At 62.5% G+C, this 53,401-nt stretch carries 51 protein-coding genes; 25 read left to right on the forward strand and 26 right to left on the reverse strand.

What is annotated here, in order from left to right; genetic code table 11:
• The 3 genes from dprA to CQ12_RS40975 all read left to right on the forward strand — a co-directional run.
• Window positions 1–856 (forward strand): DNA-processing protein DprA (dprA, locus tag CQ12_RS40970; RefSeq protein ID WP_057840906.1); only part of this gene is annotated, 856 nt, incomplete at its 5' end.
• A gap of 171 nt (window positions 857–1,027) precedes the next feature.
• Window positions 1,028–1,174: a hypothetical protein gene (locus CQ12_RS44790; RefSeq protein ID WP_157088805.1), complete on the forward strand. Its 147-nt coding sequence runs from the start codon at window positions 1,028–1,030 to the stop codon at window positions 1,172–1,174.
• A complete protein-coding gene (locus CQ12_RS40975) occupies window positions 1,171–4,392 on the forward strand; it encodes an ATP-binding protein (protein WP_057840907.1) in 3,222 nt (1,073 codons plus the stop codon). Before CQ12_RS44790 ends, CQ12_RS40975 begins: the two co-directional genes overlap by 4 nt.
• A 52-nt stretch (window positions 4,393–4,444) precedes the next feature.
• On the opposite strand, the gene CQ12_RS40980 is transcribed toward CQ12_RS40975, so the two are convergent.
• From CQ12_RS40980 to CQ12_RS40995, 4 genes are all read right to left on the reverse strand, one after another.
• Window positions 4,445–5,869: a Dyp-type peroxidase gene (locus CQ12_RS40980; RefSeq protein ID WP_057840908.1), complete on the reverse strand. Its 1,425-nt coding sequence runs from the start codon at window positions 5,867–5,869 to the stop codon at window positions 4,445–4,447.
• Between the two features lie 5 nt (window positions 5,870–5,874).
• Entirely contained in the window at window positions 5,875–6,594 is a 720-nt protein-coding gene (locus CQ12_RS40985) for a hypothetical protein (RefSeq protein WP_198164406.1), read from the reverse strand.
• A 4-nt stretch (window positions 6,595–6,598) separates the two neighbouring features.
• Window positions 6,599–7,612: a catalase gene (locus CQ12_RS40990; RefSeq protein WP_057840910.1), complete on the reverse strand. Its 1,014-nt coding sequence runs from the start codon at window positions 7,610–7,612 to the stop codon at window positions 6,599–6,601.
• A 360-nt stretch (window positions 7,613–7,972) separates the two neighbouring features.
• Window positions 7,973–8,374 carry a winged helix-turn-helix transcriptional regulator gene (locus CQ12_RS40995; protein WP_057840911.1) on the reverse strand — a complete coding sequence of 134 codons (402 nt, stop codon included), beginning with the start codon at window positions 8,372–8,374 and terminating at the stop codon, window positions 7,973–7,975.
• A gap of 100 nt (window positions 8,375–8,474) precedes the next feature.
• Between CQ12_RS40995 and CQ12_RS41000 the strand changes: the two genes are divergently transcribed.
• Complete coding sequence (locus tag CQ12_RS41000; RefSeq protein ID WP_057840912.1) at window positions 8,475–9,083, forward strand: FMN-dependent NADH-azoreductase; 609 nt, start codon at window positions 8,475–8,477, stop codon at window positions 9,081–9,083.
• 64 nt (window positions 9,084–9,147) lie between these two features.
• On the opposite strand, the gene CQ12_RS45590 is transcribed toward CQ12_RS41000, so the two are convergent.
• Window positions 9,148–9,288, reverse strand: a complete 141-nt coding sequence (locus CQ12_RS45590) for a hypothetical protein (RefSeq protein ID WP_198164407.1) — start codon at window positions 9,286–9,288, stop codon at window positions 9,148–9,150.
• 135 nt (window positions 9,289–9,423) lie between these two features.
• Window positions 9,424–10,197: an SDR family oxidoreductase gene (locus CQ12_RS41005; protein WP_057840952.1), complete on the reverse strand. Its 774-nt coding sequence runs from the start codon at window positions 10,195–10,197 to the stop codon at window positions 9,424–9,426.
• 111 nt (window positions 10,198–10,308) lie between these two features.
• Here CQ12_RS41005 and CQ12_RS41010 point away from each other — a divergent pair, with 111 nt between their 5' ends.
• Complete coding sequence (locus CQ12_RS41010; protein WP_057840913.1) at window positions 10,309–10,788, forward strand: winged helix-turn-helix transcriptional regulator; 480 nt, start codon at window positions 10,309–10,311, stop codon at window positions 10,786–10,788.
• 175 nt (window positions 10,789–10,963) lie between these two features.
• On the opposite strand, the gene CQ12_RS43230 is transcribed toward CQ12_RS41010, so the two are convergent.
• Window positions 10,964–11,212: a hypothetical protein gene (locus CQ12_RS43230; protein ID WP_057856780.1), complete on the reverse strand. Its 249-nt coding sequence runs from the start codon at window positions 11,210–11,212 to the stop codon at window positions 10,964–10,966.
• A gap of 231 nt (window positions 11,213–11,443) precedes the next feature.
• Between CQ12_RS43230 and topA the strand changes: the two genes are divergently transcribed.
• From topA to rpmG, 6 genes are all read left to right on the forward strand, one after another.
• A complete protein-coding gene (topA, locus tag CQ12_RS41020; RefSeq protein WP_057840915.1) occupies window positions 11,444–14,212 on the forward strand; it encodes a type I DNA topoisomerase in 2,769 nt (922 codons plus the stop codon).
• Window positions 14,213–16,555 carry a ribonuclease R gene (gene rnr, locus CQ12_RS41025; RefSeq protein ID WP_057840916.1) on the forward strand — a complete coding sequence of 781 codons (2,343 nt, stop codon included), beginning with the start codon at window positions 14,213–14,215 and terminating at the stop codon, window positions 16,553–16,555.
• A complete protein-coding gene (locus tag CQ12_RS41030) occupies window positions 16,543–16,977 on the forward strand; it encodes a DUF983 domain-containing protein (protein ID WP_057840917.1) in 435 nt (144 codons plus the stop codon). The genes rnr and CQ12_RS41030 overlap by 13 nt, the downstream gene beginning before the upstream one ends.
• Before the next feature lie 43 nt (window positions 16,978–17,020).
• Window positions 17,021–17,758, forward strand: coding sequence for an NUDIX hydrolase (locus CQ12_RS41035; protein ID WP_057840918.1), 738 nt, complete (start codon window positions 17,021–17,023; stop codon window positions 17,756–17,758).
• A 210-nt stretch (window positions 17,759–17,968) separates the two neighbouring features.
• A complete protein-coding gene (locus tag CQ12_RS41040; protein WP_057840919.1) occupies window positions 17,969–19,294 on the forward strand; it encodes an LLM class flavin-dependent oxidoreductase in 1,326 nt (441 codons plus the stop codon).
• 186 nt (window positions 19,295–19,480) lie between these two features.
• Window positions 19,481–19,648: a 50S ribosomal protein L33 gene (rpmG, locus tag CQ12_RS41045; protein ID WP_027537094.1), complete on the forward strand. Its 168-nt coding sequence runs from the start codon at window positions 19,481–19,483 to the stop codon at window positions 19,646–19,648.
• A 315-nt stretch (window positions 19,649–19,963) separates the two neighbouring features.
• On the opposite strand, the gene CQ12_RS41055 is transcribed toward rpmG, so the two are convergent.
• On the reverse strand, window positions 19,964–21,199 hold the full coding sequence (locus CQ12_RS41055) for an MFS transporter (protein WP_057840921.1): 1,236 nt from the start codon (window positions 21,197–21,199) through the stop codon (window positions 19,964–19,966).
• Between the two features lie 160 nt (window positions 21,200–21,359).
• Here CQ12_RS41055 and CQ12_RS41060 point away from each other — a divergent pair, with 160 nt between their 5' ends.
• The 3 genes from CQ12_RS41060 (at window position 21,360) to CQ12_RS41070 (ending at window position 23,811) form a co-directional block, all read left to right on the forward strand.
• Window positions 21,360–21,950: a TetR/AcrR family transcriptional regulator gene (locus CQ12_RS41060; RefSeq protein ID WP_157088807.1), complete on the forward strand. Its 591-nt coding sequence runs from the start codon at window positions 21,360–21,362 to the stop codon at window positions 21,948–21,950.
• A 186-nt stretch (window positions 21,951–22,136) separates the two neighbouring features.
• Window positions 22,137–23,354, forward strand: a complete 1,218-nt coding sequence (locus CQ12_RS41065; protein ID WP_245310364.1) for a serine hydrolase domain-containing protein — start codon at window positions 22,137–22,139, stop codon at window positions 23,352–23,354.
• Between the two features lie 175 nt (window positions 23,355–23,529).
• A complete protein-coding gene (locus CQ12_RS41070; RefSeq protein WP_057840923.1) occupies window positions 23,530–23,811 on the forward strand; it encodes a GIY-YIG nuclease family protein in 282 nt (93 codons plus the stop codon).
• Window positions 23,812–23,969: 158 nt separating this feature from the next.
• Here CQ12_RS41070 and CQ12_RS41075 read toward each other — a convergent pair whose 3' ends face one another.
• Window positions 23,970–25,343, reverse strand: a complete 1,374-nt coding sequence (locus CQ12_RS41075) for a PleD family two-component system response regulator (RefSeq protein WP_057840924.1) — start codon at window positions 25,341–25,343, stop codon at window positions 23,970–23,972.
• 13 nt (window positions 25,344–25,356) lie between these two features.
• Window positions 25,357–25,722, reverse strand: coding sequence for a response regulator (locus CQ12_RS41080; RefSeq protein WP_027538546.1), 366 nt, complete (start codon window positions 25,720–25,722; stop codon window positions 25,357–25,359).
• 230 nt (window positions 25,723–25,952) lie between these two features.
• Between CQ12_RS41080 and CQ12_RS41085 the strand changes: the two genes are divergently transcribed.
• Both CQ12_RS41085 and CQ12_RS41090 read left to right on the forward strand, forming a co-directional pair.
• Entirely contained in the window at window positions 25,953–26,252 is a 300-nt protein-coding gene (locus CQ12_RS41085; RefSeq protein ID WP_057840925.1) for a DUF3572 domain-containing protein, read from the forward strand.
• The gene (locus CQ12_RS41090) at window positions 26,231–27,553 is read left to right on the forward strand and encodes a DNA polymerase IV (RefSeq protein WP_198164408.1); all 1,323 of its coding nucleotides are present in this window, start codon (window positions 26,231–26,233) and stop codon (window positions 27,551–27,553) included. Before CQ12_RS41085 ends, CQ12_RS41090 begins: the two co-directional genes overlap by 22 nt.
• A gap of 118 nt (window positions 27,554–27,671) precedes the next feature.
• Here the strand turns inward: CQ12_RS41090 and CQ12_RS41095 are convergent, their stop codons facing one another.
• Window positions 27,672–28,073 (reverse strand): RidA family protein, encoded by a 402-nt coding sequence (locus tag CQ12_RS41095; protein ID WP_057840927.1) that lies wholly within the window; start codon window positions 28,071–28,073, stop codon window positions 27,672–27,674.
• A gap of 197 nt (window positions 28,074–28,270) precedes the next feature.
• On the opposite strand from CQ12_RS41095, the gene CQ12_RS41100 reads away from it, so the two are divergent.
• Window positions 28,271–28,621, forward strand: a complete 351-nt coding sequence (locus CQ12_RS41100; protein WP_057840928.1) for a hypothetical protein — start codon at window positions 28,271–28,273, stop codon at window positions 28,619–28,621.
• Window positions 28,622–28,632: 11 nt separating this feature from the next.
• Here CQ12_RS41100 and CQ12_RS41105 read toward each other — a convergent pair whose 3' ends face one another.
• The 4 genes from CQ12_RS41105 to CQ12_RS41120 all read right to left on the reverse strand — a co-directional run bounded on the left by CQ12_RS41105 (window position 28,633) and on the right by CQ12_RS41120 (window position 32,278).
• Window positions 28,633–28,926 carry a GYD domain-containing protein gene (locus tag CQ12_RS41105; RefSeq protein ID WP_057840929.1) on the reverse strand — a complete coding sequence of 98 codons (294 nt, stop codon included), beginning with the start codon at window positions 28,924–28,926 and terminating at the stop codon, window positions 28,633–28,635.
• A gap of 123 nt (window positions 28,927–29,049) precedes the next feature.
• Entirely contained in the window at window positions 29,050–29,814 is a 765-nt protein-coding gene (locus CQ12_RS41110; protein ID WP_057840930.1) for a slipin family protein, read from the reverse strand.
• Window positions 29,814–31,217, reverse strand: a complete 1,404-nt coding sequence (locus CQ12_RS41115; RefSeq protein ID WP_057840931.1) for an NfeD family protein — start codon at window positions 31,215–31,217, stop codon at window positions 29,814–29,816. The genes CQ12_RS41110 and CQ12_RS41115 overlap by 1 nt, the downstream gene beginning before the upstream one ends.
• A 194-nt stretch (window positions 31,218–31,411) precedes the next feature.
• Window positions 31,412–32,278, reverse strand: coding sequence for a cell envelope integrity EipB family protein (locus CQ12_RS41120; protein WP_057840932.1), 867 nt, complete (start codon window positions 32,276–32,278; stop codon window positions 31,412–31,414).
• Window positions 32,279–32,532: 254 nt separating this feature from the next.
• Here CQ12_RS41120 and CQ12_RS41125 point away from each other — a divergent pair, with 254 nt between their 5' ends.
• The 5 genes from CQ12_RS41125 (at window position 32,533) to CQ12_RS41145 (ending at window position 39,155) form a co-directional block, all read left to right on the forward strand.
• Window positions 32,533–33,000 carry a RidA family protein gene (locus tag CQ12_RS41125; RefSeq protein ID WP_057840954.1) on the forward strand — a complete coding sequence of 156 codons (468 nt, stop codon included), beginning with the start codon at window positions 32,533–32,535 and terminating at the stop codon, window positions 32,998–33,000.
• Between the two features lie 14 nt (window positions 33,001–33,014).
• Entirely contained in the window at window positions 33,015–33,767 is a 753-nt protein-coding gene (locus CQ12_RS41130; RefSeq protein ID WP_057840933.1) for a glycerophosphodiester phosphodiesterase family protein, read from the forward strand.
• Between the two features lie 103 nt (window positions 33,768–33,870).
• The gene (locus tag CQ12_RS41135) at window positions 33,871–35,109 is read left to right on the forward strand and encodes a GNAT family N-acetyltransferase (protein ID WP_057840934.1); all 1,239 of its coding nucleotides are present in this window, start codon (window positions 33,871–33,873) and stop codon (window positions 35,107–35,109) included.
• A gap of 147 nt (window positions 35,110–35,256) precedes the next feature.
• Entirely contained in the window at window positions 35,257–35,679 is a 423-nt protein-coding gene (locus tag CQ12_RS41140; protein WP_057840935.1) for an HIT domain-containing protein, read from the forward strand.
• A gap of 152 nt (window positions 35,680–35,831) precedes the next feature.
• Window positions 35,832–39,155, forward strand: coding sequence for an AAA family ATPase (locus CQ12_RS41145; protein ID WP_057840936.1), 3,324 nt, complete (start codon window positions 35,832–35,834; stop codon window positions 39,153–39,155).
• 57 nt (window positions 39,156–39,212) lie between these two features.
• Here CQ12_RS41145 and tsaA read toward each other — a convergent pair whose 3' ends face one another.
• From tsaA to CQ12_RS41175, 6 genes are all read right to left on the reverse strand, one after another.
• On the reverse strand, window positions 39,213–39,704 hold the full coding sequence (gene tsaA / locus CQ12_RS41150; RefSeq protein WP_057840937.1) for a tRNA (N6-threonylcarbamoyladenosine(37)-N6)-methyltransferase TrmO: 492 nt from the start codon (window positions 39,702–39,704) through the stop codon (window positions 39,213–39,215).
• Window positions 39,705–39,707: 3 nt separating this feature from the next.
• The gene (locus tag CQ12_RS41155) at window positions 39,708–40,679 is read right to left on the reverse strand and encodes a Bug family tripartite tricarboxylate transporter substrate binding protein (RefSeq protein WP_063799906.1); all 972 of its coding nucleotides are present in this window, start codon (window positions 40,677–40,679) and stop codon (window positions 39,708–39,710) included.
• A gap of 64 nt (window positions 40,680–40,743) precedes the next feature.
• A complete protein-coding gene (locus CQ12_RS41160; protein ID WP_057840938.1) occupies window positions 40,744–41,088 on the reverse strand; it encodes an AzlD domain-containing protein in 345 nt (114 codons plus the stop codon).
• A complete protein-coding gene (locus CQ12_RS41165) occupies window positions 41,085–41,828 on the reverse strand; it encodes an AzlC family ABC transporter permease (RefSeq protein WP_057840939.1) in 744 nt (247 codons plus the stop codon). Before CQ12_RS41165 ends, CQ12_RS41160 begins: the two co-directional genes overlap by 4 nt.
• Before the next feature lie 226 nt (window positions 41,829–42,054).
• The gene (locus CQ12_RS41170; protein ID WP_063799907.1) at window positions 42,055–42,543 is read right to left on the reverse strand and encodes a protein-tyrosine phosphatase family protein; all 489 of its coding nucleotides are present in this window, start codon (window positions 42,541–42,543) and stop codon (window positions 42,055–42,057) included.
• Window positions 42,544–42,689: 146 nt separating this feature from the next.
• Window positions 42,690–43,481 (reverse strand): lytic transglycosylase domain-containing protein, encoded by a 792-nt coding sequence (locus CQ12_RS41175; protein ID WP_245310367.1) that lies wholly within the window; start codon window positions 43,479–43,481, stop codon window positions 42,690–42,692.
• Window positions 43,482–43,888: 407 nt separating this feature from the next.
• Between CQ12_RS41175 and CQ12_RS41180 the strand changes: the two genes are divergently transcribed.
• Window positions 43,889–44,245: a PilZ domain-containing protein gene (locus tag CQ12_RS41180; protein WP_057840941.1), complete on the forward strand. Its 357-nt coding sequence runs from the start codon at window positions 43,889–43,891 to the stop codon at window positions 44,243–44,245.
• A gap of 134 nt (window positions 44,246–44,379) precedes the next feature.
• Here the strand turns inward: CQ12_RS41180 and clpA are convergent, their stop codons facing one another.
• Window positions 44,380–46,788 (reverse strand): ATP-dependent Clp protease ATP-binding subunit ClpA, encoded by a 2,409-nt coding sequence (gene clpA, locus CQ12_RS41185; RefSeq protein ID WP_057840942.1) that lies wholly within the window; start codon window positions 46,786–46,788, stop codon window positions 44,380–44,382.
• 257 nt (window positions 46,789–47,045) lie between these two features.
• On the reverse strand, window positions 47,046–47,378 hold the full coding sequence (gene clpS / locus CQ12_RS41190) for an ATP-dependent Clp protease adapter ClpS (RefSeq protein WP_057840943.1): 333 nt from the start codon (window positions 47,376–47,378) through the stop codon (window positions 47,046–47,048).
• 508 nt (window positions 47,379–47,886) lie between these two features.
• Here clpS and CQ12_RS41195 point away from each other — a divergent pair.
• On the forward strand, window positions 47,887–49,251 hold the full coding sequence (locus CQ12_RS41195) for a TadE/TadG family type IV pilus assembly protein (protein WP_057840944.1): 1,365 nt from the start codon (window positions 47,887–47,889) through the stop codon (window positions 49,249–49,251).
• A 217-nt stretch (window positions 49,252–49,468) separates the two neighbouring features.
• Here the strand turns inward: CQ12_RS41195 and CQ12_RS41200 are convergent, their stop codons facing one another.
• From CQ12_RS41200 to CQ12_RS41210, 3 genes are all read right to left on the reverse strand, one after another.
• Window positions 49,469–49,840 carry a GYD domain-containing protein gene (locus CQ12_RS41200; RefSeq protein WP_057840945.1) on the reverse strand — a complete coding sequence of 124 codons (372 nt, stop codon included), beginning with the start codon at window positions 49,838–49,840 and terminating at the stop codon, window positions 49,469–49,471.
• A gap of 21 nt (window positions 49,841–49,861) precedes the next feature.
• On the reverse strand, window positions 49,862–51,184 hold the full coding sequence (locus CQ12_RS41205) for an adenylate/guanylate cyclase domain-containing protein (RefSeq protein WP_057840946.1): 1,323 nt from the start codon (window positions 51,182–51,184) through the stop codon (window positions 49,862–49,864).
• A 260-nt stretch (window positions 51,185–51,444) separates the two neighbouring features.
• Complete coding sequence (locus CQ12_RS41210; protein WP_057840957.1) at window positions 51,445–51,783, reverse strand: phasin family protein; 339 nt, start codon at window positions 51,781–51,783, stop codon at window positions 51,445–51,447.
• 398 nt (window positions 51,784–52,181) lie between these two features.
• On the opposite strand from CQ12_RS41210, the gene CQ12_RS47165 reads away from it, so the two are divergent.
• Window positions 52,182–53,401, forward strand: a 1,220-nt coding sequence (locus CQ12_RS47165; protein ID WP_245310365.1) for a D-alanyl-D-alanine carboxypeptidase family protein, incomplete at its 3' end; no start/stop codon positions are given.

Raw genomic sequence — 53,401 nt, forward strand, 5'->3', positions numbered from 1 at the left:
GGGTGAAGCCGCCTACCCGCCGCGGCTGGCGGCGCTCGACGATCCGCCGCCGCTGCTCGGCGTGCGCGGCGCACCCGAGGCGCTGATGCGGCCGATGATCTCGATCGTCGGCTCGCGCAACGCTTCCGGCGCCGGACTGAAATTCGCCGGCCAATTGGCGCGCGATCTCGGTGACGCCGGCTTTGTCGTCATCTCCGGACTGGCGCGCGGCATCGATCAGGCCGCGCATCGCGCGACGATCCAGAGCGGCACGGTCGCGGTGCTGGCCGGCGGCCACGACCGGATCTATCCGCCAGAGCATGAAGATTTGCTGGCGGCGCTGCTCGAACACGGCGGCGCGATTTCCGAAATGCCGCTCGGCCACGTGCCGCGCGCCCGCGACTTTCCCCGCCGCAACCGCCTGATCTCGGGCGCGTCGCTCGGTGTCGTCGTGATCGAGGCCGCGCACCGTTCGGGATCGCTGATCACGGCGCGGATGGCCGCCGAACAGGGCCGCGAAGTGTTCGCGGTGCCGGGCTCGCCACTCGATCCGCGGGCCGCCGGCACCAACGATCTGATCAAGCAGGGCGCGGCGCTGGTCACCGAAGCCAGCGACGTCATCAACGCGGTTCAGCCGATCCTGGAACGGCCGATCGTGCTCGATGCGCGCGAGGGCGATGACGAGCCGCTCGATTTCGAGGTCGATCCGGCCGTACGCCAGCGTATTGTTGCATTGCTGGGGCCGAGCCCCATTAGCCTCGACGACGTGATCCGGATGTCAGGCCTTTCGCCCACCATCGTTCGCACGGTGCTGCTCGAACTCGAACTGGCGGGCCGCCTGGAGCGCCACGGCGGCGGACTGGTGTCGCTGATCTAGGCGCGTACTCATAACAGCGACGTCGGGTTCTGAGGACCGAGCCGAAGTCTTCGTTAAAGCACTAGTGCTGGTGACCCAAAGCCGATGACGTCGAGGACGCTTCGCGCTGGTGGACCCGTCCTCAAAAAAGAATAGTACGGCTGGGAAGCAATTGCCATTCCAAGGCAGAGTTTGACGCAGAATGCGCTGTACGACAGTGAGCACATGGTGTTCAATCCCTGGAACTGTCTGCCCGAGCACGGGCCGCTCGGCAGCGTCAACCGGATGCGGCTCGCCGTCTACCTCGCGGCAGGTATGGCCGAACATGGTGGGTCATGAGTAGCGAGCCGAAGCCCGATCATTCGGGCGGACTTCAGCGGACGCAGGCGCCGCCGAATGTCGAGAATGAAGCTCTGCATGCCGAACGCCGGCAGCTCACCGTGGTATTTGTCGACATCGTCGGCTCGACACCCCTGAGTGAGCGGATCGATCCCGAGGAGTTCTTCGCGGTTATCAGAACTTACCGTGACATCTGCGACGAGCAGATTCGCCGCTACGACGGTCACATCGCCAGAATGATTGGCGACGGATTGCTGGCATATTTTGGCGTGCCGCAAGCCCACGAAAATGATCCTGAGCGTGCGGTCCGCGCTTCGCTGGCGATCGCCGCGGCGATCAAGGAACACAAGTTTCTGCTGTCGGACCGCAGCTTCGTCCGCCTCGGCGTGCGCATCGGGGTTAATACCGGGGTGGTCGTCGTCGGTAGCGTGCCCGGCGAGCCCCCCGATCGGCGGGAAGTGTTCGGCAGCTCGGCGCATGTCGCTGCCCGCCTCCAAGGGCTCGCCGGTGAGCACGGCGTGGTCGTCGGCTTGAGCACCTATGAGCTGACCCGTGGAACGTTCAGCTACGCGCCGCTTGGCAGACAATCGCTCAAGGGCGTGGAGGAGCCTGTCGAAGCCTGGCGTGCAGAGGCGCTTGCGTCCAGCGAAAGCAGGTTCGACAGGGCGCGCAGGTCGCCTCTTGCTCCGATGATCAATCGAACTAGTGAAAGCGCATTGCTTGCCGAGATGTGGCAGCAGAGCGTAGCAGGCTCGGGGCAGGTCGGCGTCATCTCCGGTGAACCCGGCATTGGCAAGTCACGTCTGATCCGCCAGTTCCGCAGCTCCCTTGGTGCGTCTCCGCGTGATGTCTTGTCTCTGCAATGCTCGCCCTTCCACGTCAATACGCCGCTTGCCCCGGAAATCGAGCGGCTCACGCGCGCGACCGGTATCCATGAGACCGACGACGCGGAACTCGCATTGGCAAAATTGCGTTCGCTTCTGGCAAGAGCCGTCACCGATGTCGGGCAGGCGCTTCGTTACTACGGGGCGGTGCTGTCGATACCCGCATGCTCGGGATACGAACCCGCGGATCTCGGATCTCCCTCGGAGCGCGAGCGTGCTTTTCAGGTGTTCATCGATGTTCTTCTCGCCGCCTCGCGCAAGCTGCCGATCCTCGGAATCGTCGAGGACGTCCAGTGGATGGACCCGACCACTATCGAACTGCTGGTGCGCGTGATCGCTCACTGTCCTGGCGAGCGGATTATGGTGCTGATCACGCATCGCGATGATTACACGGCCGACTGGTTGTCGAGCCCGGCAATTCGACGGATAACTCTGCAAAAGCTGGCAGTGCACGAATGCGAGCAGATGGTAGCAGCCGTCGCGGGCAGCGATATTGTACCGCGCCGGATTACCAGCCAGATCGTGGAAAGAACCGACGGCGTGCCACTCTTTGTCGAGGAGTTTACGCGCGCCGTCGTCGATTCCGGCGCGGCCCCGCGCGCTGCTGAGAGCCCCGTCCCGAGCGGGAAATTGCCGGACACTCTGGTGCCGGCAAGTATTCACGATTCACTGATGGAGCGCCTTGATCGTCTCGGTCCTGCCAAGCGCGTCGCCCAGATCGCCTCTGTTTTCGGAAGGCGCTTCAACTATGAAGGCATTTTCAGCGTACTTCCAGGTAAAGGCTCAACACTGAAAAGCGCCTTGCGGGCATTGGAGAGCGCCGGGATTGTGTATCGTATCGATGAATCTCAAGGCACAGTCTTCACGTTCAAGCACGCGATGATACAGGAAGTCGCCTACTCCTCGTTGCTCAACGAGGAAAGGCGTGAGCTCCATGCGCGCGTCGCATCATGGCTGCTTCAGGAAGCCGCCATCGGAGAGAGCAGCCAGCCCGCGGTGCTCGGCTATCATTATGCTCGCGCAGGTAACATTCCGGAAGCGATCGAGGCCTGGCTTCAGGCGGGCAAATCCGCGCTCCGCCGCTCAGCCACCAAGGAGGCCGTGGCTCACCTTCGCGAAGGCCTTTCGCTGATACCCAAGATGCCCGCCTCACCGCGGCGCTTCGAGGCTGAAATCGGGCTGCAGTCCAATTTGGCAATGGCGTACACCGCCAACGCAGGGTGGTCCGATCCGAACGTCTATGGCCCCTACAGTCGGGCACTCAAGCTTTGCGCGAGCCATGGCACCATTCGCGAGAAGGCGACGGTGCTGTGGGGAAGCACCATAGCCAAGCTGGTCAACTGCGAGCTCGCTAAGGGCCTCGAACACGCGCAGGATTTCGTCCGGCGGGCAGAAGAGTGGCGCGACGACGAGGCTGCCCTCATGGCCTACACCGCTGCCGTAATCGCCAATTTCTTTCTCGGTCGTTTGGAGCAGGCGAGTGAGCTCGCGTCTCTGGTCAGCGCTCGCTACAATCCGCGTGAGCACGGCAAGCTGGTTCAGATTTACCAGCATGATCCAATGATCGTATCGCTCGTCTATTCCGGACACATCGAATGGCTGTTGGGCCGGCCAGGCCGTGCCAGAGAGTGCTGCGTGGCGGCGCGGCAGCTCGCGAAAGAGATCGGGCATCCGTTCATGCTGGCTTTTGCCTCCATTCTTGGCGTCTCCGATCACTGGTATGAGGGCGATCTTGCGGCCAACCTTGCCAGCGTAAAGCGCGGTCTGAAGGTCGCCGACGAGTATGGCTATCCAATGTACCGGGTGATCGGCCCATTGTGGGCAACCGCTGCGTTGGCGACACGAGGCCCCGCGCCGGAAGTGCTCGAACAATTATGCGGCTTGCTCGATAAGTTACCCGCCGAGAATCGGTGCATTCAGATGCCGCTCTATCGAATTCTGCTCGCCACGGAATTCGGACGGATCGGTCAGGTAGAAAGGGCTCGAAGCTTCGCTGCTTCGGCCGAGGCCCTAGTGAAGCGAACCGGCGAGCGTTGGGCTGCTCCCGAGATTTATCGGATCCACGGCTCGCTGCTGTGTCGCGAACCATTGCGAGACGACCGGGCTGCCATGCGCTTGTTCAAACGCTCGCTTACCTCTGCCAGGAAGCTCGGGGCGGTCGGTTGGGAATTGCGCACAGCGATCAGCATCGCGCGCTTGCTCAGCGCCGGCGAGAACGTATCCGGACGCGCCGAAGCACGAGACCTGCTGATATCGACCCGGGCGAAATTTGCATCCACGGAAACTTCCCGCGATCTGCGCGAGGCTGATGACCTCGTGAGAGCATTGAACTAATGAATCCCGCCTTGCGCCGGCCGGCGAACGACCCTCGACCTGTTTGGTCGACTCACATCGGCGATCCCAAATATTCGATGGCCTTGAGGCTCGGCAGGAACGTGTAGGCGCCGCCCCGCGTCGAGACAAATTCCGGTAATCCGTGCAACCGGATCGTGTCGCCGGATTTGAGCGGCAAGTCGAACCAGCTCGTGCCGGGATCGTTGGTGCCTGAGATCGGATCGTTGGAGCCGGTGATGCGCGGATCCTGCAGGCCAAGATTCAGCCAATCGCAGGACATGGCCTCGAACTGGGCGCCGAGGCTCGCCCCTATGAAGTTACCGAGCAGGCCGCGTTCCGGTTCGTCCCCGTCATAAGGCTTCGCCGGATCATAGAGTGGTCCATCCGGATTATAGGGTGGCCCATAGGGCACGCCACGCCGAACAAGGCGCCGGCTGTTATTCGCTATCCGTTGCACGATCTGCCCGCCTCGCGGGTTGCACCGGCGGATATGGGCTCCATGGGGACAGCGGGCATCGCCAACGCCAACGTAGTCAAAATCCGTCAGATCGACGTTGGGATCAGGTGCATCCGCAGACAGTGCCAGTGGCGTGCCATCGCGCCACCGGCCGCACAGGTTGGCGGCTACGATCTCGCGCAAGGCCGCACGACGTGACGGGCCTTTGCCGATTTTCTCTTCTTCGCCGCGCGGCAGCAACTCGTAGCCTTGCGGGTGCTCGAGCAAGTAGGATGCGGCGCGATCGAGATACCTCTCGAAGTCTGCCACATGCTGTTTCAGCACGCGAAAGGCGTTGAAGGTGCCGTTGTGTCCCAACGCTACGGGGTGAGGAACCCGCCACATCAAGCCTTCCAGATTGGTCGGATGTCCCAGCAACACGGTGCCGAGCGGCGCCCTCGGTTGTCTGTCGGGATATCGCTCAGGGTCGTGAACCCCCTCGAACCTCGGTTGCGTGATGTTGTCGCGATACCCGAAGTGAACAAAGTCGCCCGGGAAATTATATCCCTCGCGTGTGCCGAGCAGTCTGAAGGCCTTTTCGTCGGGGAGCGCGCGTTTCTGGACTTCGTTTAGCTGCTCGAACTTCTCGGCATAGATGGTCGCGATGAGATGGATCCGCTTGGGCTCGTTGAACGGAGCTGGCCACTTTTCCGGCGCGCTCGCCCCGACATCCCCGAGCTTCAAGGCGCGGGCGGTCATGCCTTCAACGAATTCGTTCGGGAACATTTTAAGCGAAGCGCTGGGCGTGCCGAGGGCGCACAATCCCTCATAGGTCAGGCCAATGTTGAAACAAGTATCCGGCTTGTTTTCCCCCCAGTCCCCGCTCGTGATCTGCGGGACACCGTTGCGGCCGGAGACGGAGGCGGCGAGCCAAAGCCGAGCTGCGCTGCGATCGACGACTTCCAGGATGAGGTAGCGCACGTGCGGCTTCTTGGTGTAGCCGCGCAGGATGTTGCCTTGCAGATCAGCGAGGTTGATCATGGCACTCACCAGCCTAACTTGAGATGTTTGCGGACTTGAGCCACCGAAAATCCGGGATAGGCCCGGTAGCCGCTGCCGAGCGAAATGTTCGCGTTGGCGCGGAGCTGCAGCACCAGCTTGCGCGGAAGCAGGGTCAGATCGTCATCGACGGGCGATACGGCCCTGTCTCCCTTCAAGTCTTCCTGGTCTCTCAGAAAGTCGGTGGCGGTATCCGGCACCTGGTACAGGTCGTGCTCGTGCACCCACTGGATGAACGCCTCGACATTCTTCTCGCAGGGAATCACTTTTTTTCCGCCTTCGACGAGCTTGACCACTTCGTTGAACACCTCGCCGATCGTGGCGATGAAATCGCGAATGTAATTGGTGAAATCCCCGTCATAGACGGAGAACATACAGATATTGTCGCCGACGATGACGAAGCGCGCGAAATGCACAGTCCCGACATTGTTCAATCCGGCATAGATCGCATCCTTGTTTTTCGCGATCGCCAGGGCGGCTTCCGCTCGTCCGATGGGTGATTTGACCTTGAGCGGCATGATCAGATTCATCATGCACTGGACATTGTCGCCGTGCTGGAACGACGGGTGGGGACCACCGGGCAGAGGCTTCACCGGCGTCCGTCGCGCCCAGTAAGGCACCAGGGTCCATGATGCCACGCACTTGAACACGTCGGTCGTGTGCACCCAGTCCACCAAACGATCTAGCACACCTTCGTCACTTGGCATCGAATTACCTCCACTTGAAAGGGCATCCGCCGCGCATCTCACGCGAGACTTCATAGGCGCCCAGGCGGGCCTCGAGGATGGGATCGTTGGAGACTTCGATGCCGGGCGCGAGACGGTTGGGATTGAAACTGATGCGTTCGCCATCCGCTTCCTGATCCTCGGACACCTTGAGGAGCGTAAGGGTACCCATGACGACCCGGATTCGCGTCCCGGGCCAGGGTTTTGTGGGATCGTCGAGCGCATCGCCCTCTTCGCCGATTGTCATCATCAACATGAATCGGGCCGGCCACCGCTGCAGGCGGTCTCTAAGCTCGTCGAACAGATATCTGTCGCGCGGCACGGCCTTGGGATCGGTGTTGCGAACGCCTGCGACCGGCTGCCAGGAAAAGCGCACCGGGCGACGAACTCCATCGGGGGCCGTCACCCAGAAGGTATGGACGGCGTGATAGCTCGCGCGAGCATAGCTCTCCGGTGCGCCGATCAGACCGACCTGGAATATTCCCAGCTGGGCGAACCGGTGCCGGTTGGCATAACGGAGTGCCCCCTCATCGACATTCTTGGTTTCGTCCGGGTACGGGTTGCGAGGAGGTATCTTGAGTTGCAGAAGATCCCAAACCTTCCGCCACCAGGGTCGCCTTTCATACTTCTCACGCTTCGCGATCTTGCTGAACTCGAAGAAGTCGTCGACATTGCGGACGAAGAATTCGCCGAGCGTCGTGGCGATCAGGTCGCTTCCCCTCTCCCCCGAAATGTGGAAGCGCGTCGCCATTCCCCGAACATCGGACCATCCATCATGCTGGTTCACCCCTCCCAATCCGTTGGAGAACCTCACCGACACCCTGACGGGCTTTCCGTTGAAGTGCTCTGCAATGCAATAGGTGCACGCCACGTCCGACGCCACGAACTCGCCCTTCACGCCCACGCCGATGGTGTGAACCGGCCTCCTGCCGGGGACGGGCTGCTCCAGATTATCGATGATGGCCTGAACTAGCTGCTTTGCTGTTGATGTATCGACCATGCCCCCCTCCATTATGGACGGACCGCCGAGGGTGCCGTTGGTGCGCCCGGTGCGTTAGCGTTGTCGATTGAATTCAGCCTGTGCCCTTCGCTCAAACGCTACATTCGATCACCGCTCGGATGTGTGATGTCGTTCACAAAGTTAGCCGAATGAAGCGCCGCGCAGTTCGAATCGAATAACAAGATTCGACACTCCCGATTGCTCGCACGCACCGATAAAGTGATCGGCTGAGTGCGTGTCTTGTTGCGGTGCAAGGGTCCGGATGTAGCCCTTAGGCGATGTCCGCTTTTTGCTGCTGTTGAGCGACGAGCCGACATCAGGCGCGACGAAGACCACGCGCCTGATTTATAAGTACACGCCCTAGTCTTTCCCGCTGCGTGCGTCGAAACTCGTCCGCGCCCGTTCGATCTGCGGCTGATGCTCAATCGCCCACGTGCCGAGTGCCTTCACCGGCACGGATAAGCCACGTCCCAGGTCAGTCAATTCATAGTCGACCCGCGGCGGAATGGTCGGAAACACCGTTCGCGTCACGAGACCATCGCGTTCGAGGCCGCGCAGCGTCAGCGTCAGCATTCGCTGCGAGATGCCGCCGACCATGCGCTTGAGTTCGTTGAAACGCTTGGGGCCATCGCCAAGCATCATGATCACGAACACGCTCCATTTATCGCCGACCCGCGCCAGCACGGCGGCGGCGCCGCGGCAGTCGCTGTCGTTGTGGGGGCCGGCTGGGAGGGCGGGCACATTCTTGTGCTCGGGTCTCATGGATGTGCTCGGGTGAGAAAAATGTGCGTTCTTGCGGGGTTATGCCACGGTCACTCATATAGCGCCAGTTACAAACTTATACCGAAGGGTGACCCCTACCATGAAACTCCTGCATCTCGATTCCAGCGTTCTCGGCCCCCACTCCGTCAGCCGCCAGGTTTCCGCCGCCGCAGTCGACCGCCTGCGCCAGTCCACCCCCGGCCTCGAAGTCAGCTACCGCGATCTGACGCTGACGCCGCTGGCGCATCTGTCCGGTTTGCACCTCGCCGCCGGTCAGGGAGCGGCTCCTGACGCATCATTGCGAGACGATCTCGCCGCCGGCCAGGCCGTGCTGGACGAGTTTCTCGCCGCCGACATCGTGGTGATCGGCGCGCCCATGTACAATTTCACCGTCCCGAGCCAGCTCAAGGCCTGGATCGACCGCATCCTGGTCGCAGGCAAGACGTTCAAATACGGCGCGCAAGGCGTCGAGGGTCTGGCCGGCAACAAGCGCGTCATCATCGCGATTTCGCGCGGCGGCTATTACGGCCCGGACACGCCGATCGCACCCGGCGAACATGTCGAAACCTATCTGCGCTGGGTGTTCGGCTTCATCGGCATCCACAATCCGGAATTCATTTCCGCCGATGGCATTCAGGTCGGCCCGGACCATCGCGAAAAGGCCGTGGCCGGTGCGCTGAAAGCCGCAGGCGATCTGCAGGCCGCTTGAGGTGTGAAGGAGACTGGCTGCTGTCGCGCCCGACGGCAGCCGCCCACATGCCTGGATGAGCCGGTCAGAAAATGCCGTTCATGCGGCAGAGAACGATCACGAGGGAGATCAAAAGACCGATGCCGGAAAACAGCGCAATTGAAACCAATTGCGCGGAGTCCGAATCCTGCGCGGCGGACGAGGAGACGTCGACCCTCTTCGGCATGATTGCTTCTCTCCCGATCAAGAGACTCCTTTCCCTGGAATGTCCGGCAATGATGATTGACGTTCAAGGCGCCCTTCCGGCCCAGCGCCAATCCGTCGCAGGGCGGCGGACTGGTCGAGGTCCACGACGGAGGCTTTATCCGCGATAAATCGGCGCCCCGCTCGGCGAGGCCGTGGCACCGCCATCGACGAACAATTCCTGCCCCTGCACATGCGCGGAATCGTCTGACGCCAGGAACAGCACCGTCTTCGCGATATGGTCGGTTTCTCCGATGCGACCGAGCGGCGTCGACAGCGCGATCCGCTTTTCGAAGGCCTTTTCGGCCTCCGGCGTCGCGATCGCCGCGCCCCAGATCGGGGTACGGATCGCACCGGGCGCCACCACGTTGACGCGGATGCCGCGCGGCGACAATTCCGACGCCATGATCCGCGCCATGGCCCGCACGCCGGCCTTGGCCGCGCCATAAGCCGAATAGCCGGGAATGCCGAGTACCGAGATCACCGAGCCGTTGAGAATGATCGAGGCGTTGTCGTTGAGGTGCGGCAATGCCGACTGCACGGTGAAGAACACGCTGGTGAGGTTGGTGCTGATGACCTTCTCGAAGGTCTCGACGGTCGCGCCGCCCAGCGGCGTGCCGCCGGCGATGCCGGCATTGGCGAACAGGATGTCGTACTTGCCGAACGTTTCGACCCCCTTCCCGATCGCAGCTTCCGTGGCGGCGATATCGGTGGCGTCGGCCGCGAGCGCGAGCGCGTTCGGACCCAATTCCTTCGCGGCGACATCGAGCGTCGCCTGATTTCGTCCCGTGATGACGACCCTGGCGCCCTCGGCCACGAACAGCTTTGCGGTCGCAAGCCCAATGCCGCTGTTACCCCCTGTGATCAACGCCGTCTTGTTCGCAAGTCTCATGGCCATCTCCAGTGGTTGCATTATTAAACTAGATTGCCCATCTAGAGCATCTGGTTTAATATTGCAACTACACAAGGCCGTGATCGGTCTTTACGCGATGGGAGCCCCGCGATGGTGAAACGGACCAGCTTTGAGCGCGACGATTGCCCGATCGCACGCTCGCTGGATGCGATCGGCGACTGGTGGTCGATCCTGATCATTCGCGAAGCGCTGTTCGGTATCAGCCGCTTCGGCGAATTCCAGAAGAGGCTCGGCCTCGCCAAGAACATCCTCACCGTGCGGCTGCGCGCGCTGGTCGATCAGGGTGTTCTCAAGATCGCGCCTGCCTCCGACGGCAGCGTCTATCAGGAATACCTGCTGACGCCGAAGGGACGCGGCGTGTTTCCGATCCTGGTCGCGCTACGACAATGGAGCGAGGAATTCGACGAACACCCGGACGAGATCACCACCATTCTCGTCGACAAGGAAAAGGGCAAGCCGGTCCGCAAACTCGAACTGTATTCGCAGGATGGTCGGCTCTTGGGTGTGGGCGATACGGCGCTGAAGCCACGGGCGGCGGGGAAGACGGGGAAGCGTGTTGTGGCATCCTGAGACATTGTGAAACTATGTCCACCGTCATTGCGAGCGCAGCGAAGCAATCCACGTCTCGACGCGGGGAAAAGGGGAAGGATGGATTGCTTCGCGGCGCCTGTCATCGGGCGCGCATTCGCGCGCCCCGTTGGCTCGCAATGACGGGAGAGAGCCGTCTTTCGCTCTGCCTTCACCCTCACGACAGCTTGTGTTTGCTCCGGGTGCGCAATCGCTCTTCCGCCTCGAGCTGCGCCATGCCGAGCAGGTGACTGAGCACCTCGAGACGATGACGCTCGGCGAGCTTGACCAGTTCGGCAACGGTTTCCGCAATGAAGGCTACGGCCTCGTCGGGGCCGCCTTCTTCACCTCGTTCGGGTACTTCGGTTGGCGAGTCCGGTTTCTTGCCTGAAGCTTTCCGCTTCCGGCCGCCAGCAGCTTTGCTCAAAAAACTTGCATCCTAAACGACACAAAGTATTGCCCAGAAATAACCCCTTTGATGGCGCAACTCTAGGGCGCATTTCGCAACTCTTCAGATATGAGTGGATATCAAAAGGTCCCCTGACGGCATTTGCCGATTTGACAGGGGCCGCCTCACCACCCATGTTCGGGTCCAATCGGTGGGCCGCGAGTCTCGCGGAACCCGCCTTTACCTTTTCCCGTAAGCCATTGGAATGACATGAATATCGTCATCGTGGAGTCGCCGGCGAAAGCCAAGACGATCAATAAGTATTTGGGCGCCTCCTACGAGGTTCTGGCCTCGTTCGGCCACGTCCGCGACCTCCCCGCCAAGAACGGTTCCGTCGATCCGGAAGCCAACTTTCAGATGATCTGGGAGGTGGACCCGAAGGCGGCCAGCCGACTCAACGACATCGCGAAAGCGCTGAAGGGCGCCGACCGCCTGATTCTCGCAACCGACCCTGATCGCGAGGGCGAAGCGATCTCCTGGCACGTGCTGGAGGTGATGAAAGAGAAGCGCGCGCTGAAGGATCAGAAGATCGAGCGCGTGGTGTTCAACGCCATCACCAAGCAGGCCGTCACGGACGCCATGAAGGCGCCGCGCCAGATCGACGGCGCGCTGGTCGACGCCTATATGGCGCGCCGGGCACTGGATTATCTGGTCGGCTTCACGCTCTCGCCGGTGCTGTGGCGCAAGCTGCCGGGCGCGCGCTCGGCCGGCCGCGTGCAATCCGTGGCGCTGCGGCTGGTCTGCGACCGCGAACTTGAAATCGAAAAATTCGTTCCGCGCGAATACTGGTCGCTGGTGGCAACATTGACCACGCCGCGCGGCGACAGTTTTGAAGCGCGCCTCGTCGGCGCCGACGGCAAGAAGATCCAGCGGCTCGACATCGGCTCCGGCGCTGAAGCGGAAGACCTCAAGAAGGCCATTGAAGCGGCGAATTTCACGGTTTCGACCGTCGAGGCAAAACCCGCGCGCCGCAATCCGCAGGCGCCCTTCACCACCTCGACGCTGCAGCAGGAAGCCAGCCGCAAGCTCGGCTTTGCGCCGGCGCACACCATGCGGATCGCGCAGCGGCTCTATGAAGGCATCGACATCGGCGGCGAGACCACCGGCCTCATCACCTATATGCGAACCGACGGCGTGCAGATCGATCCCTCCGCGATCACGCAGGCCCGCAAGGTGATCGGCGACGATTACGGCAAAGCCTATGTGCCGGATACCCCGCGCCAGTACCAGACCAAGGCCAAGAACGCGCAGGAAGCGCACGAAGCGATCCGCCCGACCGACCTGTCCCGCCGTCCCGCCGAGATGCGCCGCCGCCTCGATCCCGATCAGGCCAAGCTGTATGAGCTGATCTGGATCCGCACCATTGCGAGCCAGATGGAATCGGCTGAACTCGAACGCACCACCGTTGATATCGCGGCGAAGGCCGGCGCCCGCGTGCTCGATCTGCGCGCTTCCGGCCAGGTCATCAAGTTCGACGGCTTCCTAGCGCTCTACCAGGAAGGCCGCGACGACGAGGAGGACGAGGATTCGCGCCGCCTGCCCGCGATGAGCGAAGGCGAGCCGTTGAAGCGGCAGGACCTTGCAGTCACGCAACACTTCACCGAACCGCCGCCGCGCTTCTCCGAGGCGTCGCTGGTCAAGCGGATGGAAGAGCTCGGCATCGGCCGCCCCTCGACCTACGCCTCGATCCTGCAGGTGTTGAAAGACCGCGGCTACGTCAAGCTGGAGAAGAAGCGGCTGCATGGCGAGGATAAGGGCCGCGTCGTGGTCGCGTTCCTCGAAAACTTCTTTGCGCGCTATGTCGAGTACGATTTCACCGCGGCGCTGGAAGAACAGCTCGATCGCATCTCCAACAACGAGATTTCCTGGCAGCAGGTGTTGCAGGATTTCTGGGCCGGCTTCATCGGCGCGGTCAACGACATCAAGGATCTGCGCGTCGCCGAGGTGCTTGATGTGCTCGACGACATGCTGGGGCCGCACATTTATCCGCCGCGCGCGGATGGCGGCGATGTCCGGCAGTGCCCGACCTGCGGTACCGGCAAGCTCAATTTGAAGGCCGGCAAGTTCGGCGCCTTTGTCGGCTGCTCCAATTATCCCGAATGCCGCTACACCCGCCCGCTGGCCGCCGATAGCGAAGCCAGCGCCGATCGCGTGCTCGGCAAGGATCCCGAAACCGACCTCGACGTGACGGTGAAGGCTGGGCGCTTCGGCCCCTATATCCAGCTCGGCGAGCAGAAGGATTACGAAGAGGGCGAAAAGCCCAAGCGTGCCGGCATCCCCAAGAACATGTCGCCCGGCGACATGGAGCTCGAACTGGCCTTAAAACTGCTCTCGCTCCCGCGCGAAGTTGGCAAACATCCGGAAACCGGTGAGCCCATCACCGCCGGCATCGGCCGTTTCGGCCCGTTCGTGCGGCACGAAAAGACTTACGCAAGTCTGGAAGCCGGCGATGAGGTGTTCGACATCGGCCTCAATCGCGCGGTGACGCTGATCGCGGAGAAGATCGCCAAAGGCCCGAGCGGCCGCCGCTTCGGTGCCGATCCCGGCAAGCCGCTCGGCGATCACCCGAGCCTGGGTGGCGTTGCAGTGAAGAACGGTCGCTACGGCGCCTACGTCACCGCCGGCGGCGTCAACGCCACGATACCGAGCGACAAGACGCCCGACATGATCACGCTGGCCGAAGCCATCGCGCTGATCGACGAGCGCGCGGCCAAGGGCGGCGGCAAGCCGAAGCGCGGCGCCAAGAAGGCCGCGCCGAAGAAGGCGGCAGCCAAGAAGGCCGCTGACAAAACGGCCGATCCCGACGCCCCAAAGCCTGCCAAGAAGGCAGCGGCGAAGAAAGCCGCGGCAAAGCCGAAATCGGAAGCCGTCAGCAAGGCGCGCGCGCCGGTCGCGTCCGCCGCCAAGACATCGGCGGCCAAGCCCGCCACTCCATCCAAAACGCCCGCAAAGAAAAGCGCGGGCAAGGCCCGGGGATAAGTGAATAGAAAACACGACCATGGCTTTCCGAGCCGGGACGCCATCGTTGCCTTTATCCGTGCCCATCCGGGCAAGATCGGCACGCGGGAAATAGCCCGCGAGTTCGGCCTGAAGAATGCCGAACGCGCCGAGTTGAAGCGCATCCTGCGCGACCTCGCCGACGACGGCACGATTGCGAAACGCGGCCGGAAGATCCACGAGCCCGCCGCCCTGCCCCCGACCGTGATCGCCGATATCACGGGACGCGACACCGACGGTGAACTGCTCGCCGTCCCTACCGAATGGGACACCGAGGAAGGCGGCGAACCACCAAAGATCCGTATCGACGTGCCGCGGCGGGCGAAACCCGGCACCGCCGCTGGAATCGGCGACCGCGCGTTGTTGCGGATCGAAAAGGCCGAGGACGGCGATGGCGCGCCCTATCGCGGCCGCGTCATCAAGGTGATCGACCACGCCCGGACGCGCGTGCTCGGCATCTTCCGGACAGCGCCCGGCGGCGGCGGCCGGCTGGTGCCCGTCGACAAGAAACAGGCCGGACGTGAACTGAACATCGCGCCATCGGATACCGGCGGCGCTGATGACGGCGACCTCGTCAGCGTCGATCTGGTGCGCTCGCGCGGTTATGGCCTCGCGGCCGGCAAGGTGAAGGAGCGGCTCGGCTCGCTGTCGAGCGAAAAGGCGATCAGCCTGATCGCGATTCACGCCCACGACATTCCGCAGGCGTTTTCACCGTCCGCCGTGCGCGAGGCCGAGGCCGCCGAACCTGCAACGCTGAAGGGCCGCGAGGACTGGCGCGAACTGCCGCTGGTCACCATCGATCCGCCCGATGCGAAAGATCATGACGACGCGGTGCATGCCGCGCCCGACCCCGATCCGAACAACAAGGGCGGTTATATCGTTCATGTCGCGATTGCCGACGTCGCCTTCTATGTGCGGCCGGGCTCGGCGCTCGATCGCGATGCGCTGACGCGCGGCAACTCGGTCTATTTCCCTGACCGCGTTGTGCCGATGCTGCCTGAGCGCATCTCCAACAATCTCTGCTCGCTGGTGCCGGGCGAGCCGCGTGGCGCGCTGGCGGTGCGGCTGGTGATCGGCGCCGACGGCCGCAAGCGCTCGCACAGCTTTCATCGCGTGCTGATGCGCTCAGCCGCCAAGCTGCATTATGCGCAGGCGCAGGCCGCGATCGACGGCCGCCCCGACGATACCACCGGCCCGCTGCTGGAGCCGATCCTGAAGCCGCTCTACGCGGCCTATGGTCTGGTGAAACTCGCGCGCGACGAGCGCGATCCGCTCGATCTCGATCTGCCCGAGCGAAAAATCCTGCTCAAACCCAACGGCACCGTCGACCGCGTCATCGTGCCCGAACGGCTCGACGCGCATCGTTTGATCGAGGAATTCATGATCCTCGCCAATGTCGCCGCGGCCGAAATGCTTGAAAAAAAGGGGTTGCCGCTTATCTATCGGGTGCACGACGAGCCGACCCAAGAGAAGGTTTATAACCTCCAGGAATTCCTGAAAACGCTCGATCTTCCCTTTGCCAAGAGCGGCGCCTTGCGCCCCGCTTTGTTCAATCGCGTGCTGGGACAGGTCCGCGGCGAGGACTACGAACCGCTCGTCAACGAGGTGGTGTTGCGCTCGCAGGCGCAGGCGGAATATTCGGCGGAGAATTACGGCCATTTCGGCCTCAATCTTCGACGCTACGCGCATTTCACGTCGCCGATCAGGCGATATGCGGATCTGATCGTGCATCGCGCGCTGATCCGCGCGCTCGGTCTCGGCGAAGGCGCGTTGCCGGAGAGCGAGACGCTGGAGACACTGAGCGAGGTCGCGGCGCAGATTTCGCTGACCGAACGCCGCGCGATGAAGGCGGAGCGCGAGACCGCCGACCGGCTGATCGCGCATTTCCTCGCCGACCGCATCGGCGCGACGTTTCAGGGCCGAATTTCCGGCGTTACCCGCGCCGGGCTGTTCGTGAAGTTATCGGATACCGGCGCCGACGGGCTGATCCCGATCCGCACGCTCGGCACGGAGTACTTCAATTACGACGAGACGCGTCACGCGCTCGTCGGCTCACGCAGCGGTGCCATGCACCGGCTGGGTGACGTCGTCGACGTACGTCTGGTAGAAGCTGCACCAGTAGCCGGCGCGTTGCGGTTCGAGCTGTTGTCGGAAGGTCAGGTCATTCCGCGCGGCAGAAAACGCGACGGCTCGAAGGCATCGACAAATCAGTCGAAATCGCGTCCGGGCCGCAGCCCGCGCGACAAGGTTCGAAAGCCCCACAAGGGCAAGTCCGGAAAATCCAAGTCCGGCAAATCGAAGAAAGGCAAGTCATGGAAACGGTGAGTCCCACGACATGGACCCGGGAATCCGCACACGCCGAGAAGCGCGACCTGTGGAGCGCGATGAAGCGCGGCTTTCGCTGCCGCTGCCCGCGCTGCGGCGGAGGCAAGATGTTCCGCGCCTTCCTGAAGACCGCCAATAATTGCTCGGTATGCGGGCTCGATTTCTCGCCGCACCGCGCCGACGACCTGCCGGCCTATCTCGTGATCGTCATCGTCGGCCACATCGTGGTGCCGGCGGCGCTGTGGATCGAAACCAATTATTCGCCGGCGGTGTGGCTGCAGCTGGCGATCTATTTGCCGATCACCTTCATCACCTCGCTGCTGCTGTTGCAGCCGGTCAAGGGCGCGGTGGTTGGCTTGCAGTGGGCGCTGCGCATGCACGGCTTTGACGAGAATGCGCCCAGCGACATTCCTCCGGTCTAGCCAAACCGGAAGCAACAACAAGAAGCATCATAATGGGGATGGGATGAGCGACGCTGCGACTGCCGTACAAGAAGGAAAAGAAGCCGATCACCATCCTTACTTCCGGCCCAAGGATGCAGCGACGCTGATCCTGATCGACCGCTCCGGCGACAAGCCGAAGGTGCTGGTCGGCAAGCGCCACGACAACGTGGTGTTCATGCCCGGCAAATACGTCTTCCCCGGCGGCCGCGTCGACAAAGCCGACAACCGCATTCCCGTTGCGGCTCCCATTTCCGCAGAGCTCGAGGCCAATCTGCTGAAGGGCAGCCCGAAGATCGCACCGTCGCGGGCGCGTGCGCTGGCGGTTGCCGCGATCCGCGAAGCCTGCGAGGAAACCGGCCTGTGCCTGGGGTGCAAGGTCGACAAGCCGGTGAAGCTCGACGGCGCCTGGAAGCCGTTCGCGGAAGCGGGCCTGCTGCCCGATCCGTCCGGCCTGTTCCTGATCGCGCGCGCGATCACCCCGCCCGGCCGCGTCCGCCGTTTCGATACGCGCTTCTTCACCGCCGATGCCTCAGCCATCGCGCATCGGGTCGAAGGCGTGATCCACGCCGATGCCGAGCTGGTCGAACTGGTGTGGGTCGAGATCGGCTCCCAGCCGCTCGCCGACGCGCATGCCATGACCAAGAACGTGCTCGCCGAACTCGACCGCCGCCTCGCCACGGGTCCGTTGCGCCACGATGCGCCGGTGCCGTTCTTCCATTTCTACGGCGGCAAGATGCAGAAGGACGTGCTGGGGGCGTAGGCCCGTTCTCTCCCCGTCATTGCGAGCGAAGCGAAGCAATCCATCTTTCCCCGTGCTGAGGCGTGGATTGCTTCGCTTCGCTCGCAATGAGCCGTCGAATTGTTCTCTACCAATCCCTGAAATTGCAAAATTCTTCTCGGCGCCGCCCGCTGGCGCCGCTCTCGCCCATGCCTATCTCTTCCCCAACAATAATAGCGACGGAACGGGGCAATGGCACAGCGGCAACTCAAGCTCGGCGCGTTCATGCGGCCGGTCTCCATCCACACCGGCGCGTGGCGCTATCCCGGCGCCTGGCCTGATGCCAATTTCAACTTCCCGCACATCAAGCGCCTGATCCAGAAACTGGAAGCCGGCAAGTTCGACGCCTTCTTCATGGCCGACCATCTTGCCGTGCTGAACATGCCCATCAACGCGCTCAAGCGCAGCCATACGGTGACCTCGTTCGAGCCGTTCACGCTGCTGTCGGCGCTGGCCGGCGCCACCGAGCATATCGGCCTGATCGCGACGGGCTCGACGACGTTCGACGAGCCCTATCATGTCGCCAGGCGTTTTGCGTCGCTCGACCACATCAGCGGCGGCCGCGCCGGCTGGAACATCGTCACCACCTCCAACCCGGACGCCGCGCTGAACTTCGGGCTCGATGACCATATGGAGCATGCCGAACGCTACAAGCGGGCGCGCGAATTCTATGACGTGGTCACCGGTCTCTGGGATTCGTTCGCCGACGACGCCTTCGTGCGCGACGTCGAGAACGGTCTCTATTTCGATCCGGACAAAATGCACGTACTCGATCACAAGGGAAAATATCTCTCGGTGCGCGGGCCGCTCAACATTGCCCGGCCCGTGCAGGGCTGGCCGCTGATCGTGCAGGCCGGCGCGTCCGAAGACGGCAAGCAGCTCGCAGCCGAAACCGCCGAGGCCGTGTTCACCGGCGGCGGCAGCCTCGCCGACGGGCAGAAGCTGTATGCCGACATCAAGGGGCGCATGGAGAAGATCGGCCGCGACCCCGAGCATCTGAAAATCCTGCCCGGCGCCTTCGTCGTGGTCGGCGACAGCGTCGAGGAAGCCAAGGAAAAGCGGGCCAAGCTCGACAGCATGGTGCATTACGACAGCGCCATCGCCTCGCTCTCGGTGCAACTTGGCACCGACGCCTCCGGCTTCGATCCGGATGGGCAGTTGCCGCCGATTCCCGAAACCAATGCCAGCAAGAGCGGCCGCCAGCGCCTCGTCGATGCCGCTGCGCGCGACAAGCTCACCGTGCGCCAGCTCGCCCAGCGGGTCGGCGGCTATGGCGGGCTGTCGTTCGTCGGCACGCCCCAGACCATCGCCGACCAGATGGAAGACTGGCTGGTGAGCCGCGGCAGCGACGGCTTCAACATCATGTTCCCGTTCCTCCCCGAAGGCTTGGACGATTTCGTCGACAAGGTGGTGCCGGAACTGCAGCGGCGCGGGATTTTCCGGAAAGAGTATGAGGGCAGGACGCTGCGGGAGAATTTGGGGCTGCCGAGACCGAAAAACCGGTTCTTTGAGGGTTAACGCGCGTATTCCGCAAAAGTGGATACCCGGTTTGCGATCAGAATACGCGCAAAACATCGATTCTACCTCGAATCGGGGCAGTATTTGCCCCGAAAACCTTGACTTTGGGCAGATCGAGGATAGGTTGCGCGGCAAATGCAGGCCGGTTTGGCCGGCGCCTGACACCCCCAATTTGAGGTTTCGAACATGGCCAAAGCGGTCACCATCAAGGTCAAGCTCGTTTCCACGGCGGATACCGGCTTCTATTACGTCGCCAAGAAGAATTCGCGCACCATGACCGACAAGCTGGTCAAGAAGAAGTACGACCCGGTCGCGCGCAAGCACGTCGAGTTCAAGGAATCGAAGATCAAGTAATTCGGCAGCCTATTGCTGACGGTTTGAACGGGGTCCTTCGGGGCCCCGTTTTTGATGCCTGACGGACGCGGCAAGGCCCTGCTTTCCCAGAAAGAACCGAGCGTCACTGAAAAGCAAAAAGGCCTCCGCGATATCGCTGGAGGCCTTCAGTTTCGCGGGGGGTACATCCGCCCCCGCTACGCTACTCGGTTATTACTTGGCTTCTCTTGCGAGGCGCTCAGGTTTTCATACGTGATGTATATCAACGCATTGTGACACTCGTAGTGACTGTCGCCTGGCGCCGGGACAAGCGCGCCCTGGGGAACGGTGCGTAGCTTACGCCGTCTGCATCTGCGGCGGCCCGCTCGGCCGTATCAGGGCGAACGCCACCTGGACGATACCGCCGGCAAGCCCCAATGCGACACCGATCCGCCATGCCATGGTGTAGGAGCCGAGCGCGTCGTAGAGCACCCCGCCGCCATAGGCGCCGAGGAAGCTGCCTACCTGGTGGCTCATGAAGGCGAGGCCCTGGATCATCGCCTGCCATTTCAGGCCGAACATCTCTGCCACCGCACCTGCGACCAGCGGGCCGACGCCCATCCACAGGAAGCCCATGATGGCGCCGAACAACAGCGTGGTTGCCGGCGTCGGCGGCAGCGTGAAGTACCAGGCGAGTGCGATCGAGCGGAAGATGTAGATGCCGCCGAGCAGCGCCAGCTTGTTCCAGCGCTGGCCGGCCCAGCCGAAGAAAATGCTGCCGAGCACGTTGAAGCCGCCGATCATGCCGAGCGTCTGCGCGCTCAGCATCGGGTCCAAGCCGCAGATCGCCAGATAAGACGGCAAATGCGTGGTAAGAAAGACGAGCTGCATGCCGCAGACGAAATAGGCGCCGGTCATCACCACGAAGGAGGCGTTGGAGAACGCCATCTTCGTCGCCGCGCTGGCCGACGTGTCGCCGATCTCATCATTAGCGGGTTTGGGCAGCGGGATCCTGTCCACCCTGCCCGCGTACCAGGCGGCCGGAATCATCAGCAGCGACAGCACGACGAAGCCCACAAGGCCCATCCGCCAGCCATAGCCTTCGTTGAGTACCTGTCCGATCGGCGCCGACAACAGCGCACCGAGCGAGCCTGCACCCGAGACGAGACCGAGCACCGTCGAGCGCACCGACGCCGGCACCGCGCGGGCCGCAACCGACATCGCAATCGCCGCCGCGGTGCAGGCCAACGACGCTCCGATCAACACGCCGCCACCGATCATGATGCTCAGGATGCCGTTGGCGCCCGCCATGAGCGCGAGGCCGGCGACATAGAGCAGCGAACCGACAATCATGATGGGCCGAAAACCGTAGCGCACCGTCAGCGCGCCGGCGAGCGGCTGCAGGAAACCCCAGGCGAGATTCTGCACGGCGAGCGCCAGCGTGAAATCGGACACCGAAATCCGGATGTCCTGCGTCAGCGGCTGCATGAACAGGCCGAGCGATTGCCGCAGCCCCATGCTGAGCGTGAGCATGACGGACGCGCCGATCAGAATGGGCAGCGTCGGGCGCAGGATCTGCAGCAGGGCGGCCATTGTTTTTATTCTCCCCAAGGGCCGCGATTCGAACGCCGCGTCCTGCAATCGATATCTGAAATAGGTACACAGACCTGTGTAACTAGGCTATAAGGGGGCACCGCTGTCAAGCTAACGGCCCCCACGCATTCGCATGGCACCCCTGCCCGACAAACCGGCCATGAAGGACCGGATTCTGGAAACCGCAGACAGGCTGTTCTATCTGCAGGGACTTCGCGCTGTCGGCGTCGACACCATCGCGGCCGAAATCGGCATCAGCAAACGCACGCTCTACAATCATTTCCCGTCCAAGGACGCACTCATCTCGGCCTATCTGGCGCGGCGTTTCGTGGCGCCGCGCGCTTCCGACAAATCGCCGGTCGAGCAGATTCTCGGCACCTTCGATTCACTGGAACGGCGCTTTTCGGCCAAGGATTTTCGCGGCTGTCCGTTCGTCAACGCGGTCGCTGAACTCGGCGAAGACCGGTCGGTCCGAAAGGTGGCGGTCGCATTCAAGGAAAGCCGCCGGCTCTGGTTTCGCGACTTGCTGATCCAGCTCGGCGTCGCCGATGCCGAAGCCTTGGCGACGCAACTCGCGCTGCTGGTCGACGGCTCGATCGCGCAGGATCTCGTCCGCAACGATCCCGCGATGGCGCGCGCGGCGAAGGAGGCGGCAATGGTGCTGCTGAGAAATGCGGGCGTGAAGGTGGACAAGACCAGTGTAGCGGCGAAACCGGCGTCGAAGAAGCCCCGGCGCTCTTCAACGGCTTGAGGCAACCAGCCCCCCACCGTCGTCCCTGCGAACGCAGGGACCCATACGCCGTGGCTTTGCAATAGGCCTATGTGGTAGTTACCTTCTGCAAACAAGCAGCAACGGTGGTTATGGGTCCCTGCGCCCCGTGCGCAATTGCGCACCAGGCAGGGACGACGCCAGAAAGCGGCGATAAAGGGAGCGAAAATGGAAGACCTGAAAGTAACCGCCAGCGGTTACGACTTCAAACCGGCACGCGCGGCCATGCAGCGCTATATCGACAACAACCTGCTGTCGGGCATTTCCTGGGCGGTCATGACCGGGCGCGACCTTATCGACGTGAACTGCGTCGGCTGGGCCGACAAGGAAGCGCAGACGCCGCTCCGCACCGACCACATCTTCCGCGTCTTCTCCAACACCAAGCTGATCACCTCCTGCGCCGTGCTGTTGCTGTTCGAGGAAGGCAAGCTTGGGCTCGACGACCCGATCGAAAAATTTATTCCGCAACTCGGAAATAGAATGGTGTTGCGGCCCGGCGCCACCTCGCTTGATGACACCGAGCCCGCCAAGAGCTCGATCACCATCCGTCAGTTGCTCAGCCACAGCTCCGGCCTTAGCTACGGCTTTTTCGATCCCGGCACCGCCATTTACAAGGCGCTGAACGAGCGCGGCGTTCACAATCCGATGACAACGCTGGCCGACATGGTGGACGTGCTGGCGGGCCTGCCGCTGATCTATCAGCCGGGCACCTCGTGGGAATATTCGCTCGCGACCGACGTGCTGGGGCGGCTGGTCGAAGTCATCAGCGGGCAAAGCTTCGACAAGTTCATCAAGCTGCGGATTCTCGATCCGCTCGGCATGGTCGATACCGGCTTCGTCGTGCCGGAAAAGGATCAGGGCCGGCTCGTCGCCTATTATGCCGGTGCGGACCTGATGGAGCCGATGAAGCCGGGATTGACCCGAACCGACAACTCGCCCTTCCCCGGCGCCTATCTGCGCCCGATCGCGCGGCTCAGCGGCGGTGGCGGCCTGGTGTCGACACTGCATGACATGGTGGCGCTGGTCCGAAGCCTGCTGCCCGGCGGGCCGACCCTGCTCAAGCCGGAAACGATTGCGCAGATGATGACCAACCAGTTGCCCGAAGGCCAGTGGATCCGCTTTGCCACGATGGGAGAACAGCCTGGCAAGGCCTTCACTTTGGCGGGCGGCCTGATCGTGAAGCCGACGCCGTTCGATCACCCTGACTCCGCGGGCGAGCTCTATTGGGGCGGCGTCGCCGGCACCCAATGGTGGATCTCGCCGAAGCACAACCTGGCCGGCGTGATGATGGCGCAGCGCCAGATGGCGTTCGTGCACCCGTTCTCGTTCGAGTTCAAGCGGCTGGCGTATGAGGCGGTGAAGCAGCGCGCCACGGTTGTGGCGTGAGGCAGCAACCGATCCATCGTCGTCCCTGCGAAAGCAGGGACCCATAGCCACCGGCGGATGTTTTGCGAAGAGCGTCTGCCGCTTTGCTCTAACGAGAGATCACGCGGTATGGGTCCCTGCGCCCGTGCGCAATTGCGCACTAGGCAGGGACGACATCGAGTTCTGTGTTTGTTGCATGTATTACGTCTACATCCTCGCGAGCCGACGGCACGGGACCCTGTATATCGGGGTGACCAATTCCCTTTCGAAACGGATGGAGCAGCATCGCAATGGCGAGGGCTCCTCGTTCGTCAAAACCTACGGCGTTTACCGGCTCGTCTATGTCGAAGCGTTCGAGCGACCGGATGAAGCGATTGCCCGTGAAAAGCAGCTCAAGCGCTGGAAGCGGGATTGGAAGATTGAACTGATCGAGCGTGAGAATCTGGAGTGGCGCGATCTCAGCGATCTGATCGTTTGATGCGCTTCAGCGGCGCTGTGGCTGCTGAAGCGAAGCGTCTCCCTGCGTGCCCTTCACACAGACCGCGGCGTATGGGCCCCTGCGTCCGCAGGGGCGACGGGTTGATAGGTTTTCGGCTTTCCCCGCTGACGCGTTCGTAGAGACGACGGCGCCAACGCTCACGCCGCCGTCGAAACCACCCTGTTCCGTCCGTCGTTCTTCGCCCGATACAGCGCCATGTCGGCGCGCTTGAGCACGTCGGCGACCGGCTCGTCCTTGTGGTCCAGCGTGGCGAGGCCAATCGAGATCGTGACGTCGATCCGCTTGGTGCCCTTGTTGACGGCAAAGGTTTCGCCGGCGATCGAGCGGCGCAGGCGCTCGGCGACCATGCCGGCGACATTGAGGTCGGTTTCCGGCATCACGATCACGAACTCCTCGCCGCCGTAGCGGCAGGCCAGATCGATGCCGCGGATCGATTTGCGGATGCGCACCGCGAATTCGCGTAGCACGTCGTCGCCGGCATCATGGCCATAGGTGTCGTTGATGGACTTGAAGAAGTCGATATCGAGGATCATCAGCGCCAGCGGCTTGCCGCGGCTCGAAGCCTGCTCGACCAGCGTCGAGAGATGGCTTTCCATGTAGCGGCGGTTGTTCAGGCCGGTCAGCGCGTCGGTGATCGCCATTTCGATCGAGTTCTGCACGTTGTCGCGCAGGTGATCGGTGTAGCGCCGCTTGCGGATCTGGGTGCGCGCCCGCGCCAGCAGCTCGTTCTTGTCGACCGGACGGAGCAGATAGTCATTCACCCCGATTTCCAGCCCCCGCAGCAGCCGCGCATTGTTGTCGGCGTCGGAGATCGCGAGGATCGGCAACTGGCGGGTGCGCTCCAGCGAGCGCGCCTGGCTGCACAGCCGCAGGCCGTCGTAATTTTCCAGACTAAGGGAGACGATCAGCAAATCGTAATTGCCCTCGGCGGCGTGAAACAGCGCTTCCGCCGGATTGATCTCGACGTCGACGGTGTGCTCGGCAGAGAGGATCGGCGCCAGCCGCTCGTAGGATGACGGCCGGTCGTCAACCAAAAGGATTCGTCCGCCGACGCCCTTGTCGGCGATAGCGCTGCGCTCGGGCGCTTCCATGCCGATCTCGAGCGAGGTGATGGCACGCATGCGGAGCTCGTCGGTCATCATCTTCAGCCGCGTCAGCGACCGGACGCGCGCGATCAGGACGACATCAGACACCGGCTTGGTGAGAAAATCGTCGGCGCCTGCTTCCAGCCCGCGCACACGATCCGACGGGCTGTCCAGCGCGGTGACGATCACGACCGGGATGAAATGGGTAGCGGGATTGGACTTCAGCCGGCGGCAGACCTCGAACCCGTCCATGTCGGGCATCATGACGTCGAGCAGGATGATGTCGCATTCGGAGCGGGAGCAGATGTCGAGCGCCTCGGCGCCGTTCGACGCGGTCAGCACATCGAAATATTCGGCGGACAGGCGGGCTTCCAGGAGCTTGACGTTTGCCGGAACGTCATCGACGACAAGAATACGCGCAGACATCGAAAACTCACTCCTACCCGATAAAACGCCGCACGGTTTCGATAAACTTGCCGACGGAAATAGGTTTGGACAGATACGCCTCGCAGCCGCCCTCGCGGATGCGCTCTTCGTCGCCCTTCATCGCGAATGCAGTGACGGCAACCACCGGAATCGCACGCAGCTCGGGATCGTCCTTGATCCAGCGCGTCACTTCGAGGCCGGACACTTGCGGAAGCTGGATGTCCATCAGGATCAGATCAGGACGCAGCTTGCGAACGAGATCGAGCGCCTCGAAACCGTTGCTGGTACCGGAAGTCTGATAACCATGCGCTTCCAACAGATCGCGAAAGAGCTTCATGTTGAGCTCGTTGTCCTCGACGATCAGGACGGTTTTTGCCATCCCGTCCCTCCCTCATCCCAGAACACAAGTCCGGCCTTCCGACACGCCCCGCACCGCAGCCGCCCCTTGTCGAAAAGTGAATTCAAACTAGCGCCAGATTTCGCTCTAAGCCGTTAAATCGATACGCCAAGTTTTACGAAGCGGTTTGCAAATGTTGAACGCACTCCGCAGACTCGGGCATGATGGTTCCAAAGTAGAGCCTATAAGTTAACGGAAAGGCAAATCGTCTGTTGAAAAAGCCTGTTCACAACCCCCGCGAAGTGGCTGAAATCGTTGCAGTTCAGGCGCTGAGCTTCGTTGCCGGCGATCCTGAGCGGCTGGGTCTTTTCCTGGCCGAAACCGGCATCGGTCCGGAGACGCTGCGCACCGCCGCGGCCGACCCGCAATTTCTGGCCTCCGTGCTGGATTTCGTGCTGCGGGACGACGCCACCGTGCAGGCATTTGCGAGCGCCTCGCAACTGCACCCGACCAATATCGCCGCCGCCCGTCAGGTGCTGGGTGACCCGCACTGGGAGCGCGACGTGCCGTGAGCGCGCCGGCGGCCTCGTTGGACGGTCCGCGCGCTTTCTGCCGGGATTGCCTCGGCGACCTCGATATCAAATTGAGGCGATGCGGCATGTGCGGTTCCCCGCGCCTCGTTCGTCACCCCGCCCTGCCCTCGCTCACGCTCGCGCATATCGATTGCGACGCATTCTATGCCACCGTGGAGAAGCGCGACAATCCCGAACTTGCCGACAGGCCCGTGATCATCGGCGGCGGCAAGCGCGGCGTGGTGTCGGCTGCCTGCTACGTCTCGCGGACCTATGGCGTGCGCTCGGCCATGCCGATGTTCAAGGCGCTGGAGCTCTGCCCGCAGGCGGCCGTGATCCCGCCCGACATGGCGAAATATGTCCGCGTCGGCCGCGAGGTGCGCCACGCCATGCAGACGCTGACGCCGCTGGTGGAACCGCTGTCGATCGACGAGGCGTTCCTGGACCTTGCCGGCACCCAGCGCGTCCACGGCATGATCCCCGCAAAAGTCCTGGCCCGCTTTGCCCACGACGTCGAGCGCGACATCGGCATCACGGTGTCGGTCGGCCTGTCCTGCAACAAGTTTCTGGCCAAGATCGCCTCCGATCTCGACAAGCCGCGCGGCTTTGCCGCCCTCGACCAGATCGAGGCCCGCGAGATGCTGGCGGACAAGCCGGTCGGCTTCATCTACGGCGTCGGCCCTGCCACCCAGGAAAAGCTGCTGCAGCGGGGTTTTCGCACCATTGCGGACCTGCAGCGCGCCGACGAGGTCGAGTTGATGAAGCAGTTCGGCGGCGAAGGCCGCCGGTTGTGGCGCCTGGCGCGCGGCATCGACGACCGCAGCGTGGTGCCGGACCGCGGCGCCAAGACGATATCGAGCGAAACCACGTTTGAGAACGACATCAAGGATTTCGCCACGCTGGAGCGGCTGTTGTGGCGGCTGTCGGAGAAAGTGTCGTCCCGGCTGAAGAACAGCAATCTGGCCGGCTGCACCATCACGCTGAAGCTGAAGACCGCCGACTTCAGGCAGCGCACCCGCTCGCAATCGATCCAGGCGCCGACCCAGCTCGCCGCGAAGATTTTTGCGGTGTCGCGCGAGATGCTGGCTAGGGAGATCGACGGCACCGCCTTCCGCCTGATGGGCACCGGCGTCAGCGCGCTGCGCGAGGGATCGCGCGGCGACGACAGTGACATGCTCGACCGCCGCTCCGCCCACGCCGAACGCGCGATGGATGATCTGCGCAAGAAGTTCGGCAATGCCGCGGTGATCCGGGGCATCGCGTACAAGGGGCCGGCGAAGGAAGAGGACGAGGAGGAGTAACGCGCCAGCCTCTCCACGTCATTGCGAGCGCAGCGAAGCAATCCATAGCGCGGCATAACGGACGGATGGATTGCTTCGTCGCTTCGCTCCTCGCAATGACGACGGAGAGACCGGAGACTCAATCGACGACGGCCACCGCCTCGATCTCGATCAGCCATTCCGGGGCCGCCAGCGCCGTGACACCGACGAGCGTGCTCGCTGGCGGCTCCATGCCTTCAAAGAAGGCCGAGCGCGCCTTGCCGATGATCGGACGGAGCTCCGGCTTGTAACCCACGACGAAGGTGGTGATCTTCACGATATCGGAATAACTCGCACCGGCGGATTTCAGCGCCAGGCCGATATTGTGCATCACCTGCGTCGTCTGCCCGGCGAGATCACCCTCGGCGACCACCCGCCCCTCCTCGTCGGTGGAGACCTGCCCCGCGATATAGATCGTGCGCGCGCCTGACGCGACGACGACGTGGGAATAAGCCGGGTTGTGGTGAAGACCGCTTGGCCGAAGTTTTTCGAGCTTGCTCATGTCTGTGCCTCCCTGACGTGCATGATTGGGGCGAAGCGTATCCGGGTCCGGCGCTCTCGACCATCCCTCAGCGAAAATACTCAGGCTCTGCGGTCTTGAACCGGCAGGGAATGATCAGATTTCTATCAAGTCTCCAATTTGGATGGGGCGCATAGGTCCGGATACCTTCCACGGATCTTGCGCAAAAGGAGCGGAAGATGGCCTTTTTGAAGCGGGAGTTGCATCGACAGGTCAAAGGCCCTGAGGTCACGGAACTGGATTTCTGGAACCTGGTCTTCGATACCGATACCAAGCGCCTCTATGTCGAACACGAGTGGACCTATCTGGATTCGCGGATCCGTGGAGCGACGGATTATCGAACCGACGTCATGGATATCGCGGCGTATCTGACGCAAGGCGGTCAAACGGCCGGCCACCGTGAGCTCTGGCGGTTGCTGCGAGGGATCTTCAAGGAACAGTTCGAGCCCGAGGCGCATGACCACGGGGTATCATTTTCGGGACAGGCTCCGGTTCGGGACATCGAGCAGCAGGCGCCAAATCGCCCGTGACAAGCAGCTCGTCAGAGCATCTTCTCGACAACCTTGGTCATGTCCGCTGCCGAGAAGGCTCGCAACGACTCGGTGCGGACATTGCCAAGTGCGCCAAGACTCAAGCTAAGCGACATGGCGGAGAATTCATCCGGCGCATCGAGGATTGTCACGACATCATATCGTCCCTGCGTCCAGAACAGCTCCTTTACGGTCACTCCGAAGGTCTCGGCCGTCCTCTTGAAAGCCTCGGCCCGCTTAGGCGAGTCCTTGGCATTGCGGATTCCCTGGTCGGTGAAGTTGCCAAGCACGACATAAGTTACCATCGTGGCTCTCCCTGGTTGTCGGATGCAACCGAACCTTCCAGCCGAATGCTCGGCGACATCGATTGATCAGCGCCTCCCATCCTTCCGTCGCGGCATGCGAACGTTGCCGTCAAGCGACCACGGTCACGTCGCTTCCCTCCGCCCTCCCGTCACATGGCCGAGCAAATCCATCGGCAGCGGAAACACCACGGTCGAGGATCGCTCGCCCGCAATATCGTGCAGCGCCGCGAAATAGCGCAACTGCATCGCCTGCGGCTCCCGCGCCAGCGTTCGGCCGGCCTCGACGAGCTTCTCGGCGGCTTGCTGCTCGCCCATCGCATTGATCACCTTGGCGCGCCGCAGCCGCTCCGCCTCGGCCTGCTTGGCGATCGCCCGCACCATGGTTTCATTGATATCGATATCCTTGATCTCGACGGTGGTGACCTTGATGCCCCAGACGTCGGTCTGCTGGTCGAGAATTTCCTGGACGTCGGCATTGAGCCGGTCCCGTTCGGCAAGCATCTCGTCCAGCTCGTGCTTGCCGAGCACCGAGCGCAACGTGGTCTGCGCCAGCTGGCTGGTCGCGGACATGTAATCGCTGACCTTGATGATGGCGCGCTCGGGATCGATGATGCGGAAGTAGAGGACGGCATTGACCTTGACCGAAACGTTGTCGCGCGAAATCACGTCCTGGGGCGGCACGACCTGGACCATCACCCGCAGATCGACCTTCACCATCTGCTGCACGACCGGAATCAGGATGATGAATCCGGGACCTTTCACGCCGGTAAAGCGGCCGAGCGTGAACACGACGCCTCGCTCGTATTCCCGCAGGATGCGAATGGCCGAGGACAGAAACAGCACCACGAGCACCGCGAGCGTCGCATACGTCAAATAATCGAGCATCATCACGTACCTCCTTCGCCGACGGTCAGCGCCGGCCGGCGCCGTACCACGAGCGTCAAATCCACCACGTTGGCCACCTCGACCACCTCTCCGGGCTTGAAGGCTTCGGTGCCGCGCGCCTGCCAGCGCTCGCCGTGGGTGAAGACGTGGCCTTCGCGCTCGGACCAGTCGAGGATTTCGGCTGATAGCCCGCGCATGGCTTGCGCGCCGAGCCGCACGGGGCCTTTTCGGGCACGGTGAAGCGAGCCGAGGACAACCAGGACCATGCCGATGAAGATCGCCGCCGCGATCCCGATCACCGGCCATGACAGCCGGAATCCGGGCTCCTCGATCTCGAACAGCATCACCGCGCCGAGCACGAATGCGATGATCCCGCCGAGACCGATAACCACGGTCGGGTTGAAGACTTCGATGACCAGCAGCGTGATCCCCAACAGGATCAGGGCGAGGCCCGCATAGTTGATGGGCAGCATATTGAGCGCATAGAGGCCCAGCAGCAGACAGATCGTGCCGATCACCCCGGGCGCGACCGCACCGGGCGAAGAAAGTTCGAAGATCAGGCCGTAGATGCCGACCAGCATCAGGATGAAGGCGATGTTGGGATCGGTGATCACCCTTAAGAATTGCGCGATCCATCCAGGCTCGAGCGCTTCACGCGCGGCTTCGCTGGTTGCCAGATGCCGGGTATCGCCGCCCGCAATCTCGACCGCACGGCCATCGATTTGCCTGAGCAGTTCGGCCTGGTCGCGTGCGACGAGATCGATGACTTTCGCCTGCAAGGCGGCGTTGGCGGAAAGGCTTTCAGCCTCCCGCACCGCCTTCTCCGCCCAATCGGCATTGCGGCCGCGCAACTCGGCGAGACTGCGGATCAAGGCGACGGCGTCATTGGTCGCCTTCGCCGTCATGGCGTCCTTCGTCTTTGGCTTCTGGTCGCTGCCGTCCTTCTTGTCCTTGTCGCCCTTGTCAGGGGTAGCGTCCGGCAGGCCCGGCAGCGGGCCGCCAATCTGCACCGGCGTCGCCGCGCCGAGATTGGTGCCCGGCGCCATGGCCGCAATATGCGTGGCGTAGAGGATATAGGTTCCGGCGCTGGCCGCATGGGCGCCGGAGGGCGCGACGTAACCGACGACGGGCACGCGCGACGCCAGCACGTCAGCGATGATCTCGCGCATGCTGGTGGAGAGACCGCCCGGCGTATTCATGCGCAGAATGACGACCTCGGCGCGGCGTTCGCTTGCCTTGGTCAGCGCGTCCTTCACGTAGCGAGCCGTCGCTGGCCCGATCGCTCCGTCGACCGAGACGGTCAGCGCAACCTTGCTGCTGTTCTCCCCCGCCGAGGCGGCAAGGGGAGAGACCAGAAGGGCGACGGCCGCAGCGGCCGCGACAAGAGTCGCCTGTACGCTCTGCACAGCAAGGACTCCCTTATCGGTAGGATATGGGGGGTCCTCGTCGAATCTCAATATATCGGGGATCGCCGGCCCGGCAGCGCTTCCCGGTGAAACGGGCCCGCGGGGATCAGCTTCGGAATCTCAAGATCCTGGATTGGCGCCAAGCGCGCCCTCAGCTGAGCGTTTGCGCATGGTGGATGACGAGCTTTCGCCGGTCACCTGCACGGCTTGGAGTCCCTGACGTCGAACCGGCCCATCGCGCCCGCAATCACGAAATCATTGTAGTCGAGCACCAGCGCGCGGGAGACGCCATTCTCGAACAGCTCGAACGACATCGCGTAAACCGGCGTCTGCTCGCCTTCCTTGGTCTTGGCGTCGCGGTCGTAATAGCTGACGGTCACCGGCCAGCGGGTCAGCGCCTTCATCTGGTCGTTGGCGGTCGCGGGATCAGGCGTCGCGATGCTGCGCGTGCCCGGGATCGGTTGCCCGATCACCGACAGCGTGTTGTAGACCTTCTCGCCATTGTCGGAGCCGTCATAGACCATCAGCTCCAGCACCGACTTGCCATCGCGGGCGGCCGCGATGATGTGCTGGATCTGCTCGGTCGGAAATACCACCTTGCCGTCGAGCTCGAATGTCTTCGCAACAGGCTGCTTCAGCTTGACCGTGATGCGGTCGCCGACCCGCTCCGCCATACCATCGATCGGGGCGGAATCGGCATCGTTCATCCGGCTATTGATCTTGAAGCGATAGCTCTTGCCGGCGCCGTCCTCCCAGGAATGCGAGCGCAGATCGCTCAGCGTCAGCTTGCCCTCGCCGCTGTCGAGTTCCGACACCTGGCGGAAGTCAGATGTGTAGCCCTCGCAGGCGTTCCCTGAGAAATTGTAGAGAATGCGTCCGCGCGCCCCCGATATCGCATTGCTCCCGCGCGACTTGACCAGCTTCAGTTCATACAGCGCCTGATGGGAAAGAAACGGCCCGCTGGCGCCCGCCAGCGCCGGTCCGTTCGAAAAGCCGGATAGCAGGGTCGCGGCAACCGAGAACGCCAACGCACGAACCGGAATCGGGAACGAGCTAGCCATGTTCAGTTTTTTCCTCGAGGGGAGATTCGGTTACATTAGTGATGGCTCCATTGCGTCGCAACTAGGGCGGGGTTACGAAAACGTAAGAATTGGCGGCCGAGCACCCTGTTTTTGGGCGTTTTCGGGCGGGACCGGCCTCGATCACCGTGCAGGACGCGGCTGCCTCCGTCGCTTGCAAGACAAAGCGCGATGCGCGAAACAATGCGCGCCTGACAGAAGTCAGGCACGGTCACATCAAGCGGGGACACAAAAACATGGCGGGTACGGTCGAACAGAAGCTGGCGGCACAAGGTATCGTCCTGAACGAGCCCCGCACCCCGATGGCGAACTATGTCGGCTTCGTGCGCACGGGCAACCTGCTGTTCGTCTCCGGCCAGGTCTGCGCCAATGCGGAAGGCAAGCTGATCGCCAAGGGCAAGCTCGGGGCCGGCGTCACCATCGAACAGGGCTACGCCGCGGCGCAGGGCTGTGGCGTCAACCTGCTGGCCCAGGTCAAGGCCGCGCTCGGCGATCTCGACAAGGTGGTCCGCGTCGTCCGTCTCGGCGGCTTCATCAATTCCGCGCCTGATTTCCTTGACGGGCCCAAGGTGCTCAACGGCGCCTCCGACCTGATGGTTACGGCATTCGGCGACAAGGGCCGCCACGCCCGCACTACCGTCGGCGTCGCTTCGCTGCCCTCGGACGCCGCCGTCGAGGTCGACGCCGTCTTTGAAGTGGCCTGAGCGGAGTATCACCCGTGCGTGCCCCAGACTGGCTGACGGCGCGGCCGGTCGCTCACCGCGGCCTGCATGATATTGCACGCGGCATCGTCGAAAACATGCCGGCGGCGGCGCAGGCCGCCGTCGACGGTAATTTCGCCATCGAATGCGATATCCAGCTTTCGTCCGACGGCGAAGCGATGGTGCATCATGATAACGCGCTTGGCCGCCTCACCGAGGGTTCTGGTGCGCTGCTGGGCAAGACCGCGGCCGAGCTCAAGGCGGTGCAGTTCAAGAACACGCCGGAGCGGATGATGACGCTCGGCGATCTCTGTTCGCTCGTCGGAGGCCGTGTACCGCTGGTGATCGAGGTGAAAAGCCATTTCGACGGCGACCGGCGGCTGGTGAAGCGAATGGCGGAGGTGCTCGCCTCCTATGACGGCCCCGCGGTCGGCATGTCCTTCGATCCGGATCAGGTGCTGGCGTTGCGCGAACTGATCCCTGGGCGCGCCCGCGGCATCGTGGCCGAACGCGAATATACCGCCGAGGAGTGGCCTGAAGCTTCTCCCGAACAGCGTCGCGGCATGACGCATCTGCGTCACGCCTTTTGGAGCCGGCCCGATTTCGTCGCCTATTGGGTCAACGAGCTGCCCGCAGCCGCCCCCTGGATCGCGCGCAACATCTTCGGCCTGCCGCTGCTCGCCTGGACGGTGCGCACGCCCGAGCAGCGTGCCCGTGCTGCCCGCCACGCCGACCAGATGATCTTCGAGGAGTTCCTGCCGGGAACCTGATCCGCGCCGTGCGGCCTTGAAGTCGTCGTTGCAATGCACGATCTTTGGGGTGGTCACCATGGGCGATGGCTGATCGCATCATGGGACCGGTCCGATTTTCTAGATGGCATCATCCGAAATCACCCTCGAAGCCGTCCCCTCCGTCAGCGACATCAAGGCTGCGGAATGGGACGCCTGCGCCAATCCGCCTGGCGATCCGAACAGCCTTGAACATCTCGACACGCTGGCGCCACGCAGCGGCTCCTGCGCCATTGCAAAGCCGACCTATAACCCCTTCGTTTCGCACGCGTTTTTCGCCGCCGCCGAGGCCTCCGGCTCGGCCTGCGCCCGGACCGGCTGGGGCCCGCGCCATCTGCTGGCCCGGCTCGACGGCGAGATCGCCGGCGTCGTGCCCTGCTATCTGAAATCGCATTCGCAAGGAGAATACGTCTTCGACCGCGGCTGGGCCGATGCCTATGAACGTGCGGGCGGGCGTTACTACCCGAAACTCCAGGTCTCGGTGCCGTTCACCCCTGCAACCGGCCCACGGCTGTTGATCCGCGACGGCGTCGACCGCGAGCTGATCGGCTCGGCGCTGGCACGCGGACTGATGGCGCTGTGCAACGCGACCGACGCCTCCTCCGTGCATGTGACCTTTGCCCGCGAGTCGGAAGCGAAGCTTTTGGGCCAGCACGGTTTCCTGCAGCGGAACGACCAGCAGTTTCACTGGCACAACGAAGGCTACGGCACCTTCGATGATTTCCTGAATTCGCTGAACTCACGCCACCGCAAGTCGATCAAGCGCGAGCGCCGCGAAGCGGTGGCCGCCGGGATCACGATCCATCGCCTGACCGGCGCCGACCTCACCGAGGAGGCGTGGGATGCGTTCTTCGCCTTCTATATGGAGACGGGCTCGCGCAAATGGGGCCGGCCTTACCTGACCCGCAAATTCTTCGCGCTGATCGGCGAGAGCATGAGCCGCGACGTGATGCTGGTGATGGCCAAGCGCAACGGCCGCTGGATCGCGGGCGCCATCAACTTCGTCGGCTCCGACACGCTATTCGGCCGCAACTGGGGCGCGGTCGAGCATCACCCGTTCCTGCATTTCGAGGTCTGCTACTATCAGGCGATCGATTTCGCGATCGAGCGTGGCCTGAAAATCGTCGAAGCCGGCGCGCAGGGTGAGCACAAGCTGGCGCGCGGCTACCTGCCGCAAACCACCTACTCCGCGCATTTCATCGCCGACCCTGATTTGCGCCGCGCGATCGCCGATTACCTGAAGCGCGAGCGTGCCTATGTGGCGGAGGTCGGGCGCGAACTGACGGAAGCCGGCCCGTTCCGCAAGGCGGCCGACGAGGCTTGACCTGTTCGGCGAGAGCCCGGTTCTGATTGCATCAGAACCAAGCTCTCGTTTTATTTATTTGACGCATTTTCTTCACGCGAACCGGTATCCACTTCGCTTGAAAACGCTATAGACGTGAAATTGAAACCAAACCTCGAGGGAAGAACCATGCCCGCCTATGACACCAACAACCCCTTCGCAAAAATCCTGCGCGGCGAGTTTCCCTGCCACAAGGTCTATGAGGACGACCACGTGCTGGCGTTCCTCGACATCATGCCGCGCTCGCCCGGCCATACGCTGGTGATCCCGAAGTCCCCCGCCCGCAACATCCTCGACATCACCCCTGACGATTACGCCCATGTCGCGCGCACCGCTCACAAGATCGCCGCCGCCGCGATGAAAGCATTCAAGGCCGACGGCATCACCGTGCAGCAATTCAACGAGCCTGCCGGCGGGCAGGTCGTGTTCCACCTGCACATGCACGTGATGCCGCGCCATGACGGCGTCGCGCTGTTACCGCCCGCGAGTCGCAAGGAAGATGTGAAGGTGCTGGAAGACAACGCGACCAAGTTGGTCGCAGCGCTGGGGTAGCTCGATATTCGCGTAGCCCGGATTAGCGAAGTGGTATCCGAGGCCAGCCTCGCCTGGACAGGTTAGTGATAGTTGCTGACCAACGCATTCCTTGCGTGTATTCTGACGCAACTACATAGCCAGGACGTACGTCGAACTCTGCGAGGGCCACAATGGCAGAACTTCGCGAGTGGCTTGAGGCGCGAGGACTGGGGCGCTACGCGGACGCGCTACTGGCGCAGGACATCGAACTCGACATTCTGCTCCAACTGACAGACGAAGACCTGACGGCGGCAGGTCTGCCCATTGGTGCCCGCAAGCGCCTGCTCCAGGCGATTGGGGAACAGCGCAATATCTCCGACGCCGCCATGCAGGCGAGATCGCAGCCGATCGTTCCGACAACGGCCCCGGCAATTGAAGCGGAACGGCGGCAACTGACTTTGCTTTTTTGCGACGTCGTCGACTCGACCGGTCTCGCTGAGACGTTAGATGCGGAAGATCTGCGGAGTCTCCTGCTATCATTTCAGAAGGTATGCACAGAGGCGGTTCAGCGCCACGAGGGGCAAATCGGCCTTTTCGTCGGCGACGGCGTGTTGGCCTATTTCGGCTATCCGAGGGCTCATGAGGATTCCGCCCAGAGTGCTGTCCAGGCGGGCCTCGACATCATGGCCGGATTAACCGGGCTGAGGACCAATGGTCTCGAAGCCCGCTGCGGTGTCCACACTGGCTCGGTTGTTGTAGGTGAACTAGGAGTTGGCGAGAAGCGCCTGTGTGATGGCATCGTTGGCGAAGCGCCAAATATTGCCGCGCGTCTGCAAACCTTGGCAACGCCGGGAAGCCTCGTCATGAGCGAGGCGACGCTGCGCCTCGTGGAAGGCCTCTTTGAAATTGAGCCGCTTGGTCCGCAAATGCTCAAGGGCGTCAGCACACCCATTGCAATCTATCGGGTGCTGCGCCCCAGCGCCGCGCCCAATCGCTTTGAGGCGAGACGCGGACAATTCTTGACCCCACTCATCGGCCGCGAGACCGAACTCGGATTTCTCGCAAAGCGGTGGGAGAGCGCGATCGAAAGCGATGGCCAGGCCGTGCTGCTGCAGGGAGAAGCGGGCATCGGCAAATCCCGCTTGCTGCAGACGCTTCGCATGCAGCTTCGCGAAACGCCGCACACCGAGATTGTCTTTTATGGCTCTCCGCAACATCAGACCAGCGCGTTTTGGCCGGTGATCCAACAATTTCACCGGGCGCTGGGTTTTGCGGGCGAAGAGGACGACGTCGCACTGCGCGAACGCCTCCGGCACTTTCTCTGCGATCTCGATTTGGACAGTCCCGATGTGGTCGAACCGTTCGCCATGCTGCTGGGTCTTCCAGCAGATCCGCAGTGGAATGGCGGCCCAGCGGATCCTGAACAGGTTCGTCGAGCAGTCTTCGCTGCCCTGTCGCGGCTAACCTATGCGGTGCAGCAGAGAAGCCCCGTCCTTGTGATTATCGAGGACGCTCACTGGATTGATCCTTCGACCATAGAACATGTCGGTCAAATGCTAACGGACATGGCGTCCCAACGGCTTTTCGTTCTGCTGACCGCGCGACCGGAGTTTCAGGTACCGTGGCCGAACTCGTCACAGATGGTAACCCTACCGCTCGCCAGGCTCAGCCGCCGGGAGACCGAAGCGATGATACGTCGCGTCGCGCCCGATGATCTACCAGCAGCCATGGTGGCGCAACTGGTCGCCAAGACCGACGGCGTACCGCTATTTATCGAAGAGCTAACTAAATCGGTCGCCGAAAGCAGGAGCAAAGTAGGCTTCGTCGCGGCCATGGAGATCCCTGCGACCTTGCAGGCCGCGCTTCACGCCCGTTTGGATCGCCTGGCACCTATCCGGCAGACCATTCAGGTGGCGGCCCTCTTGGGCCGGGTGTTCGATGCCGATCTTCTGATCGCGGTGAGCCAGCAAGACGCTGCCGCCACCAAACGAGCACTCCACGACCTGATCGAGGCTGAACTCATCTACCAGCGAAGAAATCCTCATGGCGAAAGCTATCAATTCAAACACGCCTTGATACAGGACGCGGCAATCGACATCCTTCTTCGCAACCAACGGGCCCAATTGCACCGCCAGATCGCCGCTGCCCTGATCAAGCTTCGCGCCGAGGCGGTCGAGCGTCACCCGGAGCTTCTCGCGCACCATCTTCAGGAAGGCGGCGATTGGGAAGACGCGCTCGATCACTGGCAAAAAGCGGGAGCGGCTGCCATGGCCAGAGCTGCCGCCCAAGAAGCTATATCGCACTTTGCCAATGCGATTGAATGCAGCAAGAGACGAGCCGATGTGTCCGGCGACGCCGAGCGCATGGCACGTCTCCACCTGGCGATGGCCAACGCCTTGATGCAGGCGGAGGGCTATCGTTCTGAGCGCCTTACTCAGGCGCTTGATGATGCACATCGTGCCGCTGCGAACACTGCATTGGTCGAGTTACAGTGTGAAGTGACAATATCGCTCGCTGCGTTTTCCTATGCCACCGGGCATAATCGCGATTATCTAACGCTCGCCGATGAGCAGCTAAAAAGTCACGCTGATCTGCTGCCTCCGACCTATGTGAGCGGCCTTTGGTCGACAAAGGGGTTCGCTCATTTCAACCGTGGAGAATGGCGCCTGGCGCTCGAAGCCCTGCGCAAGGCCCGTGATCTGATTGATCCGACTAACGCCAGTCCACGTATTTTGTTGGGCGGCGCGGATCAACTCATACCGACCGAGGGCTACTTCTTCCGATCACTGGCCTTGATGGGCTTCATTGATGAGGCGGTCGAAACGACTGAGCGCTTTGTTCAAACTATTGACCGGATCGAGAAGCCCTTCGACATCGTCTGGGCTCTTCTCGTGAAGTGCTCTTTATGCGCACTGCTCGGCCAAAACAATTTGCTACTGCAGGACGCCGCGAAGATCATAGAGATCAGCGAACGGCATGGTTACACGGCCCGGCGAGGCAACGGTCTTTCATTGCGGGGACTTGCGCGTTCGCGATTGGGGGAACTGGATGCCGGCATCGCCGATGCCCGCGAGGGGATGGTGCTTTGGCGTGGTCGCGGCATTGTATCCACCACTGCAGAGCTAATATGCTGGCTGTGTGATCTTCTGGTGCGCGCAGGCCGCCTCGACGAGGCATCGCAACTGCTGGATGAGGCCGATACCCTCGCTATCGATACGGACGAAGCTTGCTTCTTGGCTGAATGCATCCGCCTACGTGGCCAAATCGCCGCCCGCCGAAACGACCTAGCCGGCTCAGTGCGCCAGTTCGAGAAAGCGATTGCTGTTTCCCAGCGGCAGGAAGCGCGGCTGTTCGAGCTCCGCGCCACAACACAACTAGGATCAGTTCTCGCACGTCAAGGGCATGGTCGGGAGGGTGAGGCGCGCCTGCGCGCCATTATCGACACATTCGACACCAAGCACGAAATCGTCGATCTTGTCGCGGGTCGAAAAGTGCTGAATATGTTGTGTCGATAGACGCGCGAGCAGGAACTCCGGGATTTCGCTTCGCTCATCCGGGCTACGGAATCTTCCCTACTCCGTCTGGAAATCCCCGCTCTTCTGCGCCGCCAGCGGCGAGAACTCGCAGCGGTCCGGCTTGACGTCGAGCAGCGGCGTCTCGTCGAGGCAGTCGAGGCCGCGCACGAGGATCGTGTTACCCTCGACGCCAACGAACTTCACGATCGAGGTGCCGATCGGGTTCGGCCGCACCGGCGAGCGCAGCGAGAAGGTGCCGCGGGTTTTCTGGTTGTTCTTCGGGCTCTGCAGCACCAGATCGCGACGCGACTGGTGCAGCCAGTAGATCACTTCGAGATTTTCATAGAAATCGACGCCCTGGATCGCGGGCACCCAGGGTTCGAAAATCTCGAGCCGGCAGACCGGGCCGTCGTGGCGGCCCTGCCGCGGCGTGTCCAGCCGCGACTTCCAGGGCGTGCGAATGCGACCGATGAACACCAGCCCGGCATCCCTGGCCTGCGGCATGTCGACGGTAACTTCGCCCTCGCGGAGGTCGGTCTTCTGAGCCATAACCTAGTCCAGTGAAATATTGAGCGCCTTTATCACACCTGCCCATCGCGCGCGATCGGTCGCGACGAATTTATCGATCTCGGCCTGGCTTTTGGGCCGCAGCGGCGGGAAACCGACCTTGTCGAGCGAAGCGCGGAATGCGTCATCGTTCAGCGCCTTGTTCAGACTGGCGGTGAGCTTTTGCGCGACGTCATCAGGCAGCCTGGCCGGGGCGGAGACGCCATACCAGACGCTGACGCCGTAATCCGGATAGCCGCTTTCGGCCATCGTTGGAACATCGGGTAATTCAGGGATGCGCTGCGCGGAACTCACCGCCAGCGGCCGCAGCAACCCACCCTTGACCGGCGGCAACGCGGTGCCGAGCGTATCGAACATCAACTGGATGTTGCCCGACAACAGATCGGTCAGCGCCGGGCCGGCGCCCTTGTAGGCGATGTGCACCATGTCAACGCCGGCCATCTGCTTGAACATCTCGCCGGCCAGATGAATGGTGCCGCCGGTTCCGGCCGAGCCGAAATTGAGTTTTCCCGGATTTTGCCTGGCATAGGCGACGAACTCAGCGACCGTCTTGGCGGGCACGGAGGGATGCACTTCCATGACGACAGGGAGGTCCGTGACCAGCGCGAGCAGACGGAAATCCTTCTGGGGCTCATAAGGCAGCTTCTTGTAGAGCAGCGGATTGAGCACGAAGATCGACGCCGCCGTGAAGAACAGCGTGTAGCCGTCGGGCTCGGCGCGCGCCGCGGCTTCGGCGCCGATCGCGCCCTGTGCGCCGGCCTTGTTCTCGACCACCACCACCTGCTTCAAGTCACGGGCCAGATATTCGCCGACCATGCGTCCCAGCACGTCGGTCGGGCCTCCAGCGGCATAGGGCACGATCAGCTTGATCGGGCGCACCGGGTATTCCGCTGCATGGGCTTGCGGCCCGGCAAGGATCAGCGCGCAGGCCAGCGCCGACAGTTTCAGCCAATTCATCTTTGTTTCCCCGACGTTTCTTATCTTATGCGCCGGAGAGTAGCGGATTATCGGCTGCCTGCAATCAACCGAGCCACCATTTCCCGGCTACGAGCACGATCTCGCCGGAGACCACCCCGGCAAAGATCGAGCGCCGCGTCAGCATGAACACCGCAAAGCCGGCGGCGACCGCGCCGTAGCGCAGCCAGTCCGGCACACCCGCCAGCACGCCCGGCGGCTGCACCAGGATTTGCGCGATGACGCCGGCGAGGATCGCGGTTGCCACGGCCCTCACCCACACCAGAACTTCCGAGCCCTCGTCGACGCCGGCGCCGAACCACAGCCCCGCCATCCGCCAGATCTCGTTGGGCAGGAAGCCGGCGAGCACCAAAATCAACAGCGCATGCGGGCTGCCGAAAAACTCGCTCATGCGCGTTCCCTCTCCCGCCACCAGTGAACGCCGTAGGCGATGGTGCCGGCCGTGATGCCGCTGATGAGAATATCGACGCCGGTGTGCAGCATCGACACCAATGGAAACAGCGCCAGTCCCAGCACCAGCGCCAGCACGTCGGATATCTGCCGGCAATTGCGCGCGGTCGACAGCAGGAACGCCAGCGGCGTCAGTAACAGGATCGCCGCGCCGAACAGCGGCGGCAGCCTGGCGGCCAGACCATAGCCGAGCGTGGTGGCGACCATGCACACGGTAACGAGCCCGCAGCCAAGCCCATGCGTGAACGCAATGCGCCGCTCGCGCGGCACTTTTGGCAGGAGCCGGTAGCATTCGACCCACAAGGTGACGGCGATGAAATGCGTGACCAGTACGAGGTGACGGCGTTTTGTCTGCGGCGTTTTCATCAGCGGCAACACCGACACCACCATTGGAAACAGCCTGATAGCGCTGACGGTGACCGCAATCGCCGCCTGCACCGCGGTCGCGCCGGAGCCGAGCGTCGAAATCAGGATGATCTGCGCCGGGCCCGCCCAGACCAGGATCGTACTGCCGAGCACCCAGCCCAGACTGAAACCGCTGTCATGGGCCAGCGCGCCGATGCCGAGATAGGTCGCAAACAGCACCAGCGTCAGCACCGTGGATGCGACCGAGCTCACGCCCCACGCGAAGGCGCGAATGGGGCTTTTCCATTGGAGGGAGTCGAGCGGAGGTAGTGCCACGGGTGACCGGATCTGGGTTTTGAGTCGTTGCAGGCATAGGGCTGGCGAAAGAGAGCTGCGTCAAGCAACGCGGGATTCAGAGCAGTCATGCAAGGCCGTCACCCCGTCATTGCGAGCGAAGCGAAGCAATCCATAGTGCGGCATAACGGACAGATGGATTGCTTCGTCGCTTCGCTCCCTTGCGCAAACGCTTTGCGTTTGTCGCAGGCAATGACGTAATCACCCGCTACTGTCGCTCGTACCTTTTGCCAAAAGCAGTAACCCAGTCACGCTGCTGCTCAGTATCCGGCACGACGACCCCACGGGCTACCTTGATCAACGCAAGCGCTTCCTCGGCCTCAATACCCGAACAGATCATTGCGCAAGCCGCGACAATGGACGATCGGCCAATCCCTGCCCGGCAGTGAACCGCGATCGAACGACCGCCAGCAATGCCGTCCGCTATCGAACGGGCCATATCCAACGCTTTCTGGGCGTCCGGCACGCCACGATCCGGAATCGGAAAAGAGATGAACTCGATTCCGCTCGCCCGGCACAGCTCGGACTCCCGCTGCAATCCAAGTTCAGAGACCTCCTCCTGTTCGAGAAGACTTACGACGAGGTCGACGCCCGAAGCCTTCCATCCAGTGATGTCCACCTCCAACCAATCATCCACGCGAGGACGTGCCATGATGGCGAGCCGACCTGGCATTTCGATCCAGTGCAATCGGGACATTCGAAGCCTCAACCTATCCAGCAAGGAGCTTAAGCGCGATCATTCGCGAGTCTTGGAGAGAGTAAGCAAGTAGCTCAGTTTAACAGATGACAATCCGAGATTGCTTTCCCGGATTGCGCTGCGCTCCATCCGGGCTACGATCCTTGTCACCCCGGCACGCCTCTATTCCTCAGCACGAAACACGCCCCGCCCGCCTTGCGGATGCTGTTGCAGAGGCCGTCGGCCTCGCCGCGCGTGTCGGCGCCGAAGCGCACCTGGTAGAACGTCGCCGGGCCGCGACTGCGCAGGCGCGAGGTGAGGATCGAGGGATCGCGATTGCCGATCACGCTCGAAAGGCGCGAGACCGCGCGCCCATACATCGCCAGCGCCTTGTCGCGGGAAAAGCCGGCGGCAAGCTGCACGCCCCATTGCTTTGCGGCGCCGAGCTTCACGCGCTCCTCCAGCCCGGCGACGAAGGGATTGGGCGCCTGTTTCAGGAGCGCCATCAATTCGCGGCAACTCGATGCCGGGATGCGTTCGGGCTGTTTGCCGCCCTTTCCCGCTCTTGCCCAATCCTCCACCGTGGAGCCGGTAATGGCGAGCACGTAGCTGCGCGTTTCCTGCGGCATCGGCCCGGTGCCGGCAAGCCACTCCTGCACCCGGCGCGGACCGGCATTGTAGGCGGCCGCCGCGAGCCCCAGATTGCCGAACTGCTGGCGCAGCTCGGCGAGGAACTCCGCCGACTTCGGCAGCGCCTGCACCGGGTTGAAGGGATCAAGCAGACCGCGCTCGTTCGCGGTCCCCGGCATGAACTGCGCGATGCCCTGCGCGCGCTCGCCGCTGCGCGTCACCGGCCCTATCGCACCCGGCTGAAAGCGGCTCTCCTGCCAGATCACGCGGGCGAAAAATTCCAGCGGCAGGTTCGACTCCCGCGCCGCCGATTCAATCATCAGGCACATCGCCTCCCGCGCCTCGCTTTCGCGCGCCGGCGCGTCCGCCTTCCGGATCGCGGTCGCGCTCGACCGGGTAGCTTCGCCCGCATCCTCGGCGATGGCGCTCGCAAGCGAGGCCAAGAGCAACACAGTGAGCGACACCGCGCACCCCAGGGCGCGAAGAAACCGACCTCTTGGCATGGCTGTTCGCAATCCGGGAAGCGTATTGCGGGAAAACGTTAAGTCAAACGATCATAGCTTGCAGGTGATCCACCGTTCGAGTGCCGTTCACGGCCTTTTTGCACTGCAATTGCCCGGAAATCCCGGCTTTCGGAACCCCCGTTAATTTACGTTAATGCCGCATTTTGCGCCGGGCGGACTTCTACACGGAGCAAAGCGGGGTAAAACTCTCCCTGTTTGCTGGGAGATTTTCAATGCAGGATCGACGCGAGAGCGTGCGCGATAAAGTGATGTATGGCGGCGTCGCCGAGATCGGCGAACGCGGCGCGACGCGCGAATGCATCGTCCGCAACATCTCCGACCGCGGTGCGACCATCGAGTTCAGCAATGACGTCCAGTTGCCGAGGGAGCAGCTCTCGCTGCGCATCGCGCGCAAGGGTCGCTCCTTCCTCGCCAAGGTGATCTGGTGGCGCGACAATTTCGTCGGCGTCGCATTCCGGGCGGAAAGCCCGGCCGAGCCGGTCTCCGATATCGAGGAGCGGCTGCGCAAAAGCGAGATCAAGAAGCGGCAGCTCCAGCGCCAGATCGACGAACTGCTCGGCCAACGCTGAAGACCCTCAGGGGGCCCTGACATTCAATGGTGAATATGTCGTGGCCGCTCAGACGGTAGTTTGGCCGGGCAGCCAGGCAGCAAAAAGCCGGCGGTCTTGCGACACGCCGGCTCTTCGTTTTGAACTGAGGCCGCTTACACCTTGACCAGCGGACCCTTGGAGGCCGGCCCCTTGGAGCCGCCGCCACCGCCCCCGTTGGGGCCGCCCGGCTTCGGCTTGCGCTTGCGCGACACCGGCAGCTTTTCCGGCTTCGGCGTGACCGGCCCCTCGACGAATTCGAAGCCGATCTTGTCCTTGTCCTCGGCGTCCTTGACCAGCACGACGCGGACATGGCCGCCGCCCTTGAGCTGACCAAACAGCACCTCATCCGCCAGCGGCTTCTTGATGTGCTCCTGGATCACGCGGGCCATCGGCCGCGCGCCCATCTGCTCGTCATAGCCATGCTCGATCAGCCAGGCCTTGGCGGGCTCCGACAGCTCGATGGTGACGTCGCGGTCGGCGAGCTGCGCCTCGAGCTGCAGCACGAACTTCTCGACCACCATGCCGATGACGTCGGCATTGAGATGGGCGAACGAGACGATCGCGTCCAGCCGGTTGCGGAACTCGGGCGCGAACTGGCGGTTGATCGCCTCATGGTCGTCGCCTTCCCGCTTGTTGCGCGTGAAGCCGAAGGCCTGGCGCGCCAGATCGGCGGCACCCGCGTTCGTGGTCATGATCAGGATCACGTTGCGGAAGTTGACCTGCTTGCCGTTGTGGTCGGTCAAGCGGCCGTGGTCCATGATCTGCAGCAGCACGTTGTAGAGATCGGGATGCGCCTTCTCGATTTCGTCGAGCAGCACCACGCAATGCGGATGCTGGTCCACGCCATCGGTCAGGAGACCGCCCTGGTCGAAGCCGACATAGCCGGGAGGCGCGCCGATCAGCCGCGACACCGTGTGCCGTTCCATATATTCGGACATGTCGAAGCGCAGCAGCTCGACGCCGAGCGAGGCCGCAAGCTGTTTTGCCACTTCGGTCTTGCCAACGCCGGTGGGACCGGAGAACAGGTAGGAGCCGATCGGCTTCTCCGGCTCGCGCAAGCCGGCGCGCGCAAGCTTGATCGACGCCGACAGCGACTCGATCGCCTTGTCCTGGCCGAACACCACGCGCTTCAAGGTCTGCTCGAGATGCTTCAGCACTTCGGCATCGTCCTTCGACACGCTCTTGGGCGGAATCCGCGCCATGGTCGCGATCGTGGTCTCGATTTCCTTGATGCCGATGGTCTTCTTGCGCCGGTTCTCGGCGACCAGCATCTGCGCTGCGCCCGACTCGTCGATCACGTCGATCGCCTTGTCCGGCAGCTTGCGGTCATGAATGTAGCGCGACGACAGCTGCACCGCCGCCTCGATCGCCTCGTTGGTGTACTTCAGGCGATGATAGTCCTCGAAATAGGGTTTGAGGCCCTTGAGGATCGCAATCGCGTCTTCCACCGTCGGCTCGTTGACGTCGATCTTCTGGAAGCGCCGCACCAGCGCGCGGTCCTTCTCGAAATGCTGACGGTATTCCTTGTAGGTCGTCGAACCCATGCAGCGGATCGTGCCCGAAGCCAGCGCCGGCTTGAGCAGGTTGGACGCGTCCATCGCGCCGCCGGAGGTGGCGCCGGCGCCGATCACGGTGTGAATTTCGTCGATGAACAGGATGGCGTTCGGATGCGCCTCCAGTTCCTTCAGCACCTGCTTCAGGCGCTCCTCGAAATCGCCGCGGTAGCGCGTGCCGGCGAGCAGCGTACCCATGTCGAGCGAGAACACGGTGGCGGCCGCCAGCACTTCCGGCACTTCGGAATCGACGATGCGCTTGGCAAGCCCTTCCGCAATCGCAGTCTTGCCGACGCCGGCCTCGCCCACGAACAGCGGATTGTTCTTCTGGCGGCGGCACAGCACCTGGATCGCGCGGTTGATCTCGGAATTGCGCCCGATCACCGGATCGATCTTGCCGTCGCGCGCCTTCTTGTTGAGGTTGACGCAATAGGTCTCCAGCGCCTCGCCCTTCTTCTTGGCGTCCTCGTTGCCCTTGGTCTCGGTCTCCTCGTCGACGCCGCGAACAGGGCGCGCCTCGGAGACGCCCGGCCGCTTGGCGATGCCGTGGCTGATGTAGTTGACGGCGTCATACCGCGTCATGTCCTGCTCCTGCAGGAAATAGGCGGCGTGGCTTTCGCGCTCAGCGAAGATCGCGATCAGCACGTTGGCGCCGGTCACTTCCTCGCGACCGGAGGACTGGACGTGAATCACCGCGCGCTGGATCACGCGCTGGAATCCGGCGGTCGGCTTGGCGTCATCGGCGCCGTCGGTCACCAGATTTTCGAATTCCGTTTCGAGATAATTGACAAGGCTGGTGCGCAGCTTGTCGAGATCGACGCTGCAGGCACGCATCACCGCGGCCGCATCCGAGTCATCGATCAGCGACAGCAGAAGATGTTCGAGCGTCGCATATTGATGGTGACGCTCGTTTGCAATCGCCAGCGCACGATGCAGGGATTGTTCAAGGCTTTGGGAAAAAGTTGGCATTCTCGTCCTCTATGGCCCCTCGGTCATCATGATCGCCATTACCCGGTGAGGCAACAACAACCTTCGTCATCCCCTGTCACATAGTGTCATATAGTTACGCACGATCGTGGCGAAAGACCGGTTCCGCAAGCGTGGTTTTCCTCTAAATTTGCGCGCCACGGCTGTACCCCTCCCCCGAAAAATCACGGGGAAAACGGCAAGCACCGAACAATGCAAGACCCGTTCCTTTGTTCAGCCGGGTCGAGCGCCACGCGCGGTTATTTTTTTTCCATCACGCATTGCAGGGGATGCTGATGCTTGCGCGCAAAATCCATGACCTGCGTCACTTTGGTCTCGGCAATCTCGTAGGTGAACACGCCGCACTCACCGATCCCGTGGTGATGGACATGGAGCATGATCTTGGTGGCCGCCTCGGCGTCCTTCTGGAAGAACTTCTCCAGCACGTGAACGACGAACTCCATCGGCGTGTAGTCGTCGTTCAGAATGAGGACGCGATAGAGGTTCGGACGCTTGGTCTTCGGCTTGACCTTGGTGATGACCGACGTCGACGGTCCGCTGGTTCCGGCGTTGCGGTTCTCGTCATTGCCCATTCGGGGAGCAGAAGCAGATGACGTTGCCGGTACGGGCGAACAAGCTTTGAAGGTTGACTGCAACATGGCTCAGGGCGTTCGAATTCCACAGGGGTGATGACGGGAAAGCACATCCTGGCTCGCTCGCGATCGGCTCTGGCATGAGCCACCGCCTCGTACCCAGCAACGCAGTTTTCCAGATCGCCGCTCCCGGTCCGATCCGTTGACCGGATCGGCATCTGGAATATGGGTCCGCCGCTGGATCACCGCAAGCGCATTGATGCTGCCCTGGCGCGACCCGCGACCGGCCCGATTCCCGGCTCGGCTATCCGGGCCAAGGTTAATCGTTTCTGCCGGATTTGACAAAGGACCGTAGTGGGCCGTTTAGCCGCCGTTGACGATAACGGGCTGTTTTGGAGGCCGCTCGGGCAGTGCACGGGCTTTGACCCGTTTTTTGCGGAACCGGTTTACCGCCTGTTCAGCGGCTCGGGCGGAAATGTCTGGCAGAAACCACATTTGCGGTGAGGCCATGCTCAATACAGTCGTATTCCGTCGCATTCGCACGGCTGCACGCCGGTTCGCCGGCGCCAAGGACGGTAACATCGCGATCCTGTTCGGGATCGCGGTCATCCCGATCATCAGCTTCGTCGGCGCGGCGGTCGACTACACCCGCGCCAACAGCGCCCGCTCCTCGATGCAGGCCGCTCTCGATTCGACCGCCCTGATGCTGTCGAAGGACCTGACCGAGGGCACGATCACCGCCTCCCAGATCTCGGCGAAGGCAGACGCGTATTTCAGGGCCCTCTACACCAACAATGAAGCCAAGTCGATCTCGATCACCGCGACCTACACCGCGGCCAGCGGCAACGGGTCGACCATCCTGGTCAAGGGTTCGGGCTCCATCGACACCGGTTTCATGCGGGTCGTCGGCTTCCCGACCATGGACTTCAATACCAGTTCCACCTCGGTCTGGGGCAACGTGCGCATGCGGGTCGCGCTGGCGCTCGACGTCACGGGGTCGATGAACGATGACGGCAAGATGACCGCGATGAAGCCGGCCGCCAAGGCATTGATCGACCAGATCGCCGCCCTCGCCAAGAACCCGGGCGACATCTACATTTCGCTCATTCCATTCGCCAAGGACGTCAATGTCGGCGCCAGCAACTACAACCAAAGCTGGATCAACTGGACCGAGTGGGACAGCGACAACAGGAACCTTGGTTACTGCAGCAATAGCTACTACACAACGAGGCGATCCTGCAGGGACAACGGATTCATCTGGACCCTGGATCACAGCCGATGGAACGGTTGCGTGACCGATCGCGACGAGAACTACGACAAGACGAACACCACGCCGACCTCCAACACGTCGCTTCCGTCCACCCAGTTCTACGCCGAGCAATACGATGCTTGCCCGGCGCAACTGATGGCCCTTACCTATGATTTCACCGCCCTGAAGGCCAAGGTCGACACCCTCACTCCGAACGGCGGCACCAACCAGACGATCGGCATCGCCTGGGGATGGCAATCCCTCACCCAGGGCGCGCCGCTCAATGCACCGGCGGAAGATTCCAACTACACCTACAAGAAAGTGCTGATCGTGATGTCCGACGGTCTGAACACGCAGGATCGCTGGCCGTCACACGGGGATGGCCAGCAACAGTTCAATGGCGCGATCGACGCCCGTCAGAGGACCCAGTGCGACAACATCAAGGCTCAGGGCATCATCGTCTACACGATGCACGTCAACACCAGAAACGATCCGACTTCGGCGGTTCTGAAGTATTGTGCCAGCGGTGACGACAAGTTCTCCACCGTGACGTCCTCGAGCCAGATCGCGACGGCTTTCACCGCGATCGGAACGTCGCTCTCGAAGCTGCGCGTCTATCGATAGTCTCGACAAGCTCCACCAAGGAAAAAGCCCGGCCGAAACGGCCGGGCTTTTTTGTTCCCGGTTTTCACGGCAGCGCTGAGTTGACCAGGGGCGCCGCTGCCTCCGATCATTGTAACCATTGGCTCGACATTCCATGGTGCGCCGCACAATTCTTCTGAGGATCGTTGCTCCCTCGTCATGTCCCGCCCGCGTCGAAGCAGCATCGCGAGTTTGGTATTCAATCCTCGCTCGGATCGATCCCTACTCCGTAGTAATCGGCTCGGCCCGCCGATCTGAACTTCAGGGTAAGCTCGCCTGCCCGCTGGAATGCTTTCGTCGTATCGCTCGCCGTGAGCGCCACGGTGGTGGTTATGTCCGAAAGGCTTCCGCCGGCCGCGGCGGCAAGCACCGCTGAAATCATCGTGGGCTCATCCGGCGCTTCCGCTATGATCAGCCAATCGTAGGGCCCCAACGTCAGATACCAACTGATCAGTCGACCGCCGGCGGCCGCGAACAACTCCGCCACCGCCTCGGAACGATCCTCCGGATTCGCTGACATCCCCCTGATGGCTGCGGCGGTGTAACGCCCCTGCGAAATGTAGATCGTCATGCTGATCTCCTCTGCATTCGTTCATTGGGTGGCGGCGAACAATTCCCAGTGACCGGGAATACCTTTGAGTTCGTACGCGCCGCGTTCCGTAAACTTGAGCCCGGCGCCGGCGACAAGATCGGTTACAACGCGCGATACAAGAACTTCGTTTGCGCCGGAATGCGCCATCACGCGTGCGGCGGCGTGGACCGCAATCCCGCCGACATCCTGACCCCGCACCTCGATCTCGCCGGTGTGCAGCCCGGCACGCAACGGCAGGCCGATCTGCTGCGCAGCCACGCCGAAGGCGAGCGCGCAACGCACGGCGCGCCCTGGTCCGTCGAAGGTCGCGAGAATGCCGTCGCCCGTGCTCTTCACAAAGCTTCCGCGATGCCTCTCGACCGTCTGCTTGGCCAGACGATCGTGACGATCGAGCAGCTCATGCCAGCGCTGATCGCCGACCTCCACGGCCATGCGAGTCGAGTCGACGATATCGGTGAAGAGAACGGTCGCCAGAACCCGATCCGTTTCGGGAACAGCGCCATCGCGATGTCCGGTAACGAACTCCTCGATATCGCCGACCACGCCCTCGCAATGTTCAGCAAAGCACGCGCCATGAGGAAGATCGCCGTACTCGATGTATTTTGCGCCGGGGATAGCGGCGGCAAGCTTTCGACCTTCAGCTACCGGGACAACCGCGTCGGCGCGACTGTGCAGCACGAGCGCAGGAACCCGCACGCTGGGCAGGATCGACCATACGTCGATCCGACGGTTCATCAACATGAGCGTCTTGAATGCGCCGGGACTGCACGACAGACGTTCCAGCTTGCCCAATAGCGCAATTTCGCGCTCGTTTCCGTCACGGGTCCCGAGCACGCGTTTCATCGACAGGCCGCTGCCCCATGCTGCGACCGTCGCCGTGACGAAGGCTTCGAACACTTTTTCGCTCCTCCAGGAGTTGGTGTAGCTCCCGACAAGGACCAGATGCGATACGCGCTCAGGATACGTCGCCGCGAACAACACGCTCATGGGACTGCCCTCGGAAAACCCAAGCAGCACAGCCCGCTTCGAGCCGACGGTATCCATGACGGCGCGAACGTCGTCCATTCGTTCTTCCAATGACGGCACACCGGACACGCGATCCGACAGGCCTTGCCCTCTCTTGTCGAAGGTCATGACGCGCGCGAATCTGGATAGATGATGCAAGAACGCCGTAAATCCGGGCAGTTCGTGATGGAATTCGACATGGGAAATCGAGCCCGGCACGATGACGATGTCGAGCGGACCATGCCCCATCGTCTGATAGGCGATACTGATGTCGCCGCTGTGCGCGTAGCGCGTCTCGGGCATACCCAAATCGGTCATGGGTCCCCCAATCTCCGCCTACACTACCCCGACGACCGATCTGGAACAATCATGCAACCAGGCTTCGCCGACGTGGCCACGCCCTCTCAGCGGAGGACAAAGGTCACCCATAACTCTGGCGCCTTGCGCCGCGAGATCGAGAATTCGTATGCCCTGCACTTTCGATGATGGCGACGCCATGCATCGGCGTCCCATCGCAAAGAAAAAGCCCGGCCGAAACGGCCGGGCTTTCTTATTTCGAAGTCGAAATCGCGAACGGATTAGTGCGAAGCCGGGTTGAACTTCGCGACCAGGCCTTCGTAGGGCTTGAAGGTCTGCTTGGCGAGATCGGTGTAGAGGCCGGCGATCTTCTGAGATTCCGCGACGAAGGTCTCGTAGGACGAACGCGCGTATTCGGTCTGCGCTTCGAGCGCCTTGTCCAGCGACTTCACGCCGGAAAGCTTTTCGACGAACGACTTGGTGTCTTCGAACGACTTCTTGGCGTAGTCGCCGTAAGCGGTCGCGATCGCCTGAACGCCGCTCTGCAGGTTGCTCGCGGAGGCGGCAACCGATTCAAGATGCTCTTTGCCGTAGTTCTGAATGTCTTCAACTTTGACCATCATGGAGTCCTTTCCCAGACTGCAGGTGCAACTGATTGCCGGGAGGCCCGGCTCCCTGACACCACCCTTATATGTGCACTGCACAATAATGTCAACAAATATTGTGCGACGCACAAATGCGGCCATTTAGCGGAAAAGACTGCGGTCCTACGCAACGCTTAATTAATCTTTTGGAAACCCGCCGGGCCTAACCTGATTCCTGGACTTGTTCGTCTTCCGACAAACAGCCTGAAAGCTGTTTGCGAACAATATCTTAGCTAGAAAAGCGACCTGATCGGCCGCCCCAGCCGCGCGTAGTGGCCGGATCGGCACCTCGAGCGGGAGAAACTCAGCGGTTGATGGGCACAATTTCGCCTCACGGGCCGGTGATCAAGACAGAAATTGGGACGGGGAAGTAAATGCTTCGTACAACCTTGGCTTCCTCGCGCGCTTTGCGCGTGTGCGCCCTCGGACTCATTACCTTCACGACCGCGATCCTGATCTCGAGCGAGAGCGCCGAAGCGCGCCGCTACAAGCATCGCCGCCACCACGTCGTACGGGAAAGCTACAGCCCGCAATTCTCCTCGATCATCGTCGACGGCAATTCCGGTGCGGTGCTCTCCTCCAACAATCCCGACGGTATCCGGCGCCCGGCATCGCTGACCAAGATCATGACGCTCTATCTGCTGTTCGAGCGGCTGGAATCCGGCAATATGAAGCTCGACACCGAGATGGACGTGTCCGAGCACGCCTCCGAGCAGGCCCCCACCAAGCTCGGCCTTAAGCCCGGCCAGACCATCAAGGTCGAGGACGCCATCAAGGGTCTCGTGACGCGCTCCGCCAACGACGCCTCCGTGGTCATCGCGGAAGCCATTGCCGGCGATGAAGCCGAATTCGCCAGGCTGATGACGCGCAAGGCGCGCGCGCTGGGCATGAGCAAGACCACCTATCGCAACGCCTCCGGCCTGCCCAACGACGAGCAACTGACCACCGCGCGCGATCAGGCCACCCTCGGCCGCGCCATCCAGGACCGCTTCCCGCGCTACTACCGCTACTTCGCGACCTCGGTGTTCAATTATCGGGGACAGGCGATCCGCAATCACAATCGCCTGCTCGGAAATGTCGAGGGCGTCGACGGCATCAAGACCGGCTACACCCGCGCCTCCGGCTTCAACCTCGTCAGCTCGATGCGTCGTGGCAACCGCCATCTCATCGGCGTGGTGCTGGGCGGCCGCAGCGGCGGTTCGCGCGACGCCACCATGCGCAACCTGCTGGCCGAGAACCTGGACAAAGGCGCGACCAAGCGTACCGTCGCCGCGATCAGCGAGCGCAATCCCGCCGACGGCACCGTCGACGTAGCCGAAGCCGACACCACATCGCGACAGGCCGAAGCGGCTCAGCCCGCCTTCGCCGCGGCCGAACCGGGGCTCGCGGCCATGCAAACGACCCGCTCGATCGCGCCGGCCAAGCCGTCGCTGATGGCGGCCGCCGCCGCGGCCCTGCCCCCGCCGGCCGCCAAGGTCGAAGCCAGCAGGTTCGAGCAGCAAGCCAGGCCCGAACCCGCACCGCTGACCAGCGGCGTGATCCAGACCCAGCAGATATCGGCGATCCCCGGCTCGGCCGAACCGATGAAGCCGGT

The organism is Bradyrhizobium jicamae (assembly GCF_001440395.1).
GTDB classification, from domain to species: domain Bacteria; phylum Pseudomonadota; class Alphaproteobacteria; order Rhizobiales; family Xanthobacteraceae; genus Bradyrhizobium; species Bradyrhizobium jicamae.

Excerpts from the sequence above, each read along its gene's own strand:
- CQ12_RS40995 (WP_057840911.1), bottom strand. The coding sequence starts at position 8,374 with ATGAGACCCGAGCACAAGAATGTGCCCGCCCTCCCAGCCGGCCCCCAC.
- CQ12_RS40990 (WP_057840910.1), bottom strand. The coding sequence starts at position 7,612 with ATGGTCGATACATCAACAGCAAAGCAGCTAGTTCAGGCCATCATCGAT.
- CQ12_RS41055 (WP_057840921.1), bottom strand. The coding sequence starts at position 21,199 with ATGGCCGCCCTGCTGCAGATCCTGCGCCCGACGCTGCCCATTCTGATC.
- CQ12_RS41035 (WP_057840918.1), top strand. The coding sequence starts at position 17,021 with ATGAGCGACGCTGCGACTGCCGTACAAGAAGGAAAAGAAGCCGATCAC.
- CQ12_RS40985 (WP_198164406.1), bottom strand. The coding sequence starts at position 6,594 with ATGCCAAGTGACGAAGGTGTGCTAGATCGTTTGGTGGACTGGGTGCAC.
- CQ12_RS41155 (WP_063799906.1), bottom strand. The coding sequence starts at position 40,679 with ATGAATTGGCTGAAACTGTCGGCGCTGGCCTGCGCGCTGATCCTTGCC.
- CQ12_RS41075 (WP_057840924.1), bottom strand. The coding sequence starts at position 25,343 with ATGTCTGCGCGTATTCTTGTCGTCGATGACGTTCCGGCAAACGTCAAG.
- CQ12_RS41095 (WP_057840927.1), bottom strand. The coding sequence starts at position 28,073 with ATGAGCAAGCTCGAAAAACTTCGGCCAAGCGGTCTTCACCACAACCCG.
- rpmG (WP_027537094.1), top strand. The coding sequence starts at position 19,481 with ATGGCCAAAGCGGTCACCATCAAGGTCAAGCTCGTTTCCACGGCGGAT.
- CQ12_RS41205 (WP_057840946.1), bottom strand. The coding sequence starts at position 51,184 with ATGACCGATTTGGGTATGCCCGAGACGCGCTACGCGCACAGCGGCGAC.
- CQ12_RS41180 (WP_057840941.1), top strand. The coding sequence starts at position 43,889 with ATGCAGGATCGACGCGAGAGCGTGCGCGATAAAGTGATGTATGGCGGC.
- clpA (WP_057840942.1), bottom strand. The coding sequence starts at position 46,788 with ATGCCAACTTTTTCCCAAAGCCTTGAACAATCCCTGCATCGTGCGCTG.
- tsaA (WP_057840937.1), bottom strand. The coding sequence starts at position 39,704 with ATGGCTCAGAAGACCGACCTCCGCGAGGGCGAAGTTACCGTCGACATG.
- CQ12_RS41135 (WP_057840934.1), top strand. The coding sequence starts at position 33,871 with ATGGCATCATCCGAAATCACCCTCGAAGCCGTCCCCTCCGTCAGCGAC.
- topA (WP_057840915.1), top strand. The coding sequence starts at position 11,444 with ATGAATATCGTCATCGTGGAGTCGCCGGCGAAAGCCAAGACGATCAAT.
- CQ12_RS41175 (WP_245310367.1), bottom strand. The coding sequence starts at position 43,481 with ATGTGCCTGATGATTGAATCGGCGGCGCGGGAGTCGAACCTGCCGCTG.
- CQ12_RS41070 (WP_057840923.1), top strand. The coding sequence starts at position 23,530 with ATGTATTACGTCTACATCCTCGCGAGCCGACGGCACGGGACCCTGTAT.
- CQ12_RS40975 (WP_057840907.1), top strand. The coding sequence starts at position 1,171 with ATGAGTAGCGAGCCGAAGCCCGATCATTCGGGCGGACTTCAGCGGACG.
- CQ12_RS41170 (WP_063799907.1), bottom strand. The coding sequence starts at position 42,543 with ATGTCCCGATTGCACTGGATCGAAATGCCAGGTCGGCTCGCCATCATG.
- CQ12_RS41000 (WP_057840912.1), top strand. The coding sequence starts at position 8,475 with ATGAAACTCCTGCATCTCGATTCCAGCGTTCTCGGCCCCCACTCCGTC.
- CQ12_RS41125 (WP_057840954.1), top strand. The coding sequence starts at position 32,533 with ATGGCGGGTACGGTCGAACAGAAGCTGGCGGCACAAGGTATCGTCCTG.
- CQ12_RS41210 (WP_057840957.1), bottom strand. The coding sequence starts at position 51,783 with ATGGTCAAAGTTGAAGACATTCAGAACTACGGCAAAGAGCATCTTGAA.
- clpS (WP_057840943.1), bottom strand. The coding sequence starts at position 47,378 with ATGGGCAATGACGAGAACCGCAACGCCGGAACCAGCGGACCGTCGACG.
- CQ12_RS41065 (WP_245310364.1), top strand. The coding sequence starts at position 22,137 with ATGGAAGACCTGAAAGTAACCGCCAGCGGTTACGACTTCAAACCGGCA.
- CQ12_RS41040 (WP_057840919.1), top strand. The coding sequence starts at position 17,969 with ATGGCACAGCGGCAACTCAAGCTCGGCGCGTTCATGCGGCCGGTCTCC.
- CQ12_RS41195 (WP_057840944.1), top strand. The coding sequence starts at position 47,887 with ATGCTCAATACAGTCGTATTCCGTCGCATTCGCACGGCTGCACGCCGG.
- CQ12_RS41105 (WP_057840929.1), bottom strand. The coding sequence starts at position 28,926 with ATGGTAACTTATGTCGTGCTTGGCAACTTCACCGACCAGGGAATCCGC.
- CQ12_RS41100 (WP_057840928.1), top strand. The coding sequence starts at position 28,271 with ATGGCCTTTTTGAAGCGGGAGTTGCATCGACAGGTCAAAGGCCCTGAG.
- CQ12_RS41120 (WP_057840932.1), bottom strand. The coding sequence starts at position 32,278 with ATGGCTAGCTCGTTCCCGATTCCGGTTCGTGCGTTGGCGTTCTCGGTT.
- CQ12_RS41140 (WP_057840935.1), top strand. The coding sequence starts at position 35,257 with ATGCCCGCCTATGACACCAACAACCCCTTCGCAAAAATCCTGCGCGGC.
- CQ12_RS41030 (WP_057840917.1), top strand. The coding sequence starts at position 16,543 with ATGGAAACGGTGAGTCCCACGACATGGACCCGGGAATCCGCACACGCC.
- CQ12_RS41160 (WP_057840938.1), bottom strand. The coding sequence starts at position 41,088 with ATGAGCGAGTTTTTCGGCAGCCCGCATGCGCTGTTGATTTTGGTGCTC.
- CQ12_RS40980 (WP_057840908.1), bottom strand. The coding sequence starts at position 5,869 with ATGATCAACCTCGCTGATCTGCAAGGCAACATCCTGCGCGGCTACACC.
- CQ12_RS41080 (WP_027538546.1), bottom strand. The coding sequence starts at position 25,722 with ATGGCAAAAACCGTCCTGATCGTCGAGGACAACGAGCTCAACATGAAG.
- CQ12_RS41005 (WP_057840952.1), bottom strand. The coding sequence starts at position 10,197 with ATGAGACTTGCGAACAAGACGGCGTTGATCACAGGGGGTAACAGCGGC.
- CQ12_RS45590 (WP_198164407.1), bottom strand. The coding sequence starts at position 9,288 with ATGCCGAAGAGGGTCGACGTCTCCTCGTCCGCCGCGCAGGATTCGGAC.
- CQ12_RS41060 (WP_157088807.1), top strand. The coding sequence starts at position 21,360 with ATGAAGGACCGGATTCTGGAAACCGCAGACAGGCTGTTCTATCTGCAG.
- CQ12_RS41200 (WP_057840945.1), bottom strand. The coding sequence starts at position 49,840 with ATGACGATCTACATTTCGCAGGGGCGTTACACCGCCGCAGCCATCAGG.
- CQ12_RS41110 (WP_057840930.1), bottom strand. The coding sequence starts at position 29,814 with ATGATGCTCGATTATTTGACGTATGCGACGCTCGCGGTGCTCGTGGTG.
- CQ12_RS41010 (WP_057840913.1), top strand. The coding sequence starts at position 10,309 with ATGGTGAAACGGACCAGCTTTGAGCGCGACGATTGCCCGATCGCACGC.
- CQ12_RS41145 (WP_057840936.1), top strand. The coding sequence starts at position 35,832 with ATGGCAGAACTTCGCGAGTGGCTTGAGGCGCGAGGACTGGGGCGCTAC.